56 protein-coding genes (2 of these 56 only partly in view) are annotated in these 56,818 nt (G+C 58.0%); 34 read left to right on the forward strand and 22 right to left on the reverse strand.

Annotated elements, in window-relative coordinates; all coding sequences use genetic code 11:
* From pstC to J0X15_RS09550, 3 genes are all read right to left on the reverse strand, one after another.
* Positions 1-63, reverse strand: partial view of a phosphate ABC transporter permease subunit PstC gene (gene pstC / locus J0X15_RS09540; protein WP_206940044.1) — the start only. Its footprint begins 1,407 nt before the window's first position; the window shows 63 of its 1,470 coding nt (coding positions 1-63); its start codon is at positions 61-63; its stop codon lies off the left edge, out of view.
* A 70-nt stretch (positions 64-133) separates the two neighbouring features.
* The gene (locus J0X15_RS09545) at positions 134-1,171 is read right to left on the reverse strand and encodes a substrate-binding domain-containing protein (protein WP_206940046.1); all 1,038 of its coding nucleotides are present in this window, start codon (positions 1,169-1,171) and stop codon (positions 134-136) included.
* A 397-nt stretch (positions 1,172-1,568) separates the two neighbouring features.
* A complete protein-coding gene (locus J0X15_RS09550; RefSeq protein WP_206940048.1) occupies positions 1,569-2,945 on the reverse strand; it encodes an ATP-binding protein in 1,377 nt (458 codons plus the stop codon).
* Positions 2,946-3,239: 294 nt separating this feature from the next.
* Between J0X15_RS09550 and J0X15_RS09555 the strand changes: the two genes are divergently transcribed.
* Positions 3,240-4,139 (forward strand): MBL fold metallo-hydrolase, encoded by a 900-nt coding sequence (locus J0X15_RS09555; RefSeq protein WP_231710340.1) that lies wholly within the window; start codon positions 3,240-3,242, stop codon positions 4,137-4,139.
* A gap of 39 nt (positions 4,140-4,178) precedes the next feature.
* Here J0X15_RS09555 and J0X15_RS09560 read toward each other — a convergent pair whose 3' ends face one another.
* Positions 4,179-5,144: a DUF1499 domain-containing protein gene (locus tag J0X15_RS09560; RefSeq protein ID WP_206940050.1), complete on the reverse strand. Its 966-nt coding sequence runs from the start codon at positions 5,142-5,144 to the stop codon at positions 4,179-4,181.
* 260 nt (positions 5,145-5,404) lie between these two features.
* Here J0X15_RS09560 and J0X15_RS09565 point away from each other — a divergent pair, with 260 nt between their 5' ends.
* Positions 5,405-6,379 carry a CorA family divalent cation transporter gene (locus tag J0X15_RS09565; RefSeq protein WP_206940053.1) on the forward strand — a complete coding sequence of 325 codons (975 nt, stop codon included), beginning with the start codon at positions 5,405-5,407 and terminating at the stop codon, positions 6,377-6,379.
* Positions 6,380-6,399: 20 nt separating this feature from the next.
* On the opposite strand, the gene pdxH is transcribed toward J0X15_RS09565, so the two are convergent.
* Positions 6,400-7,035, reverse strand: coding sequence for a pyridoxamine 5'-phosphate oxidase (gene pdxH / locus J0X15_RS09570; RefSeq protein ID WP_206940054.1), 636 nt, complete (start codon positions 7,033-7,035; stop codon positions 6,400-6,402).
* Positions 7,036-7,109: 74 nt separating this feature from the next.
* Here pdxH and J0X15_RS09575 point away from each other — a divergent pair, with 74 nt between their 5' ends.
* Together J0X15_RS09575 and J0X15_RS09580 are read left to right on the forward strand one after the other, a co-directional pair.
* A complete protein-coding gene (locus J0X15_RS09575) occupies positions 7,110-7,610 on the forward strand; it encodes an RT0821/Lpp0805 family surface protein (protein ID WP_209015205.1) in 501 nt (166 codons plus the stop codon).
* A 170-nt stretch (positions 7,611-7,780) separates the two neighbouring features.
* On the forward strand, positions 7,781-8,788 hold the full coding sequence (locus J0X15_RS09580) for a DnaJ C-terminal domain-containing protein (RefSeq protein ID WP_206940056.1): 1,008 nt from the start codon (positions 7,781-7,783) through the stop codon (positions 8,786-8,788).
* A gap of 58 nt (positions 8,789-8,846) precedes the next feature.
* On the opposite strand, the gene J0X15_RS09585 is transcribed toward J0X15_RS09580, so the two are convergent.
* From J0X15_RS09585 to J0X15_RS09595, 3 genes are read right to left on the reverse strand one after another with little or no spacing between them, the layout of a single operon-like run.
* A complete protein-coding gene (locus J0X15_RS09585; protein ID WP_206940058.1) occupies positions 8,847-9,713 on the reverse strand; it encodes an SDR family oxidoreductase in 867 nt (288 codons plus the stop codon).
* A gap of 33 nt (positions 9,714-9,746) precedes the next feature.
* The gene (locus tag J0X15_RS09590; RefSeq protein ID WP_206940060.1) at positions 9,747-10,484 is read right to left on the reverse strand and encodes a crotonase/enoyl-CoA hydratase family protein; all 738 of its coding nucleotides are present in this window, start codon (positions 10,482-10,484) and stop codon (positions 9,747-9,749) included.
* A 31-nt stretch (positions 10,485-10,515) separates the two neighbouring features.
* A complete protein-coding gene (locus tag J0X15_RS09595) occupies positions 10,516-12,297 on the reverse strand; it encodes an acyl-CoA dehydrogenase (RefSeq protein ID WP_206940062.1) in 1,782 nt (593 codons plus the stop codon).
* A gap of 232 nt (positions 12,298-12,529) precedes the next feature.
* Here J0X15_RS09595 and J0X15_RS09600 point away from each other — a divergent pair, with 232 nt between their 5' ends.
* The 19 genes from J0X15_RS09600 (at position 12,530) to J0X15_RS09685 (ending at position 33,070) form a co-directional block, all read left to right on the forward strand.
* Positions 12,530-13,525 (forward strand): L-threonylcarbamoyladenylate synthase, encoded by a 996-nt coding sequence (locus tag J0X15_RS09600; RefSeq protein ID WP_206940064.1) that lies wholly within the window; start codon positions 12,530-12,532, stop codon positions 13,523-13,525.
* 465 nt (positions 13,526-13,990) lie between these two features.
* A complete protein-coding gene (locus J0X15_RS09605) occupies positions 13,991-14,968 on the forward strand; it encodes a histone deacetylase family protein (RefSeq protein ID WP_209015206.1) in 978 nt (325 codons plus the stop codon).
* A gap of 135 nt (positions 14,969-15,103) precedes the next feature.
* On the forward strand, positions 15,104-15,373 hold the full coding sequence (locus J0X15_RS09610; RefSeq protein WP_206940066.1) for an exodeoxyribonuclease VII small subunit: 270 nt from the start codon (positions 15,104-15,106) through the stop codon (positions 15,371-15,373).
* 205 nt (positions 15,374-15,578) lie between these two features.
* Positions 15,579-16,736 carry a helix-turn-helix transcriptional regulator gene (locus J0X15_RS09615; protein ID WP_206940068.1) on the forward strand — a complete coding sequence of 386 codons (1,158 nt, stop codon included), beginning with the start codon at positions 15,579-15,581 and terminating at the stop codon, positions 16,734-16,736.
* 461 nt (positions 16,737-17,197) lie between these two features.
* Positions 17,198-19,117 carry a 1-deoxy-D-xylulose-5-phosphate synthase gene (gene dxs / locus J0X15_RS09620; RefSeq protein WP_206940070.1) on the forward strand — a complete coding sequence of 640 codons (1,920 nt, stop codon included), beginning with the start codon at positions 17,198-17,200 and terminating at the stop codon, positions 19,115-19,117.
* Positions 19,118-19,278: 161 nt separating this feature from the next.
* Positions 19,279-20,670: an MFS transporter gene (locus J0X15_RS09625; RefSeq protein WP_206940072.1), complete on the forward strand. Its 1,392-nt coding sequence runs from the start codon at positions 19,279-19,281 to the stop codon at positions 20,668-20,670.
* 126 nt (positions 20,671-20,796) lie between these two features.
* A complete protein-coding gene (locus tag J0X15_RS09630) occupies positions 20,797-21,192 on the forward strand; it encodes a hypothetical protein (protein WP_206940073.1) in 396 nt (131 codons plus the stop codon).
* A gap of 64 nt (positions 21,193-21,256) precedes the next feature.
* Positions 21,257-21,808 (forward strand): copper chaperone PCu(A)C, encoded by a 552-nt coding sequence (locus J0X15_RS09635; protein ID WP_206940075.1) that lies wholly within the window; start codon positions 21,257-21,259, stop codon positions 21,806-21,808.
* A 54-nt stretch (positions 21,809-21,862) separates the two neighbouring features.
* Positions 21,863-22,486: an SCO family protein gene (locus J0X15_RS09640; RefSeq protein WP_206940077.1), complete on the forward strand. Its 624-nt coding sequence runs from the start codon at positions 21,863-21,865 to the stop codon at positions 22,484-22,486.
* A gap of 39 nt (positions 22,487-22,525) precedes the next feature.
* The gene (locus J0X15_RS20280) at positions 22,526-22,660 is read left to right on the forward strand and encodes a hypothetical protein (RefSeq protein WP_269439404.1); all 135 of its coding nucleotides are present in this window, start codon (positions 22,526-22,528) and stop codon (positions 22,658-22,660) included.
* A 49-nt stretch (positions 22,661-22,709) separates the two neighbouring features.
* Positions 22,710-23,453 carry a TlyA family RNA methyltransferase gene (locus tag J0X15_RS09645; RefSeq protein ID WP_206940079.1) on the forward strand — a complete coding sequence of 248 codons (744 nt, stop codon included), beginning with the start codon at positions 22,710-22,712 and terminating at the stop codon, positions 23,451-23,453.
* 97 nt (positions 23,454-23,550) lie between these two features.
* Complete coding sequence (locus J0X15_RS09650) at positions 23,551-24,789, forward strand: class I SAM-dependent RNA methyltransferase (RefSeq protein WP_206940081.1); 1,239 nt, start codon at positions 23,551-23,553, stop codon at positions 24,787-24,789.
* Between the two features lie 81 nt (positions 24,790-24,870).
* Entirely contained in the window at positions 24,871-25,863 is a 993-nt protein-coding gene (locus J0X15_RS09655) for an amidoligase family protein (RefSeq protein ID WP_206940083.1), read from the forward strand.
* A complete protein-coding gene (locus J0X15_RS09660) occupies positions 25,860-26,621 on the forward strand; it encodes a gamma-glutamyl-gamma-aminobutyrate hydrolase family protein (RefSeq protein ID WP_206940085.1) in 762 nt (253 codons plus the stop codon). The genes J0X15_RS09655 and J0X15_RS09660 overlap by 4 nt, the downstream gene beginning before the upstream one ends.
* 55 nt (positions 26,622-26,676) lie before the next feature.
* Positions 26,677-27,996 carry a 3,4-dihydroxy-2-butanone-4-phosphate synthase gene (gene ribB, locus J0X15_RS09665; protein WP_206940086.1) on the forward strand — a complete coding sequence of 440 codons (1,320 nt, stop codon included), beginning with the start codon at positions 26,677-26,679 and terminating at the stop codon, positions 27,994-27,996.
* Positions 27,997-28,196: 200 nt separating this feature from the next.
* Positions 28,197-29,402, forward strand: coding sequence for a multidrug effflux MFS transporter (locus J0X15_RS09670; protein WP_206940088.1), 1,206 nt, complete (start codon positions 28,197-28,199; stop codon positions 29,400-29,402).
* Between the two features lie 70 nt (positions 29,403-29,472).
* Positions 29,473-30,024, forward strand: a complete 552-nt coding sequence (locus J0X15_RS09675; RefSeq protein ID WP_206940090.1) for a hypothetical protein — start codon at positions 29,473-29,475, stop codon at positions 30,022-30,024.
* A gap of 193 nt (positions 30,025-30,217) precedes the next feature.
* Positions 30,218-31,177, forward strand: coding sequence for a TAXI family TRAP transporter solute-binding subunit (locus J0X15_RS09680; RefSeq protein ID WP_206940093.1), 960 nt, complete (start codon positions 30,218-30,220; stop codon positions 31,175-31,177).
* A 138-nt stretch (positions 31,178-31,315) separates the two neighbouring features.
* Positions 31,316-33,070, forward strand: a complete 1,755-nt coding sequence (locus tag J0X15_RS09685) for a TRAP transporter permease (RefSeq protein WP_206940240.1) — start codon at positions 31,316-31,318, stop codon at positions 33,068-33,070.
* A gap of 123 nt (positions 33,071-33,193) precedes the next feature.
* On the opposite strand, the gene yghX is transcribed toward J0X15_RS09685, so the two are convergent.
* Together yghX and aroC are read right to left on the reverse strand one after the other, a co-directional pair.
* The gene (gene yghX / locus J0X15_RS09690) at positions 33,194-34,081 is read right to left on the reverse strand and encodes a YghX family hydrolase (RefSeq protein WP_331461902.1); all 888 of its coding nucleotides are present in this window, start codon (positions 34,079-34,081) and stop codon (positions 33,194-33,196) included.
* A gap of 254 nt (positions 34,082-34,335) precedes the next feature.
* A complete protein-coding gene (aroC, locus tag J0X15_RS09695; protein ID WP_206940103.1) occupies positions 34,336-35,424 on the reverse strand; it encodes a chorismate synthase in 1,089 nt (362 codons plus the stop codon).
* A gap of 286 nt (positions 35,425-35,710) precedes the next feature.
* Between aroC and J0X15_RS09700 the strand changes: the two genes are divergently transcribed.
* Positions 35,711-38,005, forward strand: a complete 2,295-nt coding sequence (locus J0X15_RS09700; protein WP_206940105.1) for a putative bifunctional diguanylate cyclase/phosphodiesterase — start codon at positions 35,711-35,713, stop codon at positions 38,003-38,005.
* A gap of 49 nt (positions 38,006-38,054) precedes the next feature.
* On the opposite strand, the gene J0X15_RS09705 is transcribed toward J0X15_RS09700, so the two are convergent.
* Together J0X15_RS09705 and J0X15_RS09710 are read right to left on the reverse strand one after the other, a co-directional pair.
* Positions 38,055-39,227, reverse strand: coding sequence for a DUF3095 family protein (locus J0X15_RS09705; RefSeq protein WP_206940107.1), 1,173 nt, complete (start codon positions 39,225-39,227; stop codon positions 38,055-38,057).
* A gap of 97 nt (positions 39,228-39,324) precedes the next feature.
* Positions 39,325-39,948, reverse strand: coding sequence for a histidine phosphatase family protein (locus tag J0X15_RS09710; protein ID WP_206940109.1), 624 nt, complete (start codon positions 39,946-39,948; stop codon positions 39,325-39,327).
* A gap of 230 nt (positions 39,949-40,178) precedes the next feature.
* Here J0X15_RS09710 and J0X15_RS09715 point away from each other — a divergent pair, with 230 nt between their 5' ends.
* A complete protein-coding gene (locus J0X15_RS09715; RefSeq protein ID WP_206940111.1) occupies positions 40,179-40,601 on the forward strand; it encodes a hypothetical protein in 423 nt (140 codons plus the stop codon).
* A gap of 84 nt (positions 40,602-40,685) precedes the next feature.
* Here J0X15_RS09715 and fabI read toward each other — a convergent pair whose 3' ends face one another.
* Positions 40,686-41,504 carry an enoyl-ACP reductase FabI gene (fabI, locus tag J0X15_RS09720; RefSeq protein WP_206940113.1) on the reverse strand — a complete coding sequence of 273 codons (819 nt, stop codon included), beginning with the start codon at positions 41,502-41,504 and terminating at the stop codon, positions 40,686-40,688.
* Positions 41,505-41,676: 172 nt separating this feature from the next.
* Here fabI and J0X15_RS09725 point away from each other — a divergent pair, with 172 nt between their 5' ends.
* Positions 41,677-43,089: an FAD-binding oxidoreductase gene (locus J0X15_RS09725; protein WP_206940115.1), complete on the forward strand. Its 1,413-nt coding sequence runs from the start codon at positions 41,677-41,679 to the stop codon at positions 43,087-43,089.
* Positions 43,090-43,339: 250 nt separating this feature from the next.
* On the forward strand, positions 43,340-43,768 hold the full coding sequence (locus J0X15_RS09730) for a glyoxalase superfamily protein (protein ID WP_206940117.1): 429 nt from the start codon (positions 43,340-43,342) through the stop codon (positions 43,766-43,768).
* Between the two features lie 51 nt (positions 43,769-43,819).
* Here the strand turns inward: J0X15_RS09730 and J0X15_RS09735 are convergent, their stop codons facing one another.
* Together J0X15_RS09735 and J0X15_RS09740 are read right to left on the reverse strand one after the other, a co-directional pair.
* Positions 43,820-44,650, reverse strand: coding sequence for a methyltransferase domain-containing protein (locus J0X15_RS09735; protein ID WP_206940119.1), 831 nt, complete (start codon positions 44,648-44,650; stop codon positions 43,820-43,822).
* A gap of 149 nt (positions 44,651-44,799) precedes the next feature.
* On the reverse strand, positions 44,800-45,567 hold the full coding sequence (locus J0X15_RS09740; RefSeq protein ID WP_206940121.1) for an SOS response-associated peptidase: 768 nt from the start codon (positions 45,565-45,567) through the stop codon (positions 44,800-44,802).
* Between the two features lie 82 nt (positions 45,568-45,649).
* Between J0X15_RS09740 and J0X15_RS09745 the strand changes: the two genes are divergently transcribed.
* The 4 genes from J0X15_RS09745 (at position 45,650) to J0X15_RS09760 (ending at position 47,640) form a co-directional block, all read left to right on the forward strand.
* Positions 45,650-46,162: a hypothetical protein gene (locus J0X15_RS09745; RefSeq protein ID WP_206940123.1), complete on the forward strand. Its 513-nt coding sequence runs from the start codon at positions 45,650-45,652 to the stop codon at positions 46,160-46,162.
* 72 nt (positions 46,163-46,234) lie between these two features.
* Entirely contained in the window at positions 46,235-46,675 is a 441-nt protein-coding gene (locus J0X15_RS09750; protein WP_206940125.1) for an NUDIX hydrolase, read from the forward strand.
* 102 nt (positions 46,676-46,777) lie between these two features.
* Positions 46,778-47,176 carry a TIGR02301 family protein gene (locus J0X15_RS09755; RefSeq protein ID WP_206940127.1) on the forward strand — a complete coding sequence of 133 codons (399 nt, stop codon included), beginning with the start codon at positions 46,778-46,780 and terminating at the stop codon, positions 47,174-47,176.
* A gap of 191 nt (positions 47,177-47,367) precedes the next feature.
* Positions 47,368-47,640, forward strand: a complete 273-nt coding sequence (locus J0X15_RS09760; protein WP_206940129.1) for a hypothetical protein — start codon at positions 47,368-47,370, stop codon at positions 47,638-47,640.
* A 106-nt stretch (positions 47,641-47,746) separates the two neighbouring features.
* Here the strand turns inward: J0X15_RS09760 and J0X15_RS09765 are convergent, their stop codons facing one another.
* The gene (locus tag J0X15_RS09765) at positions 47,747-48,379 is read right to left on the reverse strand and encodes a LysE family translocator (protein ID WP_206940131.1); all 633 of its coding nucleotides are present in this window, start codon (positions 48,377-48,379) and stop codon (positions 47,747-47,749) included.
* A 197-nt stretch (positions 48,380-48,576) separates the two neighbouring features.
* Here J0X15_RS09765 and J0X15_RS09770 point away from each other — a divergent pair, with 197 nt between their 5' ends.
* The gene (locus tag J0X15_RS09770) at positions 48,577-49,311 is read left to right on the forward strand and encodes a hypothetical protein (protein ID WP_231710341.1); all 735 of its coding nucleotides are present in this window, start codon (positions 48,577-48,579) and stop codon (positions 49,309-49,311) included.
* On the opposite strand, the gene J0X15_RS09775 is transcribed toward J0X15_RS09770, so the two are convergent.
* From J0X15_RS09775 to J0X15_RS09790, 4 genes are all read right to left on the reverse strand, one after another.
* The gene (locus J0X15_RS09775) at positions 49,290-49,988 is read right to left on the reverse strand and encodes a class I SAM-dependent methyltransferase (RefSeq protein WP_206940133.1); all 699 of its coding nucleotides are present in this window, start codon (positions 49,986-49,988) and stop codon (positions 49,290-49,292) included. The genes J0X15_RS09770 and J0X15_RS09775 overlap by 22 nt on opposite strands.
* A gap of 15 nt (positions 49,989-50,003) precedes the next feature.
* Positions 50,004-51,275 (reverse strand): DUF3419 family protein, encoded by a 1,272-nt coding sequence (locus tag J0X15_RS09780; protein WP_206940135.1) that lies wholly within the window; start codon positions 51,273-51,275, stop codon positions 50,004-50,006.
* A gap of 147 nt (positions 51,276-51,422) precedes the next feature.
* Positions 51,423-52,733: a L,D-transpeptidase family protein gene (locus tag J0X15_RS09785; protein ID WP_209015208.1), complete on the reverse strand. Its 1,311-nt coding sequence runs from the start codon at positions 52,731-52,733 to the stop codon at positions 51,423-51,425.
* 203 nt (positions 52,734-52,936) lie between these two features.
* A complete protein-coding gene (locus J0X15_RS09790; protein ID WP_231710342.1) occupies positions 52,937-53,731 on the reverse strand; it encodes a helix-turn-helix domain-containing protein in 795 nt (264 codons plus the stop codon).
* Between the two features lie 184 nt (positions 53,732-53,915).
* Between J0X15_RS09790 and J0X15_RS09795 the strand changes: the two genes are divergently transcribed.
* Positions 53,916-54,119 carry a DUF2061 domain-containing protein gene (locus J0X15_RS09795; protein ID WP_206940139.1) on the forward strand — a complete coding sequence of 68 codons (204 nt, stop codon included), beginning with the start codon at positions 53,916-53,918 and terminating at the stop codon, positions 54,117-54,119.
* 39 nt (positions 54,120-54,158) lie between these two features.
* Here the strand turns inward: J0X15_RS09795 and J0X15_RS09800 are convergent, their stop codons facing one another.
* On the reverse strand, positions 54,159-54,581 hold the full coding sequence (locus J0X15_RS09800; protein ID WP_206940140.1) for a VOC family protein: 423 nt from the start codon (positions 54,579-54,581) through the stop codon (positions 54,159-54,161).
* Between the two features lie 248 nt (positions 54,582-54,829).
* The gene (locus J0X15_RS09805) at positions 54,830-56,164 is read right to left on the reverse strand and encodes a dihydroorotase (protein ID WP_206940142.1); all 1,335 of its coding nucleotides are present in this window, start codon (positions 56,162-56,164) and stop codon (positions 54,830-54,832) included.
* A gap of 172 nt (positions 56,165-56,336) precedes the next feature.
* On the opposite strand from J0X15_RS09805, the gene ygfZ reads away from it, so the two are divergent.
* Positions 56,337-56,818 carry the 5' portion of a CAF17-like 4Fe-4S cluster assembly/insertion protein YgfZ gene (ygfZ, locus tag J0X15_RS09810; protein WP_206940144.1) on the forward strand. The gene runs 403 nt beyond the window's last position, so 482 of the gene's 885 nt are visible here — the first part of the coding sequence; it begins with the start codon at positions 56,337-56,339; its stop codon lies beyond the right edge, outside the window.

A 56,818-nucleotide genomic window follows, 5' to 3' on the forward strand; every position in this document is an offset into this window, starting at 1 on the left:
GGCCAACACATAGGCCAGGCCCGCTACGACAAGGATAGTTAGGAGCAGGAAGGATAACGCCATTATTCAAAAATCCGAACAGCAGGCAATAGAAGAGGGGCGGCCCAAAGGCCGCCCCTCAGGCGTCAGATACTTAGTTCATTGTCGCTTCGTTGGCGACAGCGTCCTGAGTAGCAGCCAGTTCCGGATCGGAAACCAGGCCGTACTGAGCCAGCGGGCCATCAGAGCCGGCCAGTTCGTCGGAGATGAAGAACTGAGCGTATTCTTTCAGACCAGGGATCACGCCGATGTGGGCCTTCTTGACGTAGAAGAACAGCGGACGGGAAACCGGATATTCGCCGGTGGAGATGGTCTCTGTGGACGGAGCCACACCAGACATGGTGGCAACCTTCAGCTTGTCAGTGTTGTTTTCGTAGAAAGCAAGACCGAAGACACCGACGCCGTTCTGGTTGGCGTCGATGCGAGCGAGGGTTTCTGTGTAGTCACCGTCGATATCAACAGACTTGCCGTCGGTGCGGACAGACATACAAGCGCCTTCCGCATCATCTTCGGACATGCCGCTGTCGACCATGGCTTTCATGGCGCCAGTGTCTTCACAGCCCTGCAGCAGGACCTTTTCTTCGAAGACTTCACGTGTACCGTGCTTGGTGCCCGGGATAAAGGCAGCAATTTCAGCATCCGGGAGGTCAGCGTTTGCTTCAGCCCATGTGCCGTAAGGGTTAGCGACAAGCTCGCCGTCCTTCAGCACCTTGGCGCCGAGAGCATTGTACCAATCAGACGGTGTGAAAGCTGTGAACGCCGGGCCATCCTTCTGGGAGGCGAAAACGATCCCATCATAACCGATGCGGACTTCGATGATGTCGGTCACGCCGTTTTCAGCACAAGCCTTGATCTCTTTTTCGCGGATCGCGCGGGAAGCGTTTGCAACGTCGATGGTGTTTTCACCAACGCCTGTGCAGAACTTCTTCAGGCCAGCGGAAGAGCCGCCGGATTCAACCACAGGGGTCGGGAAGTCGGTGTTTTCGCCAAAAGCTTCAGCAACGATGGAAGCGTAAGGCAGAACGGTAGAAGAACCAGCAACCTGGATCTGGTCGCGAGCCTGGGCGGCGCCGGAAACAGCGGTGGCAGCAACGGCCAGAGCAGCGGCGGAAACGAGGGTCTTGAATTTCACTTGACCACTCCCTTTGAATGTCAAGGTTTCTATCTATTCGCTAGGGTCTTCGTTGCCCGAGCGACAGCGAGGAACCTAGTGGGGACTGATGTGACTTCTATGACGAATTTATATCAGTTTTATGACTTTATAAGCCTCTGAAATTTAACGACTAATCTAAATGATTCACATTACCTCCATGAAACTCCTGGTGTTTCATTACATTTGCCCCTCCGTAAATCTATCTAGCTCGACCTACTGGGGTGCCGAGTCCTGGAGTCTGCAGACAACAGGCGACAATGATCGCGACATGAGCGTGCATTTTGAAAAGGCAGCATGAGAAAGTCAGGTCGTCTGGCGTCAGTCAAATCACACGACAGCAGAAACAGATTCGCGGCCGAAACCCACGTAAAAAAGCCTATTCGGCTTGCGCAGGCAGCGGGACGGAGAGAGCGAGCTCGATGTCACTCTCCTGATGAGGCAGCTCACCGGCGAAGACGACGGAGAAGGTCGCCCCCTTCCCCAACTCGCTTGCCACTTCGATCCTGGCCCGATGGCGGGTCAGGATGTGCTTGACGATCGCCAGTCCCAGACCAGTGCCTTTCATTGCACGACTGGAGGCCACATCCACCCGATAGAACCGTTCTGTCAGACGCGGAAGATGTTCCGCAGGAATGCCCTCGCCATAGTCACGTACCTGCAGGCACCAGTGCTTGCCGCCGGTTTCCTGGCGTTTGACCACGAGATCAACGCGCTTGCCTTGACTGCCGTACTTCAGCGCATTCTCAAGCAGATTTTCCGTCACCTGGATCAGTTCGTCCCGGTCGCCACGGATCATGACCGGCGTATCTGGACTTTCGGTATGAACCTCCAGACCCAGCTCCCGCGCAAGCGGTGCCAATGCATCGGCACTGTGGCGGACGATCTCGACCAGATCCGTCTTTTCAGCTGGCTGAACATGCGCTTTCAGCTCGATCCGAGACAAGGAGAGAATATCGTCAATCAACCGACGCATCCGGCCCGACTGTTCCAGCATGATGGCGAGGAAGCGATTGCGCGCGTCCGTGTCGTCTTTCGCCGGTCCCTGCAGGGTTTCTATAAAACCTGTCAGAGAAGCAAGCGGGGTGCGCAGCTCGTGGCTGGCGTTGGCCACGAAATCGGTTCTCATCCGCTCCAGCCGACGTTGTTCGGTCTGGTTCTGGATCACCACGAGAACAAAGTCCGGGGCAGCCCCGCCGCCGCCCTGCTCCGCCTGCCCCGGCATGTAGATAGGCGCCAAGTGGGCTTCGAACCAGGCTTCCGTCGGCACCTTTTCAGTCCAGGTGATCTGAGCCGGACGGCCTTCGACGCAAACCCGATCGAAGGCTTCAAGCAGCGATGGAGCGCGCAAGGAGAACGACAACGGATCGCCCGGCTTGACCGCCCCGTAAAATTTGGAGGCCGCCTCATTGACGTATCGGGTGATCCCGCGTCCATCGGCCACGAAGCACGGGTTTGGCAAAGCGTCTACAGTCAGCTTCATTCCGGTGCCAGGCCACATGCGACGTAACCGGCGTTGTTTCACCGCCTGCAGCTTTCGCGTCCGCGCCTTGCGTGGAAGATAGGCAATCATGCCGGTAAGCCCGATAACGACCGCGCCGCAAACCACGCCTGGCACCTGATAAAATGCATTCGCCAGCAGAGCCAGAATCGCGATCGCGACAATCGGCCACCGCGCTTCGGTCACACGTGTCCAAGGCGTAGCTGGCAAATATACCGCCATCGGGTCCGTCTGACTATCGTTGGTCTGGCTCATGGGTAAAATCTGTTGGTCCGAGAGGGAATAGGCGCTTAGTCGGCTTTGCTTCGATGTTCGGTACAGAAAGCGATATCATCCTGCAATGGGGGAGGCAGATAACATAGGTTGCATGTCATTCTGGCGACAATGGCGCAAAAACACCTAACGCCTGGGCATTCGCCCTTGTTTGCTGCCCCAGATGCTCACCACCCCGCACTTGCAGCCAGTGGCAGGCTATGGCAGCTCTCTTCAGCGCCCATTCGGTTTAGCCCCTGCTCCTCTCAAGCCCTCGCCATCTTCCGGGAGACTTTCTTGCAACACGAGCGAAATTTCGATCCTGCCTATGAGACTGCCATTGAGGTCATGCCAGGCATTCGCCGGATGACCGTGCAGAACCCCGGCCCTTTCACCTTCTTCGGTACCAACAGCTACATCATCGGTCACGAGGACGTGGCGATCCTCGATCCAGGCCCGCTGCATGAAAAGCATATGCATGCCTTGCTCCGCGCAACGCAGGGACAAAAAGTTGAGGCAATCCTGGTCAGTCACACCCACATGGATCATTCTCCCGGCGCCAAGGCCCTGCAGGCGGTAACCGGCGCTCCGATCATTGGTTGCGGGGCCCATCGCCCAGCGCGGGACCTGGCAGCAATGGAAACCAATGCGCTTGATGCCAGCGCCGACAAAGACTACCGGCCCGATCAGGAGCTGGGTGACGGCGAGCGTTACGCCATCGGCGGGTTCACTCTGGAAGCCGTCCCCACCCCAGGGCACACGGCCAATCATTTGTGCTTTGCCGTTGAAGGCACCGAAGTTCTGTTTTCAGCCGATCACGTCATGGCCTGGTCGACCAGTATCGTCGCACCGCCGGACGGTGCCATGTCCGACTACATGGCCTCTCTGGAGCGGCTACAGGCCCGCGCGGAGGATCATTTCCTGCCCGGCCACGGCGCAGCGGTCACCCAGGCGCATGAGTATATGAGCGCGCTGTGGGACCACCGCAAAGCCCGCGAAAAGGCCATCGCCGGGTGTTTGTCTGGTAACCCACTCTCGATTCCGCAGATCGTCGAGCTGGTTTATCAGGGATTGGACCCAATGCTGAAGCCAGCAGCCGGCCTGTCCGTTTTCGCCCACCTTGAGGATCTGACCAGCCAAGGCATCGTCAAAGCAGTGCCGAGTGCGAGTTTGCAAGCAGTTTACATGACGCCATGACAAGCAAGAAACTACGGCTTCGAAGGTGCAACTTGCAGGTTACGTTTCAGGCCCTGCAGGCATCAAAAGATCCTCTGCCGGTGCGGTTTGATCCCCCTCAAGATCCGGGAGATAGGGCTTGAAGCCGGGAAGCGGTGCACGACCGCCTTCTGCAAAGCCGGGTGTACCATCAAGCAGCAATCGGCCTTGCTCATCCAGGCGCTCATGCAGCGCCACATCTTGCGCTTCCACCTCTCCATATGTTTCCAACAGAACATCATCGATGCCCGCCAATACCTCACGAATGCGGTCGGCATTGCTATCGAGATCCCGCAGCCCTGTCTGTGAAGATGATCGCAGATCCAGCAAGGCGCCCATCGGGTCAGGACGGATCCGTACTACAAAGTCCTTGACCAGTCCGAGAAGCGGGCTGCGAACCCGTGCCTGCAGGCGGGTCGGCATATCCGGGAGGTCGGGCAAGGTCTCGTCAATCAAGGTCCAGCCATCCCGGCTCAACACTTCGCGCGCTGCACTATGCACCCGAGACGGCGACATCCGGTAGCGGCGCGGGACAATATCAAACGGATGTTCACCATCGTCCTGGCCGGTGAAGACCAACGGGCGACCGAATGTCCAGGCAGGCCCGGTTTGCAAGGCACCGGACGTACGGATCACCGGTGGATCATTGGGATTGGTGCTGATGTCGGATGCGCCTTCCAGCACCAATGGCGCGGCGATCAATGCAGACGCCGGAAGCAGTGCGACGAAGCCATACACCAGGCCGAACCCGGCATGCGTGAATCCGCGACCGCCGAAGCGCCAGAGCTGTGCGAAGGCGATCATCGCCAGAGCGATCGCAAAAAGACCAAGTCCGGCGGCCAACATGATTGCCAGCACCATGTCCCAAACGCCGATCGCATCCAGGCGGTGCCCCAGCACTGCAATCAGGCTGACCGGCAACCCAAGAGCGCCGAAAATACGGCTTACCCTGGCCGTTTTCGCTTGAAACAAGGGGAACCGCTTCATGTTGCTGAAATCCCACGCCAAGCAGTTTGTGCGTCAAGATTTCGCGCAACCCGGGTCTCAACTGGTCTGATCGTCATGTGCATTCGTGTCGTGCCATCGTCGAGATCGGATTTCCTGCAATGAAGTCATGGACAAAAGCTTGTCACTGGCTTCAGGCTGATGTTCAACCATAGAACCAATCCTGACGCATTTTCACAAGCATTGGATATGCTGATCCCAAGGCTGACCAGATTGAGCGCCCTTGATGACGGAGTTATTTCATGATTTTCGCGTATGTGCCGACGGTTCAGGGACTTGAAAAAATCCAGGTTGAAACCGGGACGGCCATCCCGCCGACCTCGGTCTGGATCGACCTTTTGCGTCCCAACCGTGATGAGCAACTAGCAGCGGAACGGTTGATGGGAGCCGAAATCCCAACCCGAGGCGAGATGGGGTCCATCGAGGCCTCTGCCCGCTTTTATGAGGAACCGGGCGCCCTGGTCATGACGACGCTCTTCCCGATCGCAGCACAGACCCCGGATCCCGAGGTCTCCTCCGTGACTTTCGTCATATCTTCCAAGCGGCTCGTCACCGTGCGCTACGGCGAACCCACATCGCTGAGCCAGTTTTCCCGCAAGGCCACCTCAACACGAGACATCGCTCATACCGGTCCGGGCGTTTTCGTCGCCCTGCTGGAAATTGTCGTTGACCGCTGTGCCGACGTGATGGAGGAAGCCTCCGCCAACGTCGATCAGATGAGCCTGAGGGTGTTTGAAAGCGGCATTTCAGCGCGAAAGAGCGCGCTTTATCAGCAGGCGATCAAGGAACAGGGCCGGATCGGACTTCAGGTCTCGAAAATGCACGACGTCTGTACCGGGCTCTCCCGGATGTCTCTGTTTCTTGATGTTCACTCCGAAAAGGTCTCCTTGCAGGACAAACAAAGGAAACTGCTCAAGAGCTTTGGCCGCGACGTCCACTCCATCAAAGAGCATGGGGACGCGCTCGACAGTCGGCTTTCATTCCTGCTCGATGCGACCATCGGACTGGTCAACCTGGAGCAAAACCAGACAGCCAAGACCTACTCCGTCCTCGGGCTGATCTTCCTGCCACCAACACTGGTCGCGTCCATCTATGGAATGAACTTCCAATCGATGCCAGAGCTGAGCTGGCAACACGGATTCGAATACGCCTTGGCCATGATGGGAGGTCTGGTGTTGCTGACTTACCTGGTGCTGCGTCTGAGGCGACTGCTGTAAGCCGCCTCAGACGCAGCACATCACGGGTAAAGTCGTTCAGTCGACCAGGCCTCTGTTGGGGTATTCCGTGTGAACAGGACCCGGTCATGCAAGCGGAAAGGCCGGTCGTGCCAAAATTCGATGGAGGACGGCACAAGCCGCAGCCCGGACCAATGCTCGGGCCGCGGAATATCGCCGATGTTGAACTTAGCGGTGTATTTCGCCACCTCCTTTTCAAGAGCAAAGCGGCTTTCCAGCGGGCGGGACTGCTTGGAAGCCCAGGCGCCGATGCGGCTGCCACGCGGCCGGGACTGGTAATATTCGTCCGCTTCTGCGTCAGAGACCTGCTCGATCGTCCCACGCAGGCGCACTTGACGCCGCAGTGATTTCCAGTGAAAGCACATGGCGCCCTTGCCCGCGCTCAACAGCTCACGTCCCTTGGCGCTTTCGAAGTTCGTATAAAAAACGAATCCCCGTTCATCGAAGTCCTTCAGCAGGACCATGCGCACATTCGGTAATCCACCTTCATCCACAGTTGCGACCGCAACAGCGTTGGGATCGTTGGGTTCAGACCCCTTTGCATCCTCAAGCCACGTGTGAAAAAGGGAAAATGGATCCTTGACCTCCGTAAAGTCACCTTTTGTTAACTCATTTGGCGAAGGCTCATGTGTGGTCATCTTGTCCTGCCGGAAAGTTTGAAGAAGCGTTTGTTTTTTCAACCTGTGCCGGACGAAGAGAAAGAAGTTTTCCGTTGGCACGCTGCAATTCATATACGCCGTTCGAGGCAAAGATCCAGAGGGCAGGCCTGGCCATTGTCCTCGTGAGCCTGTTCGCGGGGGGCTGCAGCCAGATTTCAGTTCCGATCGGATCCGCCGATGTGGAGACGCCGATGATCTTGACCGGGGCACTTCCATCGTCTGCCGATCAGGCCTTCGCGGATATCGAGGACGGCGACCGGGAGGTCATTGCGGGCACTTTGTCACTGCTTCTCAGCTCTCCTGACGAGACAACACCGTCGCTGGCTTATGTCGCAGGTGTCGCACCGGAGGACAGCGTTGCCTGGACAAACCCGACAACCGGCAATTCAGGAAGCATCAGTGCGATAGATCGCTCGACCTCCGACAGCACCGGCTGCGTCGGATTTCGGACCACGGCCAACACGATCGCCGGCGTCCGGCTTTATGCAGGAACAGCCTGCAAGGACATCCGCCAACAGCTGACCATTACCAGTTTGGCCGTAGAGGCCGCTTGAAGCTGTCAGAAATACCGGTAAAACGGTATGCAAATGACCGGCTCAAGCTAGATGGTATGGAATTTCTTCCCATCAGTTCCGATATAATGGTCAAGACCATTGCCTGCTCCCTGTGACGACAGCTGACTGCTACAGTGTGGAGCGGTAACCGACAATATTTGGTGACCTTAATGCGAGATCCCTACAGCGTCCTTGGCGTTGCGAAAACAGCGACTGAAGCCGAGATCAAAAAGGCTTTCCGCACCCTGGCAAAGAAGTTCCACCCGGATCAGAACCAAGACGACCCGGGCGCGCAACGTCAATTTTCCGAAGCGAACCAAGCTTACGAGATTGTTGGCGACAAGGAAAAGCGCGCCAAATTCGACCGCGGGGAAATCGACGCTGATGGCAAGCCACGCTATGCGGGCGGTTTCGGCGCTGGAGGACCCGGCGCGGGCGGCTTTTCCGGCTTCCAGGATTTCGACAAGAGCAGTGGCTTCCGATCCAGAACGGAATCCGGCGGCAATTATTCCGGTGGCGGATTCGACGATATTCTGAATGACATTCTCGGCGGCTTCGGCGGCGCACGGCGTGGCCGTGGCCCGGCGGGACCCGGTGCAGCAGGTGCCGGCACACGTCAGCGCGCAACCGGCGCGCCTCCGAAGAAGGGGCAGAATGCCGACATCATTGCACATGTGTCTCTGGAAGAGGTCGTCAATGCCGGCAAGACAGCCGTCAAGCTGCCAAGCGGCAAGACCGTCAATGTTACCATTCCGGCGGGCACCACGGAGGGCGAAACGATCCGCCTGCGCGGCCAGGGTCATCCAGGAAGCGACGGCGGCAGTGCCGGGGACGCCATGGTGGAAGTCCGCCTTAAGAAACACCCGTTGTTCGAAGTGCGCGGCTACGATCTATTGCTCGACCTGCCACTGGCGCTTTACGAGGCTGTTCTAGGAGCCAAGGTCCGCACACCAACTTTGACAGGCGCAGTCAATCTGACCATTCCAGCCCACTCTTCCAGCGGGAAGATCATGCGGCTGAAAGGCAAAGGGCTACCGACCAAGACTGGTGGACATGGCGACCTGCTGGTCAAACTGCAGATCACCCTTCCGCCGCACGAAGATTCAGAACTCCACACACTGATGACCGCCTGGCGAGAGCTGACCCCCTACAAGGCACGCGGCCCCGAGTTCGACTGAGCGATATCCCCGTTGTTATTTGGGTCATCGCCAGATCGCAGAATGGGACGAATCTGTCCTATCCGGCAACCGGTCCCAAACTGCAGGGTGCAACACTGTCGGCAGGAACGAAGAAGTCAGGAGCGAGTGCTTGCGTCGGATCAACACGGTACTGGTCAAAATCAGTCCAGCCGCGTGATGCGAGGAACGTGTCGTCGATCAGGAAATTCCCGGTGAACCCGGCGGACTTCGTCGTGAAGATCTGATAGGCAGCCTCGGCGATTATATCGGGTGTTCGGCTCTGCTGCATCAGCTTGTCGCCACCGATGATGTTCTTGATCGCCGCGGTTGCGATCGTCGTGCGTGGCCAGAGTGCATTCACTGCGACACCCTGCTTGCGCAGTTCGCCCGCCAAGCCCAGAACCGCCAGGCTCATGCCATATTTGGCTATGGCATAGGGGGTAAACCCGGCAAACCATTTTTCCTGCATATCGAGCGGTGGTGACAGCGTGAGAATATGCGGATTGTCAGACTTGGCGAGGTAGGGAATGGCGTGTTTGGAACAGGCCAATGTGCCACGCGTGTTAACCTGATGCATCAGATCGAAGCGCTTCATGTCGGTCTGAGCCAAAGGCGTGAGCTGGATGGCACTGGCGTTGTTCACCAGAATATCCAGCCCGCCAAAAGTCTCAGCAGCCTTGGCCATGGCTGCTTCGACGGCCTCGTCATCACGAACATCCAGCACCAATGGCAAGGCCTTGCCGCCCGCGGCCTCGATTTCCTCTGCTGCTGAGTAGATCGTACCTTCCAGCTTGGGGTGCGGCTCGGCTGTCTTGGCGGCGACCACCACATTGGCGCCATCGCCGGCCGCCTTGAGCGCAATCGCCCGTCCGATGCCGCGAGAGGCACCGGTGATGAAAAGCGTTTTTCCAGAAAGATTGGTCATGAAGTGTCTCTCGAAGTCGGACGTGTCGACGGCTCAGCCCTTGCGGGTCATGAATGCCTGGAAGGCGGCCTGGGTTTCAGCGGCGGCAAGGCGCTCGGCGAAGATCCGTGCCTCAAATTCGATGCGGGCGAGCACTGCGGAGCGATCCCCCAAAAGCAGATCCCGAGACAGACGCAAGGCTTCCGCTGGTTTCGCGCTGAGCTTATGCGCGCAAGCCATAGCCTCATCTTCAGCGGCCTCACTGATGTGATTGACGAAGCCTGCGGAATGAGCCCGCTCGGCACTGAAGCTTTCGCCCAGACACAAAAGCTCAAATGCCCGCTGATGCCCCATGATCAAGGGACCGAGCAAAGACGATCCGGCTTCCGGCACCAAACCCAGATCAAGAAACGGGGTCTTGAACAGAGACTTCGGCGTCGCGAACACCATGTCGCAATGCATCAGCAGCGTGGTGCCGACCCCGATGGCGAGGCCGTCGACAGCTGCCACCAGAGGCTTCTCATTCAGCGCAAGTGCCTTCAGAAAGCGCAGAACTGGCGTTCCTTCAAGATCGCCACCTGAGGCCATCTTGATGAAATCGGCGATGTCGTTGCCAGCCGTGAAACATCCTGATGACCCGGCAATCAGGAAACATCGGATTTCGGGATTGTCGCGGCCCTCCTCCAGAGCCTCGGCCAGTGCTTGATACATCGCAGCCGTCAGGGCGTTCTTCTTTTCGGGGCGCGCAAACCGAAGCAGGCACACTCCTTCCGTGAGGGTCTTTTCAATCATCGGCGGGTCCTCCCTTGCCGAACAAAATGGATCAGGACGCAAGAGATTCCGGGTCGAACTCCAGAATCGACGCACTGGATGTCACGATGTCGTTTTTCAATGCGAGCGTTTCGGTCAAAAGAGTTTCGGCAAAATTGCGTGCAAGAAGGGCTCGCTGAGGCGCTGCATGCGCGTGGACGCCGGTCGAGTTCAACGCCCCCTTGGCCAAGAGAACGCCGCCCACTGTCAGGCCGAAAAGACGCAAGTAAGGCGTGGCACCGGCCAGAACTTCCGGCGTACGGCCTTCCGAACGCGCGACCTGCATCCATTCGGTCGCCTCGCCCAGGGCATCCAGAGCTTGCGACAGATTGTTGGCAACGCCCGACAGTCCCGAAAGCCCGGAGGCTGCGACGGTGTCTGCAACCGAACGCAGCTCACTCATGTAGCCTTTGACATGTGCCCCGTCGGACATCGGCAACTTGCGCAGCACCAGATCTATGGCCTGGATGCCATTGGTGCCCTCATAAATCGCCGCGATGCGGGCGTCGCGCAGATGCTGGGCTGCTCCGGTTTCCTCAACATACCCCATGCCTCCATGGATCTGGATGCCGAGAGAGGCGACTTCACTGCCGAAATCGGTCGAGACAGCCTTGGCAAGCGGGGTCAGAACACCGGCTCGCTCCGCCCAGAACGCTTTGTCTTCTGCGCTTTCCGAGGCATGGCTCATATCAATGGCATGCGCGCAGGCGTAACACAGCACACGCGCCACCTGCGTGCGGGACTTCATCGCCAACAGCATGCGCTTGATATCCGGGTGACGGGCAATCGAGCTCATCTCCGGTCCCTTGTCGCCCGGGCCGCGTCCCTGCTTGCGGTCCAGGGCATAGGCCAACGCCTGTTGATAGGCCCGTTCCGCCACTCCCAGCCCCTGAACACCGACGGCCAGACGGGCGTTGTTCATCATCGTGAACATGCAAGCGAGGCCGCGATTTTCCTCACCGATCAGCCAGCCCGTGGCTCCTCCCTCGTCACCAAAGATCATGGTGCAGGTAGGCGAGCCGTGGATGCCGAGCTTGTGCTCAACGCCGGCGCAACGCACATCATTGCGCGGTCCCAACGATCCGTCGGCCTGAACCGGGAATTTCGGTACGAGGAACAGCGAGATGCCCTTGGTCCCCGCCGGAGCATCCGGGAGACGGGCCAGCACGAGGTGGACGATGTTGTCCGTCATGTCGTGCTCGCCGTATGTGATGAAGATCTTCTGACCGAAGATGCGGTAGGTTCCGTCGTCATTGCGTTCTGCGCGGGCGCGAATGGCATTCAGATCTGATCCGGCCTGAGGCTCGGTCAGGTTCATCGTCGCCATCCACTCGCCCGACACCAGTTTTTCCAGATAGGTCGTCTTCAGGTCGTCACTGGCGTGCTTCTCCAGCGCTTCGACGCCGCCCATGGTCAGAGTTGGTCCGATCGCAAAGGCCATCGATCCGGAATTCCACATTTCCAGAGCGGCGGTGTTCAGCATCACCGGCAGGCCTTGTCCACCGGACGCCTCAGAGGCGCTCAATCCGTTCCACCCGCCTTCGGCCCAGGCCTTGTAAAGCTCCTTCCAACCCGGAGGCGTGCTCACCTCACCGTTCTTGAATGGTGTCCCGTGCAGATCAGCCACCCGGTTCAGCGGAGCGATTTCCTCGCCGGCAAACCGACCCGCCTCAGTCAAAATAGCCTCGAACAGATCATCGCTGACTTCTGAAAAACTTGCCGTTTTCTGAAGGTCGGACAGGCCGCAGACCTGTGAAAGGGTGAAGGCGATCTCGGTGATCGGCGCCTTGTACATTCAGAACCTCCCAATTCGTTCTTTCGATGCTGCGGCCTGACACCCTTGACGGGCGGGCCCAAGCACCGCAAAAGCCCCTTATCGAGGCGTGTTTCAGCGAGACAGTAGTCTGCTTGACGTAAACGTCAACCCGTATCCTAAGGGCAGGTCAAACCGGCGACACAACGTGCGCCTCCTCTCCTGACGGGTGCTGCCGCGCTGACAAATACTAGATTCGGAGCGAGGCGGAACCATGCACCGGTGGACTGTCAACCTGAACACCAGAAGCTGGCTGGACAGCCCCGAAGCCGCAGAGGTTGCCGGCTCGTTGACCGCCGGCCAACTGATTGCTGTGCCGACAGAAACCGTCTACGGGCTTGCTGCGGATGCCAGCAACGGCGAGGCCTGTGCCCGGATCTATGAGGCGAAAGGTCGCCCCCAGTTCAATCCGCTGATTTCCCATGTGGAAAGTTTCTCCCGCGCTCAGACACATGGCGTTTTCTCGCCATCGGCCATCAAACTGGCGAAAGCGTTCTGGCCGGGTCCACTTACCCTGGTGCTCCCGAGAAAAGACAGCTCGCCCATCTCCAGCCTGGCAACGGCAGGGCTCTCCACGGTTGCCTTGCGGGTTCCCGCAGGGCCGGTCATGCGGTTTCTGGCAGAGACGACCGGGCGCCCTATCGCAGCGCCGAGCGCCAATCTTTCCGGCAAGATCAGTCCGACCACTGCCGATGACGTTGCCGCAGACCTCGGCAACAGCCTTGCCTGGCTCATTGACGCAGGCCCCTGCACGGTTGGGGTTGAATCCACCATCCTGTCCGTGATTGACGACAACGTCCGCCTTCTGAGACCCGGAGGCCTTTCCCGCGAGGACATCGAGGCCGTTCTTGGATATACGGTAGAAGGTGTGCCCCAGATCGGCGGAACGGAAGCTCCTCTGGCCCCCGGCATGCTCTCATCTCACTATGCGCCGCGCGCCGGCGTTCGATTAAATGCACACAATGTAAAAGCTGGCGAAGCGCTGCTGACCTTCGGCTCACTCCCCGTCGAAGGACAGAATCTGGCCTGCAGTGTGTTCAACCTGAGTGAGACCGGTAGCCTCACTGAAGCGGCTGCAAACCTGTTCTCCGGTCTCCGAAAGCTGGATGCCACCGGTAGCGGCCAGATCTGCGTCGCACCGATTCCCTTTACCGGCCTGGGTGAGGCGATCAACGACCGCTTGATACGCGCAGCAGCCCCACGAGACTAATCTCTTCATCCAATTTCGATCGTTTACCCGGCAAACCTGACAAGTCAGGTGTTGCACAGATGCAGCGGTCGCTTCGTTTTGCACAGGTTAAGCTGGATCGCGGATCAATCATCTCGTGTAAATTTAAAATTTACCCTACGTTAATAACAGAAGTTCTCTTTGCACCTACCTCCCCTCGAGCGCGTATCTGCTCGCACCTAAAGCGGGGTCGGACCTAAGCCCAGGTCGACCCCGCCTCTTTAGAGGGCGCCCTCACCGCTCTAGATCGACGCTTTCCAAGGCAAGGCGTCTCCAGCAGCAAGCCGCCTGCCGTCCTTGCCACCCGCAGGTGCTTACCGGCATATACCAATGCCGACGAGGGGCAGGCAGCCTCGAAATCACTCGTCCAAGGCTCCCCGCAATGCCGCGACCGATTGACAGCGCACCGGTTGGCGGCTCTGATGGCGTTAACGATCTGAGCGCTACATGCCAGACCAAGCAACATTCACACTTTTGATTTCCGGTGCATTTTTCGTGTCCACGCTGCTCCTTCACCATTCGACATTTCTTGATCACCTGACGCCGATTGGCCACCCTGAACGCCCCGACCGATTGCGCGCAATAGACCGCATTTTGGAAGATGAACGCTTTCAGGCGCTGGAAAGAGATATGGCGCCGGTAGGCCGCGTCGAAGACATCGCACGCGCTCACCCGATGGCCTATGTGGATACCCTCCATAATCTTGCCCCGGAAGAAGGTCTGGTCAGGATTGATGCCGATACGACGCTCTCTCCAGGAAGTTGGGAGGCAATTCTGCGCGGTGTTGGCGGGGCCTGTCGCGCTGTTGATGAAGTGGTCGAAAAGCGCGTCAACAACGCCTTCTCCGCTTCGCGCCCTCCGGGCCACCACGCCGAGAAAGACCGGGCAATGGGCTTCTGCTTTTTCAACAATGTGGCGGTCGCTGCTCGCTATGCGCAAAGCCAATACGGGTTGGAGCGTGTCGCCATCGTCGATTTCGATGTCCATCATGGCAATGGAACGCAGGACATTTTCTGGGCTGACCCAAGCGTGATGTACTGCTCAACCCATCAGATGCCGCTTTACCCGGGCTCAGGCGCGGCAAGTGAAACCGGGGATGCCAATACGATCGTCAACGCGCCTCTAGCGCCCGGCGCCGATGGAGAAGCGTTCCGCGAAGCCCTCGATATCGTCGTTCTTCCAAGGCTAGAAGCTTTTGCTCCCGATCTTCTGATCATATCTGCCGGCTTTGACGCCCACGCACGCGATCCCCTTGGCGGGCTCAACCTGAACGAAACGGATTTCGCCCGGGCGACCAAAAGCCTGCTGGATGTTGCCGACCGCCATTGCGATGGCCGTGTGGTCTCGGTTCTCGAAGGCGGATACGACCTTGAAAGCCTTGCCCGCTCGACTGCGGCCCATGTTCTGACACTGATGACCGGCTAGAAGCGAAAACCTCGAGTTAACGACAAAAGCCCTGAGGAGAACCGCGCAGTCGACAGCCCGCGCGCTTGACCTCAGACCCCGCGTGGCTAATCTGCCAGCAATTCCTTTGATTTCAAACTTCAGCGAGCCCGTTTCATGACCCAGTCCGAACCTTCGACCGCGTCACAAGCTGATCTCTCCGCCTTGTCCTTTGAGGAGGCTCTGAAGCAGCTGGAAACGATTGTTCGGGAATTGGAGCAAGGCAATGTCCCGCTCGAACGCAGCATCGAAATGTACGAGCGCGGCGCTCAGTTACGTGCCCACTGCGATACTTTGCTGCGTGCGGCCGAAGCCAAGGTCGAAAAAATTCAGCTTGGACAGGATGGCTCGGCTTCAGGTACCACCAGTCTCGACCCGGACGTTTGAAGTCGGGATATTTCGCCGGCCGAAATACATCCTTGTATTCTTTATACTTTCGCAGCATTTTACTTGTTGGCACTGGAGGTCAGCGGTATACGCGCGGATAATTCCTTTAGAAAATTTGCCTTAACAGACCTCGCATTCATAGAGTTTCGGCTCTATCGGCCTGAGTGGCCTTGCATTTCCGCTGCGAGTTTAGAAACATCCCGGCATGATCGGCAGCATTGGACAGATAGATTATCGGGTCATTGAAAAAATTCATGAGTGCGCTGGAGCGCCGCATGAGTGGCCTGAAGCTATAGCCGCACTGAGCGTTGCGCTCTCCTGCCGGATCTACGTTCTGGAATTCGAAGCCGGCAGTCATCACACCGGCCGTTACTGCCACCCCGAAGATGTCACCCATATTCTTGAAGGCCTTTCCCAACTCGACGCCGAAGGGGGAGATGCGCTGCAGTTTCTGCTGGAACATGCCGCCCTCTATTACCCCTACTGGAAATCTCCTGTGGAGCCCTCAGGACCCGTAGTTCCTGGCAGCGCCGAAGAAAATCAGGGCGACTGGGTCCGCATGTCCGCCCTGATCACGCCCATTGTCAGGACCCCAGAAAAAGTCATTCTCGTTGCAGGGTTTTGGGAACCAGACATCGCCCGTGACCTGGGGCTGGACGACGTGCTCCCGAATTTTCGGCGCTATGTGCGTGCCATGAACACAGCACTCTCCCTGGGCGACCGTCTGACCAAAGTTGAAAGCCGCTTCGACTCTCTGCAGGCAATGTTGAAGATGCAGAAGCATGCCGCTTTCCTGGTTGATGATCAGCTGTCGGTGCTGTTTTGCACACCAGCGACCCAGAGCTTGCTTGAACAGGGCACCCTCTTCACACTTGAAGATGGGCAACTCATTCCGCTACGCCCTGAGCTTTATCACGCGATCACATCGATCAAACGGTTTCTCGCCGGCGCGCAAAAGCCTCTTTCCCGACAGCTCCTGATGGCGGCTGTAACAGAACCCAACAAGTCGATTTTCCTGCAGGAGCAGAACAACAGTTACTGCCACATCCGCCTGCAAAGTATAGTGCCCGAGACTGCCGCCAGCGACGGAAGTGCGGGCAGCATTCTGATCGAAGTACGGGAATCTTCAGCCATTGCTCCGCAGGTCCGGGAGTTCCTGCAAAGCAAATACGGGCTGTCTCAAAGCGAAGCGCGCCTCGCGCATAACCTGTCTGTAACCGGGTCTCTCGCCACTACTCTGGAGGGATTGGACATCACTCGTAATACGGCCAAAACCCACTTGCGCCGAATTTATGAAAAAACGGAGACCCAATCTCAGCTCGAACTGGCGCGACTACTGCACCGCCTGAGTGGATTGTTTTGATTTCAGCGGCAGGGCGTCACGCCGCGGGACCGATACGCCACGCTTCAGTCAAGGTTTCAAGCCAGAACAGCAATGTCTTGTACATAGAGAGAAGCAGCAGTAAACTTCACGTTCGTTTTAACCGTTTATACCTTGAGGCACCATCCAAAACCGAGGTAACGGCACGGGTCAAAAAAAAGAGGCCGCTCAAGGCGGCCTCAGTTGATCACTGTGCACGTGGCCCCATCGACCACGATTAGTTGTTTATTCCAGCTTGCCCCAGATTGCATCACCCATATGGGTGATTTAGACGAAAAATTGCCAATATTCGGCGAAAAATACGTAATTTTATCAATTGCTGCCCATCCAAGCTGCCCCAGGGCAATCGAGTTGCCTCCGGTCGTCTTTTCAGGAGATTTGCGCGCTATCTTTTCATCGTGTAAGCGTGCGCAACATTCTTAATAGTCTGGAGCCGGTCACTCGTGTCCCCAAAGCCCACTACCCCCCTTCTGGATCAGGTTCACAATCCGGCCGATCTGAAAGCCATTCCAGAGGAGCAACTGCAGCAGCTTGCAGATGAACTTCGTCTGGAAATGATCGATGCGGTGTCCGAAACCGGTGGGCATCTGGGCGCGGGACTTGGCGTTGTCGAACTGACTGTTGCCCTGCATTATATCTTCAACACGCCCGACGACAAACTGATCTGGGACGTTGGACACCAGTGTTATCCGCATAAAATCCTGACCGAACGGCGCGCGCGCATTCGAACCCTGCGCCAGCCCGAGGGCCTCTCCGGTTTCACCAAACGCGACGAGAGCGTCTACGATCCGTTTGGCGCGGCTCATTCGTCCACGTCCATTTCGGCCGGGCTCGGAATGGCTGCTGCCCGTGACCTTGCAGGAGATGACAACAATGTCGTCGCGGTCATCGGCGACGGCGCCATGTCGGCAGGCATGGCCTATGAAGCGCTGAACAATGCCGGACACCTGAAATCCCGGCTTATCGTGATCCTCAACGATAACGACATGTCGATTGCCCCGCCCGTGGGCGCCATGTCCGCTCACCTTGCCCGACTGGTCTCCGGCCGGACCTATCAGAGCTTGCGTGGGGCTGCCAAAAATATTGCTCGCAATCTTCCCAAGCAATTGGCTGACAAAGCTGCCAAGGCGGAAGAATATGCACGCGGTTTCTGGACCGGCGGAACATTGTTTGAAGAACTCGGCTTCTACTATGTCGGCCCCGTTGACGGTCACAACCTGAACCACCTCCTGCCGATCCTGAAGAACGTCCGGGACACCCATCAGGGTCCGGTTCTGATCCACGCAGTGACGCAGAAAGGCAAGGGGTACGGTCCGGCAGAAGGCGCAAAGGACAAGTACCACGGTGTTTCCAAGTTTGACGTCGTGACCGGCAAGCAGAGCAAGCCGAAAGCCAATGCCCCGAGCTACACAAGCGTGTTTGCGACATCACTGGTCGAGGAAGCGCGGCATGACGACAAGGTCGTGGCGATTACAGCGGCAATGCCCGACGGCACCGGCCTCGACCTGTTTCAGGAAGCTTATCCTACGCGCACCTATGACGTCGGCATTGCCGAACAGCACGCCGTCACCTTTGCAGCTGGTATGGCCACCCAGGGCTACAAGCCCTTTACTGCGATCTACTCGACCTTCTTGCAGCGTGCCTACGACCAGGTTGTGCATGATGTTGCGATCCAGAAGCTTCCGGTCCGCTTTCCAATCGACCGCGCCGGTCTGGTCGGCGCCGACGGCGCTACCCATGCCGGATCATTCGACACGGCGTTTCTGGCCTGTCTACCCAATTTTGTCGTCATGGCCCCGTCCAACGAAGCCGAACTGCGCCACATGGTGGCAACGGCTGTTGCTTATGACGAAGGCCCAATTTCCTTCCGCTATCCGAGAGGTGAAGGTATAGGCATCGATCTGCCTGAGCGCGGTAGTATATTGGAAATCGGCAAGGGCGCTATCCTGCGCGAAGGCACGAAAGTCGCGCTGCTGTCCTTTGGCGGCCGCATGGGTGAATGCCTGAAAGCCGCCGACGAACTCGAAGCTGCTGGGCTGTCCACAACAGTTGCCGATGCACGGTTTGCTAAGCCATTGGATATCGACCTGCTGACTCGTATGGCGCGTGAGCATGAAGTGCTGATCACCGTCGAAGAAGGGGCCGCCGGCGGCTTCGGCAGCCATGTGCTTTCGACAATGGCCGGGCTTGGCCTGCTGGATCGTGGTCTGAAGATCAGAACGCTGACGCTTCCCGACACATTCCAGGATCACGGCAAACCAGATGTCATGTACCGGGAAGCCGGACTGATGTCCGACGGCATCGTAAACAAGGTGTTTGAAGCGCTGGGCACAGAAGGTCTGAAATCCAGCTGGCAGGCCTGAGCCGGTTTTCTGCATGTCATGTCATTTGGAATGACCTCATTACCCGTTATGTAGGTTCTTCTGATTGACTTCGCACCGAGGGCCTGAAAAGGCTGATGCGGATCGCTTCAGCGCCGGGTCAAACCGGCGCGTTTTCTTTTCCGGTCGGCCAAGGCGCACCCATGACGCAGATCGTATCTTCCGTCTCAGCACTTCTCTTCGCAGTCGCGCTGTTGCTCTTTGGCCATGGCTTGCAGAGCACATTGTTGCCTCTGGCTGCGGAAAAAGCTCAATTCAGCAGTTTCTCGATCGGTCTTATCTCTTCGGCCTATTTTGTCGGAATGGTTTTCGGCTGCCTTGGGGCGCCGCATGTAATCATGCGCGCCGGGCATATTCGCGCGTTTGCTGCCCTTGTGTCGCTGATGTCTGCTGCCGCCATTCTGCACCCGATTGCAGTTGATCCGGTGTCCTGGTTCATCATTCGCGCCATCTCGGGCTTCTGTCTCGCCGGCTTTTACATGATTGTCGAAAGCTGGCTGAACGAAGCTGCGACGAACGAGACCCGCGGCACGATCATGTCGATCTACGTTGTCGTGCTTTTCGCGGCGATGATGGTCGGGCAGGTCTCAATCGCAACGATGGAAATCAGCTCCTTCGTTCCTTTTGCCATCGCCTCCGTTCTGGTCAGCCTGGCGGTCATTCCAGTCTCGCTGACAAAAGCCAACCAACCAGCGCCGATTACCATCGTGCGTTTCAGGCCCGGAAAGCTTTACAAGAACTCGCCAGCCGCGATGGTGGGCGCCCTGTTGATTGGTGTCGGGAATGGCGCCCTGTTGACACTGACCCCGCTCTACGGCTCGCAGATCGGCATGAGCACCAACCAGGCGGCCTTCTATTCCGCTGCGATCATTGGCGGCGGAATGCTGTCGCAATGGCCATTCGGGCGACTGTCTGACCGGATAGACCGACGCAAGGTCATGCTCATCCTGGCGTGTACAACAGCTGTGGTTACAGTTGGGATTGCCATCTTCATGCCGGTGAATGTGTATGTTGCAACCGGCCTGGCTGTCGTCGTCGGGGTGTTTTCCCAGCCAGCCTATTCGATTGCTGTCTCCCATGCGTTCGATTACGCCGACGCTGATGACTACGTCGAAACCTCGTCTGGTCTGCTGCTGTCCTTCGGTGTTGGCTCGGTCGGCGGCCCGCTAACGGCGTCCGCCTTGATGGGACAGTTCGGTCCCTCCGGTCTGTATATGCTGGTTTGCGTCGTCAACGTTGCCCTGGCGGCCTTCATCATCACCCGACTTGCTGCTCGCAGCGCGATCGATCCGGACGATAAGGTCGACTTCGAATACGCTGCCTCTGCCCAGGTTGGTACAGTCATTTCGCCTGAACCACTCGACGTCGATGCGCCTTATGTCATTCAGCCGGAGGACTTCCCGGCCTATGAGGATGACATCTATTCCTTCGAAAACGCCACTTCCGCCCAGGACAGAGAAGACGCTGAAAAGGCAGCAGCAGCGGAAGCGGTCGATGACGCGGAAGAAAGCAAACCATCCAAGGATCCGGAGTAAGCCTGCAACGAACTCCTTCCGGGTGATTTGACGCACTCGACTTTGCGCAACGCCAACGCCATAGTTCCAGCAATGAACCGGCACGCACCATTTCTAACGTCACTGCGCCAAGAGCGGACACCCTTTGTGGTGCTCGCTCTTCTGGCGTTGTCGTTGCGCCTGCTGATGCTGTTTTCCGCTCCGGCTCTCGCAACGACCGTCTCGGATGGCGATGAACCAGATGGAACCCCATTCGCCTTAAGCGCGCTATGTTTGGGGCTCGGCGGCGCCGATGCGTCGGGCATTCAAAACGACGAAGCGGGATCAGACATCCCGATAGGTGGCGCGCACGACCCCGCCCATTGCATCTGCGCAACCGGTTGTTTTCACGGTTCGCATTTCCTCGCAATCGCCTCGGCAGATGGCCCCTCTGGCAGCCTTCGTCTGATTACCGCTGCGCAACCACGTCACGCCCAGCATGACCTTCGCCGCGACCGGTCGGGGCTTTCAAACCGCGCCATCCGTGCACCGCCGTTGGCTTGAGCTTTGCTATCAGTGCCGACCTCGGGACTGGCTGAAGTTACAAGACAACCAAGGTACCAAGACTATGAAACTGCTTTCCATTCTGACTGCTGCCATGATCACCCTCGGCAGCCCCCTCGCTCTCGCTGAAACCGCACACAAAAGTGATATTCTCATCGAGAACGCCTGGACACGTGCCACACCTCCCGCTGCGCGTAGCGGTGGCGGCTTTGCCGTGATCACCAACAAAAGCGACCATGATGACCGATTGATCGCGGTAACCTCCCCGGCTGCCGACCGGGTTGAACTGCACCAAATGTCGATGAAGGACGGTGTCATGATCATGCGGGAGCAGGAGAACGGCATCGAAGTGCCTGCCGGACAATCGGTTGAGCTTGCGCCCGGCGGATTGCACATCATGTTCATGAAGCTGAAAGGGCCTTTCGAGAAAGGCAAAGTTGTGCCGGTTACGCTGACCTTCGAGAAGGCCGGTGCTATTGCACTCGACCTGAAAGTCGAAAGAATCGGCGCAAAACGTATGAGCACCGGCATGGATCATTCCACAGTAGATCACAGCGACATGGACCATTCAAAAATGGACCATGGCGATATGAAACCCGCAGCCTCGTCGAACTAAGCATGCAGATGCGTCAGGCCGGGCTCAGCGCCCGGCCACCATGGAGATCGCAACATGTCCAAACTGAAAATCATTCGCTATGGCGCCTGGGCGGCAGTGATCGTTCTGGCGTTCGTCACAGCAGTCACCCTCATCACGCAAGTGATCGCTCCCAGCGCCAACAGATCCACTCTGCAGCCTGCTGCCATCGGCGGGCCATTTGAGCTGGTCAACGCAGCGGGAGAAACCGTGACCGAAGCCGATCTGGAGGGAAAACCCAGCGCCATTCTCTTCGGCTTCACATTTTGCCCGGATGTCTGCCCCACGACCCTGTCTGAAATGCAGGGCTGGATCGAAGCCCTTGGCCCGGATGCGGACAAGCTGAACTACCTGTTTGTCACAGTCGATCCAGAGCGCGACACGCCGCAAGTCATGGGTGACTATGTGGCGGCGTTTGACGAGCGGATCAAAGGTCTGTCGGGTTCCCGCCAGCAGGTCGACGCGATGCTTCAGGCTTATAAGGTCTACTCCAAGAAAGTGCCCCTGGACGACGGCGACTACACGATGGACCATTCTGCTGCCGTGTATCTTATGGATGCTGACAATCGCTTTTTTGGAACCATCGCCTATAATGAGGCGGAAGAAACTGCGTTGCTGAAACTGCGCCGGCTGGTCAAGGAAACCCCTGAGGCTTCTTGAACACACGTATGGCGTCCCGACAAAGACGAGAAGAGAGCAATGGGCTGGCCGCTTTACACCGGACTGACTGCAGGCGGGGTGCTTATCGGCGCTCTTGCTCTCGCCTTGTGGGCACAAACGGGTGAAAACCTGTTCGTCACCCGCATTCTTTCAGCCATTGCCGGATGCTTCTAGACCTTCCACGCGCCACCTCACGTCCGATTTCACAAGCTAAACGTACTGTATGTCTCAGAAAACTCGTCTCGATCAGTATCTGGTGGACGCCGGTCAATTCCCATCTCGTGCCCGAGCGCGGGACGCGATTCTGCGCGGGACGGTCAGCCTGAATGGCAGTGTCTGTGAGAAACCGGCGCAGAAGGTAGCTGCCGATGCGCTCGTCAGCGTCTCCGACCCCGCCTCCGCCTATGTCTCACGGGCAGCCCTCAAACTGCTGGCGGGGCTGGCGACTTTCGGTGTCTCACCCCGCGACAAGATTTGCCTCGACATCGGCGCCTCGACGGGCGGATTTACGCAGGTTCTGCTCGAACAGGGTGCCAGTCGGGTCCATGCGATCGACGTCGGCCATGATCAGCTTCACGCCAGTGTCAACGCCGATCCCCGTGTGTTACGCCGGGATGGACTGAATGCGCGCGAGCTGACGCGGGAAGACCTGCAAGGCGATGCACCAGCGCTGCTGGTGTCTGATGTCAGCTTCATTTCCCTGACGCTGGCGCTTCCGCCCGCGCTTGATCTGGCTACCCCCGGCGCTGAAGGCATCTTTCTGGTCAAACCACAGTTTGAAGCCGGACGTGACAACATCGGCAAGGGTGGGCTTGTGGCACCCGATGTCGCGGAAGAAACCTCTCTCAGACTTCGCCAATGGCTGTCTACGGTCAGTGGCTGGAGTGCGGGGGAATTGATCCCCTCACCTGTCAAAGGCGGCGACGGCAATGGCGAATGGTTGCTGCACGGGCGCAAGGACGCCTGATCTTTGAACCCGTTTCCGCCGGTTCCATATGCTTTTTGGTACCCCTGTCATTTTCGCCGCTTGTTCTGAGACGATCTGCGCTGTATCGCCTACCCTTATGACACAGGACGCGCAAACACTTCACATCTCCAGCCTCGGCCACCGGGGCGACGGCATTGCCGATACCCCGGACGGAGGCATCTTCGTGGCCGGGGCTCTGCCCGGCGAAGAGATCCGGGCCAGGGTCGACAAGGGCCGCGCCCATCACGTGGAGATCCTCTCCGCCAGCCCGGACCGGATCGACCCTATCTGTCGCCACATTGACGAGTGCGGAGGCTGCACGGTGCAGCATCTGGCACAAAAGCCGTATCTCGCCTGGAAGCGAGACCTGGTGATCAACGCGCTGGGAACGCATGCGATTGAGACCAATGTCCAGCCTGCCATACCAGGCCAGCCGCACTCACGTCGTCGCGCAGTGCTGACCGCCTCTCGGGTCGGGGGCGCCATCTTGCTCGGCTATCACCAGAAGGGCAGCCACAAGCTGATGGATGTTCGCGAATGTCCGGTTCTGGTGCCGAGCATCGTCAGACTGCTGCCAGGCCTGCGCAGGCTCTCGACTGAGCTGATGCCCAAGAAGGGCGACCTGCGCTTTACCGTCTTGATGACCAAGGCGGGCGCCGATGTCTCCGTCGAAGGAGCCGCACGCGACTATGCCAAACGGCTTCCGGCCCTCACACAAGGCGTGATGGATCTGGATCTGGCACGCCTCTCTGTCAACGGAGAAATCATTCTGGAAGTCCGCCCACCACAGCTCATCATGAGCAAGATCGCTGTCGTGGCCCCTCCGGGTGGCTTCACGCAAGCCACGGAAGAAGCCGAAGACGCTCTGTCTGAACTGGTCGTCACCGGGCTTGGGAAATCGAAACGCGTGGCGGATTTGTTCTCCGGGTCAGGCACCTTCGCCCTGCGGATCGCAAAAAAGGCAAATGTTCATGCCGTTGAAGGCGATGCAGCCTCAGTAAAGGCTCTGGACCGGGCTCTGCGCCATGCCCAGGGATTGAAGATGGTGACCACCGAGCGTCGGGACCTATTCCGCCGCCCCTTGATGGCGGCCGAACTGAATGCTTTCGACGGGGTCGTTTTCGATCCGCCGCGCGCCGGTGCCGATACGCAAGCCGAGCAGCTTGCTGCTTCCACGGTCAAGCGTGTGATCGCCGTATCCTGCAATCCGGCCACTTTGGCACGAGACCTGAAGACCCTTATGGACGGGGGCTACAGTCTGACGTCGGTCACTCCGGTGGATCAGTTTCTGTTCTCTTCCCATGTGGAAGTTGTGGCGGTCCTGGAACGGCTCTAGGCCACAACGATTGAACCTCTGCGGCCCTGACGCGTTCACTTGCCAAGAATAGATTTGGGCAGGACAGCTGAGGGCCGCAACTTGCAGGATTTTCGGGACGTATTTTTTACTCCCCCCCACAGTCACACGACAGGGGGGGAGCTTCGTCGTGTCGGCGTTGAACTTGAGTTTGCCGCCGTTTCGGCGCGCGCCAGCGCCAATGTAGTTCAGACACTGTTTGGCGGAAACGTTCGCGAACTGGATCCTCACCGCTTTGAAGTTGTCGACACCGAGTTTGGCGATTTTACTTGCGAACTCGACAGTCAGTACGTTCACGATAATCCAAAAGATGCCAATGCAGACCCGAGCGAGCTGAAGTATCGCTTGCGGCGTAGCTTGCAGGAGCTGTTTGGCGATGTTTCGTCGCTGCTTGTGCCCTGTGAGGTCGTCTGTCCGCCGATTGTCACAACCGACCTGCCGAAACTGGCCGGACTGGTGTCCGGTCTTGAGGAGGCAGGTGCCAGTGGCACGCGCGAGAACGTGCTTTATGCTTTCGGAGCGCAGTTCAACCCTGAGATCATCGAGCCGACAGGCGACCATATCGCCAGCGTGCTGAAGGCCTATGTCTTGCTCAGTGCCTGGCTGCGTAAGATCGTGGATGTGGACCCGACCCGGCGCCTGACCTCCTTCGCCGACCCCTTCCCGCCAAGTTATCAACGCAAGATCGTCGCGCCGGATTACTGGCCCGGTCTGGACGACCTGATGGACATGCACCTGAAGGAAAATCCGACCCGCAACCGCGAGCTGGATATGCTGCCGTTGTTTGCCCATCTGGATGAGAAAAAGGTCGCGGCCCGCGTCAATGACCCGTTGATCAAGGCACGCCCGACATTTCATTACCGCTTGCCGGATGCCCGTTTGGGTGATCCGGCCTGGTCTCTGGCGCTTGAATGGAACCGTTGGCTGATGGTCGAGCGACTGGCAAACGACCGCGACAAGCTCAACGCCATGGCCGAGGACTTTCTGCGCCTTGATGCTGCGGCCAAGCCCAAACCGTGGGCGTGGCGCGCAAGCGAGTGGATGGTGCTCGCATGATCAAGAAAATTGCTCGATTGGCCAGCCGCCCCTTGCCGCGCCGGCCCCGGATCGGCGTGACCACGTCACGCGGTGGCGGGCGCTACATGTGGTGGTTTTACTGGCTTGCCCTGCGACTGGTCGGCGCTCGCCCAACCCGACTGATCGCGCCTGCCTCACAGCACCCGCTCGAAAAATTCGACGGCTTCATCATCGGCGGCGGTGATGACATCAGCCCGGACCTTTACCGAGGCGATACCATGGTTGATGCCCGTCTGGACCCGGAGCGTGATCAGATGGAACTGAAGGTTCTCGAGTATGCCGGCCCACGCGATATTCCGGTGCTCGGCGTTTGCCGTGGCTCTCAAATGATCAACGTCCACCGCGGCGGTACGCTGTACCAGAACGTCCAGGCCCAGTTCGACAATGTGCCCGACATGTGGACGCCTCTTCCGGTCAAGACAGTCACCTTCAAGGAAGGAAGCCGTTTACGCCGACTTCACCAGAAGGCGCAGCTGCGGGTCAACTCTTTGCATCATCAGGCCGTCGATCAGGTTGGCGACAGCCTCGAGATCGTTGCGTGGGACCAATTCGGTGTGCCGCAAGCGCTTGAAAACAAAGACGCCACGTTCATGATTGGGGTTCAATGGCATCCGGAGTTTCTGCTGCACCTGAAACCCCACAGGCGGCTGTTTCGAGCCTTCATCAGGGCCGTACGGGCGAAACTTGCTGCCGAGACCGAAAAGATGGATCACGCCCCTGCATTTCAGTATTACTGAATTTTCTTTGCATCTGCTCTTGCCCTTGGCGTTGGTGTAACTTACATCGACGCCCATGAGATTAGATCATTGGCTTCAGGCACACGGTGAAAGTCGCAGCGCATTCGCACGCCGCGCCAGTCTGTCTGCCGCGTCTGTCACGGCCCTGTGCAACGATCCCAACGCCTGGATCTCCCGCGATATGGCCCGACGCATCGCCGAAGCCACGAATGGCGACGTGACGCCCAATGATTTTCTCGGTCTTTCCACCACCAAGGAGCATCCCGTGTCTCAGGCTCGAGTCGCTGAAGCCATCCGTGCGTTCGAGCGCGGTGAAATGGTCATCGTAACTGATGACGACGATCGGGAAAATGAAGGCGATCTGATCGTTGCCGCCTCCCGGATCACACCGGAGCAAATGGCCTTCATCATCCGCCATACTTCCGGCATCGTTTGTGCGCCGATGACGGTCGAACATGCCAAGCGGCTTCGACTGGACCCGATGGTGTCGCAGAATGATGCGCCGCTTGCGACAGCCTTCACCATCTCGGTCGATTACAAGCAGGGCCTGACCACCGGCATCTCCGCCGAAGAACGCGCCTCCACCGTGCGCGGGTTGGCAAACCCCAACGCCGGTGCCGATGATTTCGTGCGCCCTGGCCATGTCTTCCCATTGATTGCAAAAGAAGGCGGCGTTCTTATGCGTTCCGGCCATACGGAAGCTGCGGTCGACCTCTGCCGCCTTGCAGGCCTGGATGAAGTCGGCGTCATTTCCGAGCTGGTGAATGACGACGGCACCGTAAAACGCGGTGAGGATATCTCCGTCTTTGCCAAAGAACACAACCTGCCCATGGTCTCGGTCTCCGACCTGATCGCCTGGCGCCAACGCACCGAACGGTTGATCGAGCGCGTCAACGAACAGCCGCTACAGACCCTGGCTGGTCCCGCCTATGCGGTGACCTACTCCACCCCTTACGATCCGATGCATCACGTTGCGCTTGTGTTCGGGGACATTCTGGATGGCCGAAACGTGCCGGTGCGCCTTCAGCTGGAATCCGTTCTGGATGATGTTTTCGGGGCAAGCCAGCCCCTCGACACCACCATCAAGCTGATGGCTGAGCGAGGCCGTGGCGTCATCATCTACCTGCGTGAAGGATCCGTCGGCGTTGCACGACAGTCCACGCGGGCACGCGCCGACCTGGATGCGGCCGAGCGTGAGGAACATGTCTCTGCCCAGCAGCGTCAGGAACAGTGGCGGGAAGTCGGGCTCGGCGCCCAGATCCTCAAAGACCTCGGCGTGACATCCATTCTCCTGCTTGCCTCGCGCGAACGCCATTACGTCGGGCTGGAAGGCTTTGACATCAAGATCGAAGCCACCGAGATCCAGGACGCCTGATCGGGACGACTGAGACCGACCTGCAGGTGAATTCTGCGGGCCCGACCCGTGGTCGAAAAGGGAAAGCAAGCCTGCCTTATCGTCTTGCGCGAAAAGGCAGGCTGCCATAGAATGGTACTGACCAGTTTACAGGGCAGCGCGATAATTGATCGTGCTGCCTTTTGCCTTGCCCACCCCTTTGACCCTCGGGAAAGTTGAATATGTCCGGCAGTCTTGCTCGGTCCGCCGTTGTCCTTGGCCTGATGGCTGCGGTTGGCCCCCTCGCGATCGATATGTACCTGCCGGCTTTGCCAGGAATTGAGAGAGATCTCCAATCCGGCATCGCCGCAACCCAGATGACTCTGTCTGCCTTCTTCCTGGCGTTCGGTGTTTTTCAGATGATCTACGGTCCTCTTTCCGACCAGCTTGGCCGGAAGGTCCCGCTTTATATCGGCTTGAGCATCTTCCTCATCGGCTCTCTTGCCTGCGCCCTGGCACCGTCCATCGAACTGCTGATTGCTGCCCGTTTCGTGCAAGGCATTGGCGCCGCCTCGGTGATGGTGATGCCACGCGCCATCGTGCGTGATATGTTCACCGGCTATGAAGCGACCCGCCTGATGGCCTTGATCATGCTCGTGATCAGCGTTTCGCCAATGCTTGCCCCGCTGATCGGAACGGTGTTCATGGGCCTTGGTGACTGGCATGCCATCTTCCTGTTCCTGGCCGCCATCGCCGTTCTGTCGTTGCTCATGACACGGTTCATGCTGCCGGAAACCTTGCCTCCGGAGCAACGCGTTGCCATTCGCCCCGCCACATTGCTCCGGGGCCTGAAGATGCTGAGCAGCGATCCGATGTTCATGGGTCTTTCATTGATCGGTGGCTGCGGCATGGCGAGTTTCTTTGTCTTCATCGCCAGCGCCTCCTTTGTCTACACCGACTATTATGGCCTGTCGGAGGTTCAATTCTCTCTCGCCTTTGCGGCCAACGCCATTGGCTTCTTCGCCTCTTCGCAGTTCGCAGCCGGCCTCGGACAACGACTTGGCGTCAATCGACTGATTGCCTATGCGATCAGCGGCTTTCTCGCCGTCGAGACCGTTCTCTTGATGCTTGTACTCAATGGCTTCGATCAGTTGCCTGTTGTCATGGCTTGCCTGTTCCTCGGTAACGCCTGCCTCGGCCTGGTCATCCCGACCTGCATGGTTCTGGCACTGGAGCGTCACGGCAAGATCGCGGGCCTTGCGTCTTCGCTCGGCGGAACCTTGCAGATGGTCACCGGCGGCTTGATGATCGTTGCTGTCAGCCCGTTCTTTGACGGCAGCGTCACACCAATGGTTGCGGCCATTTTCACCTGTTCGCTTGCCGCCTTCATTCTTCTGCATGCGCTGAAGGTCGGCCGTGCGGCGGTGGACCCGACGCCGGGCTTTTGACATTTCCGCCAAGGCTTGAAACAAAGAAGCGCGACCAGGTTCGCGCTTCTTTCTCTTTGCGGCGGAATTCATGAAAGATCAGCATACCGACCCCTTTTCGGATCAGACCCCGATTGCACCAGAACCCTTCGCGATCGGATACAAGCCCTCGATTGGCGACGGGTTCGTCTATGGCGGCATTCTCTTCGCCGTCGGCTTTCTCGTGCTTGGTTTTTTCGGCAAGGCGCAGATTCTTGCCTCCCTCGCCCTGATCCCGATTTTCTTCGCTTATTGGCATTATCCCATGATCGACCGGGGCCAACCACAGCTGGCCGCCAACAAGGACGGGTTGTTTCTGGAACGCCTCGGCTTTCTCAAATGGGACGCAATATCTGGCTTGAACCTGAAGGAAAGCTCCGTGCGTTCCATCGAGCTTCGGACACTTGAAATCAGCCTGAACGCTCCCCTTCCCGACGCGTTGGCCAAACCACAGGTCTTCCCCGTCTGGAAAGCCATGATGGCGCGAAACTGGAAAGTCGGGAAAGCTGAGGACGGGCTACCCGTTATCCGGGTGAACCTGCTTCCCCTCACCGGAAACCCGGAAGAAATTTTTGCGCGGGTGCGACGGTATCTGCCACTTTAAGACCGGTTTGCTCTCCCCGAGGGCTTTTAAAACGGCATGAAGCCCGCTACGCCTGCGAGATTGACTGCTTCGTTTGATCAGAGGTTTTGTGTGCCGATCCAACGTCCGGAGGGGACGTCATTGCACCCACACTGATCTCCGGGCAAACGCAACAGCTGCTCGTGAAAGATGGGCAACCACTCAGGAGGAAACCATGTTCAAATCCACGCTCATGGCCGGGATCACTCTGGCCGCCGGACTTGCCATTGCCACCACGGCGCAGGCAGAAACCCGCATCACCTATAAATCAGCCAAGGCAGGTTCATCCTACTACCAGATGGGCGTGGAACTGGCGGAAGCGATGAAATCCGGCTCCAGCGGCGACATCATTGTCACCGTGGAAGAAAGCCAGGGCTCCGTCCAGAACGTCATGGAAACCCGGGCACGTGGCGGCGACTACGTCTTCACCACTCCGCCAGCACTGGTTGGCGCTGCAAAGGGTGGCAAGGGTCCGTTTGAAGGCAAGGAAAGCCCGAAGTTCGCAAATATTCGTGCACTCTTCCCGATCCCGTCCCTCACCATGCACTTCGTTGTTTCCAAAGCCAGCGGTGTTGAAGACTTCGCTGGCCTGGAAGGCAAGACGCTGCTTCTCGGCAAAGGCTCTTTCGGCGCTCGCGAAGGCGAAAAGTATCTCGGGCTCTTCGGACTGGAAGGCAAGGTCAAGCTTGCTGAAGTCGAACTGTCAAACGCCGTAGCTGCGCTGAAGAACGGGCAGATTGACGGTTTTGTTACTGCCGGTTCCTGGCCTGCTCCAAATGTCGTCGAGGCAGCCGCCTCTGCCGACGTGACCGTACTGTCACTGAGCGACGACCAAGTCGCGGAAACAAAACGTACACGTACAGTCATTCCGGCCGGCACGTATTCAGAACAGGCGAGCGAGATCGTCACCACATCCTTGCCGGTGGTTGCCTACACCACCACCGCGATGGATGACGAAGCGGCCTATCAGCTGACAAAGACCTTCTGGGACACCAAGGCCTCCTTAAGCGAGACAGCTCGCTGGTGGGCTGGCGTCGACAAGGATCTGATGGGCACTATCCAGGGCAAGATCCACCCTGGTGCACTGCGCTATTATCAGGAAGCCGGCTTCCCGTTGACCGACGCGCAGCAGTAAGGTCAGACACGAAAAACCATCCCCGGACAGACCTGCTGTCCGGGGATTTTTAGTTTAGATCACGAGTTCAAGATGGTCACCACCCCAGCTACTACCTCACCTGCCCTGCCGCCCAGCTCCCCACCGCTGTTGCGTTGGATGAAACTGGCCCTGGCAGCGGTGCTGGTGGCTTTTCACCTCGGGCTCATCTTTTCCGGACTGGTTCCCAATCTGATCAGCCGCCCACTTCATATGGCACTCGCTCTGCCGTGGGTTTTTCTCTTCACAGCCAAAACGCCGACCTCGATCTGGACCGGCTGGCCGTTCATGATCACCGGCATGGCTGCCTGCGGCTGGGTCGCACTGAACCATGCAACGCTGATTGACCAATACGGATTTCTGGAAAGCAGCTTTCAGCGGGTGGTCGCAGCGGCTCTGCTTATCACGGTGCTGGAGGCGGCGCGGCGCGCTATCAGCTGGCCACTGCCTTGCGTCGCGCTTCTGGCGCTCACCTATGGTCTATGGGGACAATACATACCCGGCGAGTTCGGCCATTCCGGACTGCCTCTGGACAGTTTTCTTGGCACTCTGACCATTGCCGAAGGCGGCCTTTGGGGCAGCCTGACCGGTGTTTCTGTCTCGGTCGTCGCCATCTTCGTCATTCTTGGCGCGGTGCTGAACTCCGGAGAAGCTGGCAAGGGCTTCATGAATCTCGCCGCCTCCGCTGCCGGTCGTTTGAACGGCGGCGCTGCAAAAGTCTCCGTGATTTCCTCGGCACTGTTCGGCTCCATTTCAGGCTCAGCCTCGGCCAATGTGGCCTCGACCGGTGCAATCACCCTGCCGGCCATGACAAAGCTGGGATACCCGAAGCGACTAGCCGCTGCGGTGGAAGCGGTTGCCTCCTCTGGTGGACAGATCATGCCACCACTGATGGGGGCCGGTGCCTTCGTGATGGTGGAACTGACGGGCATGTCCTACCCGTCGATCATGGCAGCTGCCATTCTGCCAGCAATTCTATATTTTCTGGCGGTCTGGGTCGGCATCAACGCGCATGCCAGCGTTCTGGATCTAAAAAGCCTAGACGCCGCTGACCAACCGACATGGCGTGAGACAATCATCTCCACCGGTTTTTTCATGGTACCATTCGGCGTGCTGCTCTGGTGCATGTTCGTCGCAAGCTACACACCACAGTATGCCGCTACACTCGCCATCCTCACAGCGGCACTTCTGCTGTTTGCCGATGCCGCCTTGCAAATCCGTCCACAGCAGGGGCTGGCACGCCTTGAGGAAGCTCTTGTCACAGCAGCGTCCCAGGTTGCGGTCATCGCCTCGATCATCCTCTGCGCCTCGATCATCATCGGCGTTCTGTCGTTGACAGGTCTGGGCGTGAAGATCACCTCCCTCATCCTGTCGGGGGCTGGGGGGCTTCTGTGGCCGTCTCTGTTCCTGACGGCCCTTGCCTGCCTGATCCTCGGCATGGAGATCCCCACCACCGCCGCTTACGTCATCTGCGTCTCGGTGGCAGGTCCGGCGTTGACGCAATTGGGTCTGGAGCCGCTGCAATCACATCTCTTCGTTTTCTGGTTCGCCTTGTTGTCGACGATTACCCCGCCGGTGTGTGGCGCCGTCTTCATCGCGGCCGGCATGATTGGAGAGAACTGGTTGAAAGTTGCGGCAAGCGCCATGGCCCTTGGTATCGGGCTGTATATCATCCCATTGGGAATGATCGCGAACCCGGCACTTCTCAAGCTCACCCAAGAGCCCGTCGCCGCAATTGCAGCCTTCGTTCAGATCGGCATCGGGTTGTCTATGGTGTCTTATGGGCTGATCGGGCGACCAGCTGCCTGGAAGCGCGTTCTGCTCTGCACCGGCGGCTTGCTGATCATCTTCATTCGACCTTTGCTGGCGGCTTGAGCCGCCAGCGCATTTCCAGTCGAGAGTAAGAGCCACGCGCCTCTTGTGATTGATTTATGTGAGGTCTCGGGCAAGTCAGGTCGATGGGGAAGCCAGCGATTGCCACTGGCCTTACGCGAAAAGTTACTTCAGGTACTTCTCGAACCACGCGATCGTCCGTTTTTCCGCCAACTCCGCCTTCTCCGCGTCATAGCGCGGTGTGGTGTCATTGTGGAATCCGTGATTGGCGTCTTCGTAGATATGCGCCTCATAGGTCTTGCCGTTGACGTCCAGCGCGTCTTTGAACGCCGGCCAGCCAGCATTGATGCGTTCGTCGAGCGCACCCATCTGAATCAGGAGCGGAGCCTGAATATCGGCAACTTGATCAGCCGCCGGCTGACGGCCGTAGAAAGAAACGCCTGCGCCCAGTTCCGGGTAGGCAACGGCAATGGCATTGACCACACCACCACCATAACAGAAGCCGACTGCGCCGACTTTTCCCGTACTGTCGTCGTGCTTCAACAGAAACTCAAACCCGGCAAAGAAGTCGTTCATCAACTTCTCGCTGTCGACTGTGCGTTGCAGCTCGCGCCCCGCGTCATCTGACCCAGGGTACCCTCCCACCGACGTCAGGCCATCCGGTGCCAGCGCCAGGAACCCTGCCTTGGCCATGCGCCGCGCAACATCTTCAATATAGGGGTTGAGGCCACGGTTCTCGTGGATCACCAGAACGGCGGGAAGCTTCGCCGTGACACCAGCCGGCCTGACCAGATAGCCGTTCACTTCGCCATTTCCTTCCGGAGATGGATAAGTCACACGCTCGCTCACGATCGCCGCATCATCAGGGGCGACCTGCTGGGCATGCGCATAATTCGGAGACAATTGCTGCAGCAAAAATCCGGCGGTTACGCCAGCAACTGCGAACTTCGATGCTCCCTCGAGAAACTCCCGCTTGGTGATTTTTCCATGAGCGTAGAAGTCATAGAGATCCAGCAGCTCTTGCGGAAAATCTTTCGCGGTCTTTCGGTGAATGGACGGTATCTCGTTCATGCGACAGGCCTCCTCCCATTGAGCAACATCAATGTCCAAAAAAGACTAGGAAGCACTCAACAGAACGTCCAATGGTTTTCCGATATCTGGACGGGGTGTTTTTTCAAACCCTCGTATTTCTGCCATTCCCCGAACGCCGCTCACGCGTATTTGATCTCGGCGGATCACGCAAAGCAGAGGGCAACCGGCTTTTAACTGGTCGCCCTCTGCTTGGGGAATTAGACATTCCGGAAAAATCAGTCGCCGACCTGGCCACGATGACGCAAGAAATGATCCGCAAGGGTGCAGGCGACCATTGCCTCCCCGACCGGAACCGCGCGGATACCAACGCAGGGGTCGTGACGGCCCTTGGTCATCACATCAACTTCTTCGCCGGTGCGTGTTACAGACTTGCGCTCTGTCAGGATCGAGGATGTCGGCTTCACGGCGAAACGGGCAACAATCGGATCTCCATTGGAAATACCACCAAGGATCCCGCCGGAGTTGTTGGTCAGGAAAACCGGCTCACCATCGTCTCCCATCCGCATCTCGTCAGCATTTTCCTCGCCGCTCAAGGTAGCCGCCTCGAAGCCGTTGCCGATCTCGACACCCTTGACTGCATTGATCGACATCAGCGCCGCCGAAAGGTCCGTGTCCAGCTTGCCATAGATTGGCGCACCCAAGCCGACCGGTACATTCTCAGCGACCACTTCAATCACAGCCCCCACCGAAGAGCCGCTTTTGCGGACCTCGTCGAGATAGGTCGCCCACTGCTCTGCGGCCTCAGCATCCGGACAGAAGAACGGATTGTTGTCGACTTCCGCCCAGTTCCAGTTGGCTCGATTGATCTTGTGCGGACCGACCTGCACGAGGGCAGCCCGGATGGTCACCTGCGGGAGGATCTTCCGGGCAACAGCACCGGCTGCAACCCGCATCGCCGTCTCACGCGCCGACGAGCGGCCGCCACCGCGATAATCACGAATGCCGTATTTGGCAATATAGGTGTAGTCAGCGTGGCCAGGACGGTAGCGGTCCTTGATCTCGGAGTAATCCTTGGAGCGCTGATCGGTGTTCTGCACCATCAGAGAAATCGGAGTACCGGTGGTCTTCTGCACGCCGTCCTCGTCAACCATGACGCCGGAGAGGATCTTCACTTCATCCGGCTCGCGACGTTGCGTGGTGAAGCGCGACTGCCCAGGCTTGCGCTTGTCCATGAACCCCTGGATATCGACTTCCGAAAGAGGGATCAACGGCGGACATCCATCAACAACGCAGCCAATCGCCGGGCCGTGGCTCTCGCCCCAAGTGGTAACGCGAAACAAATGTCCAAAGCTATTGTGAGACATGGGGACCCTTCGGTGGCGCCGTAAAACCTTCGATGAGCCCGGCGCAGAAACTGACTTTCAGGCGCCCAGCGATACGGCAAGACGGACTTAACCTCAAGCCCCAGAAACCAGAGACAAGCCCTGGGTAAAAGGACGTAGGACATTCGCACATCAAAGTGATGCCTGCCGTTAACGTGAAGCTTACCCTACGGACTGCATTTTTAAACCAAGTTAGTTCGCAAGACGTAAGAGTTAGTCGCCAGGCAATCAGAGCCAACTAGCAACGACAAAAGAGAACGTGATAACGATGCAAAATGGAACCTTGAACATCAGACGGTGGCTTGCCGCAATTGTGCTGCTGTTACTGGTTCCCATTCTCCTGTTCTCAACGCTGTGGCTGCGCCAAACCCTGTCCTCCCTTACGACTTTGGACCGCAGCCTTGGTGGACTTGCCGCAATTTCATCCCTGGAGCCAGCCTTGCGGCAGGCTGCTCTTGGAACCAGCGTCATGCCAGTTCCCCAAGAGCTTAACCTGGCAACTGAGATTCCATTGAGACCCGACCTTCGTGCGCAGATCGCTGACAACTATCAATCGCTGATCACCGTTCACGCCATCAGTTCCGCCATGACAGAGGCACGCACCATTGCTCGTCTCGTCGGCAGGGCCGTCGATCTGTCAGGTGCCGTCAGTCTCGATAATGGCGAACTGCCCGACCTGGTCAGCGATACGCTTCTCACTGTCATTCTGGAATCAAGTTCCATGCTGCTCGCCGGTGAACGCGTTGCGGTGAAGGACGAGATCAACCTGTGGGATCGCATGGCCATCACAGTCCAGGGCGGTCAATTCAAGGTGGCGGCTGATCAGGTTGCCCGAATCTCCAAGGAATTCTTTCCTAAGAAAGACATGACGTCCGTGCACCGTTTGCAAGACCTTGCCCAACGCTATAGGGCCGCCAATGGCGATTACCAAAAAGCCGGCTCCCAACTACTTCGCAGTGCGCTGGAAGCCGGCCGTGGTCATCAAGTAATTGTGGCGCCCGTCCGGGCTGAGTTCTTGGCTCTCGCCCGTGCCTCACTTGATCTCTGGCGGGGCGCAATCGATCATCTGCAGGACGATCTGCAACAGTCCAGAGCGACCAAGAGACTTGCTGTCCTGACTGCCAGCACCTCGAGTGCTCTGGTAATCGTCTTCGCCCTTGGCATGGCACTGTTTCTCTCCAGGAAACTCGAAACCAAAACAGCCAAGGAGTTCAACGATATTAGCCTCACTGACCCACTGACCGGTCTGCTTAACCGGCGCGGATTGATGAGGATGTTGCTGGAGCTGGGAAGCGAGAAGGATGACGCCACTGCAGGTCTTTTGCATCTGGATTTGCGACGTTTCAGGGCGATCAACACGCGTCATGGCGAAGACATTGGGGATGTGGTCTTGCGCACCGTCGCGCAGTTGCTGAGTGAGTTGACTCAAGACGACGACGTTGTGGTTCGAGCCGGCGGTGCTGAGTTCATCATCTTCCGTCGCCACCTCACTCATCCTTCAGCGCTGGAAACCCTTGCCGAGCGCATTGTCCAAAGCCTGTCGAACGAACACGCCATCGGCAGTCATTCGATCCAGCTCGATACCTGCATTGGCCTGTCCCTGTCGCAGAAAGGATCCGGCATCGGCGAACAGCTGCTGACCGATGCATCCCTCGCCCTCAAGGATGCCAAACTCAAGGGGGCATCCAATATCTGCTTGTTTGCCCCTCATATCCGTCTCAACTTCGAGCGCCACAACGAGATCGCCAAAGATCTCCGCAAAGCTCTAGAGCAAGGGCACATCGTTCCCTGGTATCAGCCGCAGATCTGCGCGCGCACCGGACAGATAGTCGGAGCAGAGGCACTCGTTCGCTGGGTCGGAGCCGACGGCTCTGTCCGACCGCCGGCAGCATTCCTGCCTATTGCCGAAGAGGCTGGCTACATGGATGCGATCGACAAGGTTGTCCGGGAAGTAGCAATGGCCAAAGCGGCCAAGTTGATGAAACTTAGCCATATCCCCTTTCATATAGGATTGAACGTTTCAGCGACCGTCTTGTCAGAACCTGATTGCGTCAAAATGCTTCTGGAAGAAACGCTCGCCGCCGGATTGAAGCCGCAACAGGTCAGCATCGAAATTCTCGAAGCTGTCATGCTGGATGCCTTCGACGCCAAGCCGATCCTTGACAATGTTGCCGCTCTTGCTGACCTCGGATTTTTCATCGAGCTGGACGACTTCGGTACCGGCCATGCCAGCATTGCGAGCCTGAGAGACCTGAAGGTCGATCGAGTCAAAATCGATAGAAGCTTCGTCGATGGAGTGGATCATGACACCGAACTTCAGACCTTTACACGGGCGCTGATCCAACTGGCGCGCAGTCTTGGCATTTCAGTCCTTGCAGAAGGAATCGAGACGGAGGCCGAGCGCATATGGCTGACAGAAAATGGCTGCGATATCCTGCAGGGATATTTCTTCGCCAAACCGCTTCCAAGGGAAGAAATCACCGAGATGGTCACGCGCCAGCCCTTCGCACTTCCTGCGGAAGACCTCGCTAGAAGACCCAGCGTGGAACTCCGCGTTCTGTAAAGCCCTTCAACTGAGGTCAGGCGAACCGCCCGAGGTAACTCAACGTCCCTCAGGCTGCCGAATTCATCGCGGTGGCAGCCGCCGACAGGCCGCCGCCATGCCCGTCAATGAAGTGCAGATGCTGGCCAGCCGATAGGTCTGAGACAAAGCAGGTCATCATGGCGGTGTCGGCTTCATGCAGTCCGAAGCTCAAGGCCCCACGATCCCGGGCCTGTTCCAAGTAGACACGCAAAGCCGCGACTTGACCGGCGCTCATGTCCAGTACCAGGCGCAAACTGTCATCCAATTTGCGATGATCCGTCTGCCGGCAGATTTCATCCAGATACCGCGCCGGCTGAAGCGGACCGACTGTTCGTCCGGTCGTATAGGCATAGAGAAATGCCAGACACTCGAAGACAGACCCAAGAGCAGTCTTCAGCCGCCCCCGGCTGGCACCAACCAAACGGATTTCGCGACCCAAACCACTGGGAGGGAAGCGGAACCGGAGGCGCCGGGGGAAGATAAACCGACCCTCTTCCTCATCGGAAAAGACATCCTGCCCGATGAGGCGCCGCAGTTCCTTGCGGATGTCCGTCAGAACCTGTTCTTCGCCCGCGCCCTTGGTCGGGCGCACGATCAGCGAGACAATACGACCATGCTCGGAGGGCAGCTGTTCCCATCGGCACGACAGGCCGGTGAGATCAGGCACCGGGGGTGCCGTGGTGTCGATGGCGAAGGTCTCCGCATTCTCCGGGGACTTCAATATCTCGTCGGCAAGATCCAGCCCACCGCCGATTGCCATGGCCAGATAGTTCCCCGGGTTTAGCTCGTATTTGCGCAGCCGAACGTCTGTCCCACGCTCCCGGAGCACCTTCAATGGTATCGCTGCCGTGCGTAACGTCAGTCCCTGCTGATCGCGGGCAAGCTGCGCCATACCTGCAAGGGCCTGCCCCCCCACTGCAGCGTCAGCACCGGGGACAAGGATCATCGCACCATCACCGCCGAAGATGAAAGGGATACGGTCCCGGTCCAGAACATTGACCACAGAGGCAATGACTCCAGCACCGACCAGATTGACTTCCTTGGACTTCCCGTCGGCCATGGCCTTCCGCGATTGCACGATATCGGCTGCCAACACGACCCAGTCGTCCGGTACGGGTTGATAGGCTGCCAGGTCGCCAACCTGATCAAAATCACGGAAACTCGGAAGATTCTTATAGAAGGTGTCAGCTTGATCGGTCATGTGGCTCCACTGTGCGCAACGAGCACTCCTTACCGAGGATTACGCGCAGGGGGGGCAGTTGGATGCAAGCAAAGCTCACCCAACGTTCACTTTGCTGTCAGAACCAGTCGCCCTTGCTGTCTTTCCAGACAAAAACACGGTCCTGCGGTACATCAAGCTTGGAGACCATCTCCGGGGGAAGACCTTCCAACATGCCCCGCATGACACGCATCACACCACCATGGGCAACACAGATGGTCGGCTTATCGACCGTGACCAACCATTTGGCAATGCGCTGGCGCAGCATCTCGTAGCTCTCGCCGCCCCCCGGCGGTACAAACTGATACTTGTCCTTGCGACGTAACTCGACCAGTTCAGGATGCGACATTGCCAGCTCCTCCAGTGTGTGTCCTTCCCAGGCGCCGAAGGTCAGCTCCTTCAACAAGTCCTCATGGCGATACTCCGATGGTGCAAGTCCCATCCCTTTGCGAACGCGTTCCATGGTGTCGCGGGTTCGCCCCAAAGGTGAGGCAACGAAATCGAAAGTTTCAGGGGTCAACCCATTGCGGCTGAGGTACTCGGAAAGGCGCAGACCATTGTCGTCGGCCTGTAAACGTCCGAGCGGGTTCAGAGGAATATCCTTCTGACCTTGCATCCGACCTTCCCTGTTCCAGTCGGTCTGTCCGTGACGGACGAAAATGAGGAATGCCGGGTTGTGAATACGAGGCAGGGTCGCGGTCATGTTCTGCTTTCAGGCCGTGGAATCGTCTATGTTTAAGCCATGTCACACATGGCGCGATTCCCGCAACTGCCCTTTTGGCGCCGAAGGTCGATCCATTTACCGCTGCCACGCATGCGAAAGCGGCGCAATTCATCGAAAAAATTAAAATGCCTAGTGGAAAAATTAAGTAATTATTACCTTGGTAGAAATATAAGGGGATTCAACTCAGTCCTTAGAGGCCGTATTTCGTCATGAGTTCCATTTCAAGTCTTGTTTTCAGCGGCTACAATACCGCCAGTTCCAGCAATTCCCGCAGCCTGAATTCCCAAAGCACAGCCGCAACGTCGACAGACGACGCGACCCAGGCCGAAACCGAGACGGATCCGGTGACCAAGGCCTTTGAAGATGCGGCAACGCTTGGAGAAGACTTGGCGACAGAATGGTCCCGCGCCCAGGCCAAGGCGGAGCTCGTCTATCAGCTCATCACCGGTGGCAAGATGGATGACGGCGATGTTCAAGATAACATCACCAACATGTTGCTGACCGCCTATGACCAGTTGCACACGTCGTCGGACAAGGATGCCATGCTGGAAGACATGCCAAGCTATGCGCTTGCCCTGGAACAGTGGGCCTCGATGAACAACACCACATCGACCTTTTCGATCCTGGCCTGAGCCAGATCGGCTTCTGACAACGAAAAAGGGAGGCGATCCTGCGATCCCCTCCCCTTTGGCATATCAAAACTGCAGTCGCCGACCTCAGTCCTTGACGACCGAGATATCCGGTGCATCGACAGCCTTCATACCGACGATGTTGTAACCACAATCCACGTGCTGGATTTCACCGGTCACGCCACGGCTCATGTCTGACAGAAGGTACAGCGCGCTGTCGCCCACTTCGTCGATGGTGACCGAGCGGCGCAGGGGCGCGTTGTATTCGTTCCACTTCAGGATATAGCGGAAATCGCCGATACCGGATGCGGCCAGCGTCTTGATCGGACCAGCAGAGATCGCGTTGACACGGATATTCTTCGGCCCCAGATCCATCGCCAGATACTTTACGCTGGCTTCCAGAGCAGCCTTGGCAACGCCCATGACGTTGTAATGCGGCATAACCTTCTCTGCGCCATAGTAGGTCAGGGTCAGGATAGAACCGCCATCGTTCATCAGCTTCTCGGCACGTTGGGTCACTGCGGTCAACGAATAGACCGAGATATCCATGGTGCGATTGAAGTTTTCCGACGTGGTGTCGACGTAGCGACCTGTCAGCTCGTCCTTGTCGGAAAAAGCCACGGCATGAACGAGAAAATCGATCTTGCCCCACTTCTCTTCCAAAGCCTTGAATACGTTGTCGATGCTTTCAGCATCCGTCACATCACAGTGGCCGGCCACGAAGGCGCCAAGCTGATCCGCCAAAGGTGCAACACGCTTTTTCAGAGCATCGCCCTGATAGGTCAACGCCAGTTCCGCGCCGGCATCTGCGAGAGCCTTTGCGATACCCCAGGCAATCGACCGGTTGTTCGCAACGCCCATGATCAGTCCGCGTTTGCCGTTCATCAGTCCGAGCGTTTCCGCCATCTTCATCTCCAGAAGAAATTCTTTAACCACCCCGTCCGGGCAGAGCTTCCTATGGCACAGGGCATTTTCTGCATCAAGTCGGATAGAGCCCGGAAAGAGCCGTCGACGGGGCTCGTGCCAGTCACTATGTTACCGAGTGAATTTTGCCTTTTGATCTGAAGGAAGCGGTTTGATGGACTGGAGCACTCATGCAACGCAGCTGGCAAAGCTGGTCGGTGAAGCGAATGTGCTGACTGAAAAAAATGACCAGGCTCCCTTCCTGAAAGAGTGGCGAGATCTCTACCAGGGTGTCACGCCGATGGTGGTGCGACCGGGCTCCACTGAAGACGTTTCCGCCGTGATGACCTATGCCTATGAGCACACTCTCAAGGTGGTGCCGCAAGGTGGGAACACTGGGTTGGTAGGCGCCCAAATTCCTAAGGAAACCGGCGATGAAATCGTTATTTCGCTTGGTCGGCTGAACCGCGTCCGTGCCGTCGATCCGGACGGTTTCACCATCACTGTGGAAAGTGGAGTGGTGCTGGAAACGCTGCAAAATGAGGCGACAAAAGTCGACCGTCTGTTCCCGCTTTCACTCGGCTCTCAGGGCTCTTGCCAGATCGGAGGAAACATCTCCAGCAACGCCGGAGGCACCGCTGTACTCGCCTATGGCAACACTCGGGATCTGGTTCTCGGGCTCGAAGTTGTGCTGCCGACAGGCGAGATCTGGAACGGCCTTCGAACCCTCCGCAAAGACAATACCGGATATGATTTGAAACAATTGTTTATCGGCGGAGAGGGGACCCTGGGGATTATTACGGCCGCCTCTTTGAAGCTTTTCCCCAAGCCGAAAAAACTGGAAGCGGCGTTTGTCGGATTGAGCAATCCCCATGCCGCCCTGAAGTTGTTCTCGCTTGCCAAGGCCCAGGCCGGACCGGTCCTCACCGGCTTCGAAATCATGCCCCGGATTGGCATGGAGTTCTGTGTTGCTCATCTTGAAGGCGCACGCGATCCGATGGCTGAGCCACATCCCTGGTATGTGCTGATGGAGCTTTCCAGCGGCTCGGACGCCTTTCCTGTGCGGGATCTTCTGGAAAGCACGCTGAGCGAAGCCATGGAGGCCGGCGTTGTACGTGATGCGGCAATTGCCAGTTCAATGCAGCAGGTTGACGACTTCTGGCGGTTGCGCCACGGCATGTCTGGCGTTCAGAAGAGGGAAGGCGGATCGATCAAGCACGATGTCTCTGTGCCTGTTGCCTCAATTCCGGAGTTTCTAGACACGGCCATGGCGGCTGTCTCTGCTTTCGTTCCCGGTTGCCGACCCGTGCCCTTCGGCCATCTGGGCGATGGCAATATCCATTTCAACATCAGCCAGCCGGTCGGTGCCGACAAAGACGACTTCCTCGCCAAGTGGGATGATGTGAATGCCCTCGTCCATGGCATCGTCGCCGAGTTCAACGGTTCGATCTCGGCTGAACACGGTATCGGTCGCCTGAAGAGGGAATTGCTTCATGAGGTTAAAAGCCCCGTGGAGATGGACATGATGCGACGAGTGAAATCGGCCCTTGATCCGAAAGGTCTGATGAACCCGGGACGGTTGCTTTAAAAGCAACCCCTTTAAAAGCAACACTGCCAGCATGCGCCTGCCCGCTTGACAAAACTCTCCCGAAGACGTTTTTGTCTCGGCGGGTCGTCGGTCCCAGCCGCTCGCGGAGCATAACGTGCTTCTTGGTGAAACTGATGCTTCCGGAAAGACCGGGAGCCAGAACACATCTGTCACCCGCTTTTCATGAAGCAGGCCGATGGCAATGCGAGCCCCATCCCAGATTGCCTGCGATTTTGAAAAGGCAGGTCAGATGACCCTACCCTCCGTGGATGATCTCAAATCCCAGGCAAAGCGCCTGCGATCCGCTTTGTCGGACAAGGGCGCCCTGACACATGGGCAAACCCTTGACCTTGTGGCGCGCCAATATGGCTATCGCGACTGGAACACGCTCTTTGCGGCAAAAGGCAACCAGCCTGACCTGACACTTGCCGTCGGCGACCGGGTTTGCGGCGCCTATCTTAAGCAGGACTTCGCAGGCGAAGTCCTGTCTGTCAGTCGGCTCGGTCCGAATGGTGGGCTGAAGCTCACCATCGCGTTTGATGAACCTGTCGACGTGGTGAGTTTCGATAGTTTTTCAGCCTATCGCCACCGGGTGACGGCAAATGTCGACGCAGATGGGGTGAGCCCGGCAAAAACCTCTGACGGCGCTCCTCACATGCGGATACGCAAAGCTTTCTGAGAGAATGCCATAGCCCGGACAGCACTGTCCGGGCTATGGCATTGGCCGTGATCAGACCTGTTTTTGCGCGACGACCATGTGACCGGGAACCGGTACGCCGTCCTCCAGCCGAACTGTGATCGGCTCCAGCGACAGGATGTCGAAACCTTCAGCACCGAGAACCCGACGAAGATAGCCCCCACTCTGGGCAAAGCGCTGCTTGGCTCCGACCCTGTAATCCTTGCCGTCCATCTGCTCATCTGGAAGGGTTTCAGTCGAAAAGGCGAAATAGCCTTTCGAAGAAAGACGGTCCGCAGCCCCTTTGACCATCCGCTCAATGGCGCCAAGGTAGGGAAAGACGTCGGTGGCTGCAATGAAGTCCCAGGTCGGTCGACTGTCATCTTCATCCTCAAATTCCTCGAGGAAGCTGACAGCCTCGCCAACATAGAGGTCGTCATAGACCTCCCGGTCAAAAGCCAGTTCAACGATGCGCTCCGACAGGTCGACGCCCGTCATGTGGGTCGCATGGCCATGGAAGGCGACGCTGGTCAGGCCCGTGCCACAACCCAGGTCCAGTAGCCGCTCGAAGGGCCCCAGCTCAAGGGTTCTCACCCTTTCGCGCAACAGCAGAGGGACGCAGTATCCTAGCTGATCGACCAGGATCTCATCGAATACGTCTGCATGCTGATCAAACAACGTGGCGACATAGGCTTCCGGCATCGCGTCGGGAGAAGGCGCACGTCCCAATGCGGCCAGCCGAATGGAGACACCTCCGGTGTCGCTGGGGTCTAGTTTGAGCGCTTCAAGGTATGCCGTCTCGGCGCCATCCAGGTCCCCGGACTTTTCCAGCTCAAGCCCCCGGTTATAGGCCTCGGCCAAGGCATCTTCGTCGGTGTCGCTCATGTCATTCCGATCTTGGCTGGGTGAGCGGAGCATCGCCCCGTTCTCATGTGTCTGTTGTCTGGGGGTGCCTCATATCCGAGGCAGCAGAGCCGTGCCAGTGATTTATTCAACGCTTATCGAGGGCCGCAACCCACTTTCTGGCCAGTTCATCAGAAGAGCGACATCTGCCCTCCTCCGGCCTCGCCTCCGTCGTCCTGACCGGTTGCCGCTTTCTTCCGTCGACGCACTGGAGCCGGAAGCGCCTCGTCTGGCTCGACTTCCTGCAACAGATCCGCTTCGTCATTGGCAACCGAATTGACGCGACTGGACACAGGCGTGGCAATCAGACGACCGTCTTCGGCAGGGCGCAGCAGTCTGCGGGCATCACGCGCCATGACATTGCCTGTGTCCAGCCAGGTTTCGAAATCCTCGGGGGCCAGAACCGCCGGCATGCGATCATGGATCTGACCCAGGCTGGAATTGGCTGGAGTGGTCAGCAAGGCTCCTGTGTCGATATCACCGCCATCGGGATCGCACCAGGTGTCCCAAAGGGCGGCAACAGCCATCACGCCACCGTCTGCCGGATGAATGAAAAACGGTTGCTTGCCCTGCGGCGTGCGTCGCCACTCAAAATAACCTGACATGGGAAAGAGACAGCGGTTGTGCTTCATAGCCCCCCGAAACGACGGCTTCTGGACCGCGGTTTCAGACCGCGCGTTGATCAGCAAGGTAAAGCTGGCAGGGTCTTTGACCCAGCCCGGCACAAGCCCCCATCTCAGTAAAACAAAATGCCGTTGACCATTGTGGTTCTGGCGCACGCTGGCAACGGGCTGGGTTGGCGCAATATTATATCGAGGCGGAAAATTCGGCTGCTCCTGATAGTCAAAGAGCGCGCGAACCTCCGCTGGAGACGCTGTAAGAGTGAATCGACCGCACATTTCACTTCCTTGCCATCCGATTAGGCAAATGGCAACTAACACAAGATAGCGTATGCTTTGATGAATCGCTTGGGGAATTGGTATGAAGCTTGATAGTCCTGTACTCGGCGTGGGCCCTTTGGCCGCTGACAGGCTCGAGCAAGCCAATATTAACCCGACCACGGGACTGGCCACCGATTATCTCAACCACTTCAACGAAGTCATGATGCTGCTCGAAATGCTTCCGGCAATGCCCGAGTGCGCCGAAGACGTTCTCGACTGGCACCCGATCGACTACGAAGATCATTTCGAGACCTCAGGTTTCAGCGACAAAAAGCTGGCAGTCGATGCCTACCATGCCGCGCCTGTGCGATTGCGCACCCATCTTGAGGCCTATGTGGCGGAAATCAATGCGGTTGTGCTTCTGGCTCAAGAACAGATTCGCGCAACAGAAGATCTGGCCTCATCGGCTATCATGATTGCCGATACCGCCACCTCGCAGATCAAGCCTCTGATCTCCAAGGCCAGTGGCGTGATCCACGGGCATCTGGGTGCGGATGCTCTTCAGTCCGAAGGCGAAGAAGCTCAAGCCGAGATCGATGCAATGTTCGCCTGACCGGCAGACATTCTCCCAGCTGACTTCTAGTCTATGCGCGTGTGCGCTTCGCAAGCCCGACCAGAGATGCCCATGGCCGTTTCCCGCAGCTATCCAGACATCCCGCTGATTGCCATCAGCGTCCTGTGCCGTCGTGGTCAGAAGGTGCTGATGGTTCGCCGGGGGAATGAGCCGTTCAAGGATCACTGGAGCCTGCCAGGGGGAATGATCGAAGTGGGAGAAAGCCTGGCTGAAGCCGCAGACCGCGAGCTGCAGGAGGAGACCACTATCGAGGCGCGCATGCACGAAGTCGGTGAAGTGTTTGACAGCATCCAGAAAGATGCCGACGGACGGGTCAAGTCGCACTACGTGCTCGCGGTGATGCTGGCCACTTACAAGAGTGGCGCGGCTGTGGCGGGCGATGACGCCGCAGAGGTGCGCTGGATAGCTCCGCAGGACAGTTACGCACTGCTGACCACTCCGGACACGCCTGAGAGAATTGAGCGCCTGTTGAAGCGCTTCCCGCAGGACTGACGGTCTCATGGCTCGCTGTGTTGACCCGCAGAGCTGTGAACGGCTCTCAAACCGGAGCTGTTTAGCCTTGCGATACGTGTGCTCTGCCCGCACACTCCGGCCATGCGTCACTGTTTTTTTCCTCTTTTGTTCTGCCTGACACTCGGCATTGGCCTTCTCACCTTGCCGGATGCGTCCCGTGCCCAGACGACGGAAGACACCGTGCCTTATGACGACGAGCTGATGCGGCTGGCGGAAGTCATGGGCGCTCTGCACAGCCTGCAGCCCATGTGTGGTCCAGACGAGGCGCCAACGTGGCGCGACAGGATGATCGCCCTTCTGGACGTCGAAACCGAGCCAGGTAATCGGCGGCGGCGTTACATAGAGCATTTCAATCAGGGCTACCGAGGTTTTTCCTCAACTTATCGGACCTGCACGCCAGCCGCGCGTCTCGCTATGAAACAATACGTTAGCGAAGGTCAGACCCTGATCCGCAACGTAACTGGCCGTTTCAGCCGCTAAGCCATCTCACCAAATTTACGCTGCTTACCGGTTGGTTAACCTTTTGCGTTAAATTTGTGGGTGGCCGTTAAGTTTGTGTTCACGGTTACTTATCAGCGCGGTTCGCCGTGGTAGATTGATCCTCGAAAAGATTCGGGAGGCCACTCGGAGATTCCGTTCCCGCTAACACTTTGAAACTGGTAAGGAAACGCATGATCAACGATGATTTAAATGATGCGGCAATGGAAGCTGAATTCGCCGAGGATGAGGATATCCGGCGGGCCGCTTTGAGCTTCATTTCCGACGCTTGGGCCGAGGCGATTGCCAATGGCGTCGATGCGGATGCTGTCGCTCATGCGGCGATGTTCACCGCCCTTGCCGACCTTGTCGCGACCTATGGCGAAGATGCCGTTTCGAAGCTGGCCGAAGGTCTGCCCGAGCGTATTCAACGCGGAGATTACACAGTCAACCGGGTCCTGCAGTAACGCGCCACAGATCTCTTGAGAGCAGGCCGCCAACACGACCTGACGGTTTCAAGGCTGCGCGTTCGGAAATCCCCGGGCCTTTAAGTGTGCCGACGGCCTGCAAGCTTCAAAGCACCCATCGGACCAGAAGGTCCACATAGAGGCCAACAGCAAACACCACCAACAATGCACCGGCAATGTGATTGGCCCGTTCCAGCCATGTATCGTCAATCCGCCCGGTCATGTGGCTCACCAGCCAGCAAATTGCACACCACCACAGCATCGCACCGCAGGTAACACCTGCGACCATGGACAGGGCTCCCAGATGATCCCCTGCAACCGGTCGCCATGTGCCCAGCCCGCCCAAAATGGCAACGAACCCGAGGATCACGCCTGGGTTTGTCACGGTCAGCAAGAATGCTGCAACCATATCGGTCAGCGCGGACGCTCCACCCTCACCCGGTTCCATATGCGGATGCGAGAAGTAGACCCTCAGACCGAATCCCAGGAGCAGTAGCCCGCCAAGAGCCTTGATCAGATCTTCCTGACCGGTCACGAATGTGGTGACTGCGGAAACGCTGAACACAGCCAGAGCGGCATATATCGTATCAGCGACCACAGCACCGAATGCCACGGTCACGCCCTTGCCGAAGCCCTGTTGAGCCGCGTGCTTGATCGCCATGATGTTGACTGGGCCAACCGGAGCACTCGTCACAAGGCCAACGCCTATTCCGATCAACAGATACTCAAGTGTAATCACGCCAAATCACCAGGCCGCCAAAGATCAAGCTGCGTCGATAGCGGCCCCAGCAGTTCTGCGCAAGGGCCGCCGTCAAAGCAAAAGCGCTGTTTCACCGGCACAGTCATACCGGCCTGAGACTGATAAGGGGTGGCCGCGAGCCGAGGAATATGCTTAGGAAGGCGACAGTGCTCTTCCCGTTTCCAGAGGCCAGAAACATGATCACCAGCGCCCCATCTATCTGTTTCCGGCGCTTCGTGCCGTGTGTCCTGCAATGGCTGGCCGCTACGGTTTGCATCTGCGGGATCAGCACGACTGCCCTTTCTGCTCCGGTGAAGACCGACACTATCCTTTTGAGCCCTCCACTGGCAGACAATGCTGGCACGGGCAAGGTACCTGCTGACCTGGGAGCCATGAACGCCGACAGTCCGGCCCCCGATGCCAACAGGGAAGACGAGGAACAGCCCGTCGCAGAGACACAAGTCGCGACGCCGGAGGTGCTCTACGATGTGGACCAACTGCCCAAGCCCGTTGCGCGCATGCGTGCGCAGTTGCGCGAAGCCGCCCTCTCCGGCGACATGGAGCGGCTGCGGATGGTGCTGGAAGGCAACGAGCTGATGCCGACATTGTCGCTGACCAAGATCGATGATCCGATCCAGTTTCTGCGCGACAGCTCGGGCGATGGAGACGGCCTCGAGATTCTGGCGATCCTGGCAGACACGCTGGATGCGGGCTTTGTGCATGTGGATCAGGGAACAGCCCAGGAGATGTTCGTCTGGCCCTATTTTGCCCGTTACCCGTTGCATCAATTGTCGCCGGAACAGAAAGTCGAGCTTTACCGGCTGGTCACGGCTGGCGACTTTGCCGAAATGGAATCCTATGGGGTCTGGTTGTTCTACCGGATCGGCATCGGACCAGACGGCACCATGCATTATTTCGTGGCCGGCGAATGAAGCCCTGAAGCGCCTGCCTGCAGCTCTGCATAAACGGCGTAGCCGCGGTAAAGGCTGCTGAAGCTTTCGGAATACCCATTTGTGCCCGCAACATCACTCAGGATCGACCGAAGCTCGGCGCGCGGCTCAACGTGAAATGCCTTGAGCCAGGCAAACAGTCCATGGCGAAACATGCGCGGCAGACCATCCTGCTGGCCGAAGTCGACCACCGACATTCGCCCATCGGCCTTCAGGACGCTTGACCCGACCACCAGTGCTTGTTGCCAAACGGGGATCATCGACAGGGTGTAGGAAAAGAAAACCCTGTCGAACCCTTCTTCGGCAAGATGGCGCTGACCGAATCCCAAGATGACGTGCGGGTCCGATGCATCGCCCAGGTTCAAAGCAATCCGGTCCGACAGTCCGGCCTTGGCGACATTGGCCCTGGCGGTTTCCAGCATCTGACTGGAAATATCGAAGCCATAGAACTGCGCATCCGGATAGCGCTTGGCCGCGGCGATCAGATTGCGACCTGTGCCACAACCGACCTCCAGAACCTGCGCTCCAACCGGCGGTGCCAGTCTGTCGATCAGGACATCCCGCCCAAGAAGATAATATTTCCGCGTCAGATCGTAGATGTGGCGCTGATTGCGGTAGACGCCATCCATAACCCGCGCGGTGTCCGCTGCTGCGCTCATGTCTGCAATCCTTCGTCAACCATTGAAGACATACAGGTGGAACCCACCATAGATCGACGAGCGATCCGCATTGCCGAGGCGCAAGCTCTCTTCCGCCTCATAGGTCCAGCGGTTCAAAATCTCGTCCTCCACGCGGCCCGGAAGCAAGGTCGGCTCGGCTGCGGTGCGGAACACCACCCGTGCGCCGGTCCTGGCAGTGCGGGTTATTTCTGCCCACAGCGTATTGAGCTGAGCGTCCGTCATCCAGTCCTGAGCGTCCAGCAGAACATAAGCATCGAGACTGCCATCTTCACACGACTGCAAGTGCTCGGCGAAATTGCGGTTGATCACCTGAACCCGATCGGCACGATCGCGGATCGTCTCATAATGTTCGCGCTTCAGATAAGGTGGCAGAGGACCAGCCGGACCGGAGCTTTCACCGAAACTCTCGCCAACAGGAGCGTATCCACGAGTGAAGGCTTGCCAGGCGAAATAGTTGTCCTGAAGCGAAAAGTTACAAGCCAGTTTTTCCAACCGTTGACGCAAGACGGCAGACATATCGCCCTCTGCACTGGCCGAGACCAGCGCATCATATTGTGCCGGTGGAATACCCAGGCCGTAGAGCGACATCTTCTTGGAGGTCGCCCAGCGCACCATGCGCTTGTCGAACAATGGCGCCAGGGCCGTGTCGAAGAAACTGCGCTGATCCGCAAGCGACGTCGATTTGGTAATGTTGCGTGGATCAATGCCGTAGAGACGGGCAACGAGATGTCCTGCGCCGATACAATATCCCAGCAGGCCATGATGGTAGAGATCACGGGAGAACAACGAGATCCGACGCCGCCCCCAGCCCACGAGATCCCGGCCTTCCCAATAGGCACGGCTCTCAGCATCCAGCTCATCGCGCAGAAAGCGGTTGTAAGCCGCAATATTGGCCTTCTCGTCGGCTTCACCGAAGAACCTGTAGAACGCGTCGTAATTGGGCAGGCGCTTGGCGGCCAGCAACTTCAACCGACCCAGCGCAACGTGGGCACGATTGAGATCGACTGCGGTGATCTGTTCCGGATCCGCTGTCAGGTAGGACATGACGTTGCAGCCGCCTGAGGCGATGGCAACCATCCGCGACTTCGACCCCAGCTGCAGGGCTTGCATGTCCACATCCGGGTCCTCCCAGATCTGTGGGTAGACAAGCCCCTTGAAGGCAAAGGTGAAGAGACGTTCCAACATGCCGTCGCCGCTTGCCGCACTGGAGCGGTGGACGGCTGACTTGAGGCGCGACTTAGAGGCTTCCAGGGAACTTGGTGTCATTGATCTCTCCCGCAGACCATACAGATGGGCTGCATAGTCGATTACGGGAGTCGCGCGACAGTTTGGTGACGCATGGTCAACACGTAGCCGCGCAAACAGATAAGCCCCCGAAACCGGGGGCTTAACCAATTCAATCAGACTGCCAACCTAGCGAGTGACGACAACAAAGTCGGTTCCAAGACCGGTGTTCCGGGCAAAAGACCGGTCGGTGACGATCAGCGAGCTGCCCGGCGTCAACATGCGGGCCAGATCCCGGGAGACCGTATCATCAATGTCGAGACGGCTCAGAACTTCGTCGGCCGAGGCAAGGGTTTCGCCTTCTGCCGGAACTGTCATCCACTCCACCGAACGGTCGCCTTCCTGGAACCCCAGGGCGGTGAACACATGGGTGCCGATGGCCTTTTCCGGATCCCGTAAGGTGACTTCCGCTTCGTAGAGGTCCTTGAATTTGCGGCGAATGCGCAACATGGCATTCTTCGGCTTTTCAAAACCCGCAGCAGCATAGACCGACTTCACAAGGCTATCTGTGATCTGTCCGGTGACGGGAAGGTCGGCGCCCTCTTGATAGAGGCTGATGGCAGCACGTGTACGCTTGCCGGCAACACCGTCAACATAGCCCGCGTTGAAGCCCATCTGATTGAGCAGACGCTGCAGGGTCTGGGTCTTGTTCTCCGGCTTTAGCGGCGTGACGATCATGCGCAAGGGAAGATCGAAATCCGGGTTCGGCGTGGCGCCCGCAGACAACTCTGTATCCGCCCCTTCCGGCAGCAGCGTTCCACGCAGGGCTGGATCTGCCGCAATGGTCGCCGCCGACAGGCTTGCGACTTCCCGCGTCAATCCGCCTGGCTGCGGCAGGATCGGATGATGGATCACCCGTGGTGCCACCTGATCCTGGGTCACCACAACATGCATGCCCCGCTGGGTCAGGCCGAACAGGTCCATGGCAAAGGCCTTGGGCATGCGGATACAGCCGTGGGACGCCGGATAGCCCGGCAACCGTCCCTGATGCAGAGCAATGCCCGACCAGGTGAGCCGCTGCATGTAAGGCATTGGCGCATTATTGTAGATATTGGAGAAGTGCCGACGCCGCTTTTCCAGGATTGAGAAAACACCGGTTGGCGTCCGGTGGCCATTCTGTCCCGAAGAGATCGGCGAAGAGCTTAACAGCTCGGTTCCGCGGTAGACGTCGATTTTCTGCGCTTTCAGCGAGACCATCATCTGCAGCGGAGCAAGCTCCGCCTCGCGGGTTGCCTTTTCGGCAGACGGCAAGGACGCCGTTTTCGTACCTGCCGCTTCGGCAGGCACCGACGCAACCGCCAGGCAGACAATAGCAAACAAACCGGCACCGGCGCGGAGAAGGCCATGGCCTGATCGCGAAGGTTTCATCTCATGGTCCGTCAGAGGCACCACTGCTTGTGAGGCGATTTCAGCCTCAAATCGTTTATTAAAAATCTGCATGGGCGAGCCCCTTGTACGCAAAACCCCAGATAGCTCGAAAAAGGATTAAACCCCTCGTGTGTATTTTAGGTTTAGAGATAAGGTTACCAATCTCTCAACTTTACCTATAGGCACTCTAGCCGAGGTTTGACCTCAAGACTGTTGCATAGATCACACATTAAGACTTCATTAACGTCTCAAGCTGGGCGTCACGTCGCGTAGGCTCAGATGCCTGCTGCCAGGCTTTCCAGCGTGCCGGCGACAGACCTTGCGTCGCCATCGCTGTCGCGCACCAACTGATCAAAGTGATCGGTCATTGCCCGAACCTGGCGATTTTCGCGAAAAATCAGATATTGCGAGCCGATATAGACAACGGCGAGCAGCGGGCCGAAGATTGTCACCGGAGCTGAGAAGACCACCTTCGGGTCGTAAAGATAAAGCCGAAGCGAGGGATAGAGCTCCTGGCAGTGGCCCGCCATATGCAGCAGTTGCTCCTTGCGTACTTCAGCGCTCATGCCGCGCCAATAGCCCTCGCCGCGTGCCAGGCTCTCCACATATTCCCAGGAACAACAGATCTCATAATCTGAGCCAGGACGTCGCAACCATTCGGCACGCGCCCGCATGGAGGAAATCGCCTGATCCGGCGTCTTGTCGCGAAATGATCCATACTCGAACTCGAACACCGCATCGGTCTTGAGAATGTCGGGCAAGGTGGTCGGGACGTGACGGATCTTGTAACCGGAGGCCTCACGGTGCCAGGCATCGATTTTGGTGTCGGCAAAGGTTCGTTCCGCCTCAGTGATGCGGAAAGACGATGCCAGCAAGTCGGCAGCTGTCTCGCTCCGCTCGGTCAAACCGAGCAGCCAGTCGGAGCTGACGCTGAGCGCCTCCGCGCAGGCAGCCGCCAGATGCGCATTTGGAAGCCGCGCCTCGCCGTCAGACAGAAGCTGGGCAACAGTTGACCGATCAACCCCGCAGATCCGGGCCATGGAGCTGCGGCTCATATCACGGCGGGACATGGCCTCAGCCAGGCGGGTACGAAAAATCTCGGCGCGGTCTCTTTTATCCATGTGGATGATTTAATCACCCTTGGTGTTTTTTATCAACAACCATTACTTTTAACTGCGCAAACACATAATTCCCGCGGCAAGCAGCTTCATCCTATAGAGGGGTAGGTTTTTCATAGCTTAGGAGGTTCTGATTGTGGAGACGACGCGCCGCACATTCGCAAAGTCCGTCACGTGGCAAATCATGGGCATTCTTACCATGACGGGCCTGAGCTATCCGCACACCGGATCTCTGCTGTCTGCACTGTCCCTTTCGCTCACCGCATCCCTGACCGGCTTCTGCTTTTTCTTCGTTCACGAAAAACTCTGGAACAAAGTGCACTGGGGCAAGAGCGGATAAAAAAGAGGAGAGCTTTTGTGCCCTCCCCTCACTGTTCTTCTAGACGCCGAATGTCACATAGCCATTTGCATCGGTGGGCCAGGACGGATTCCAGGCAATTTCCCAGGCATGACCGTCCGGGTCGGCGACATATCCCCGGAAGCCGCCATGCGGGGGCGCATCTGCCGCCCGCAAAAGGCTCCCTCCAGCACTGATCAGTTTGTCCATCACAGGCACGACGCCCCCCTTTTCCGGCACATTATGCGCTAGGGCATAGGCGCCATCCGGTTGGAATGCCGGGCGCTTCATATCCTGTGCAAAGGAAGGCTTGAGAAACGTGCCCAGGACAAACCCGTTCATTTGATAGAAGGCAATTTCTTCATTCTCAAACACTGACGCCCAGCCAAAGCCTCCCTGATAAAAGCGTTTTGCACGGACAAGATCGCTCACGCCCAGTGTGATTGCCGACATTAGTTGTTGCATACCCAGACCTCTCATGTTCACCGACGCGACATTGCACCGATGCTGAAGGCCATGGGGCACAATGCCATGAGTCTTCTTCGCAACGAGGTGCTGAAGAAAAATGTCACAGCCAGGGACCAGGACCCGCGCGTGCGGGGGCCGGGCTAACCGCACCGGCCTCTCCTTTTTAGACGGTGCTGATCCTGCCGTATCGCATGGCAGCACACAAGGTGTACTGCTCCGATGTCCCCGAAAGTTCAGGCCTTGTGTCAGCTGCGCGGCAGGCCGTCCTGGAACAGCACCGCCTCACCCTGTGATGGCGTTGTCAACTCACCGTCCCACATGACCTGCTGGCCGCGCACGAATGTGCCGACCGGCCAGCCGGTGACTTCCTTGCCATCGTAAGGGCTCCAGCCACATTTGGAGGCGATCCATTGGTTACGGATGGTTTCCTTGCGCTTCATGTCGACGATGGTGAAATCCGCATCGTAGCCCACCGCGACACGTCCCTTGCGGGCCGTCTGGAACAGCCGCGCAGGACCGGCAGAGGTCATGTCAACAAAGCGCGCTAGCGACAACCGGCCTGCATTGATATGGTCGAGCATGATCGGAACCAGCGTCTGAACCCCGGTCATGCCGGAGGGCGAAGCCGGATAAGGCTTCTGCTTTTCTTCCAGCAGGTGCGGCGCATGATCCGACCCGAAGATATCCAGAATGCCCTGGCTCAGGCCCCACCACAGCCGCTCGGAGTGACGCGGCGCGCGCACTGGCGGATTCATCTGCACCAGAGTTCCCAACCGCTCATAGGCTTCGTCGGTCAGGGTCAGATGATGCGGTGTTACTTCGATCGAGGCCACGTCCTTGAAGTCGATCAGAAAATCCACTTCTTCTGCGGTCGAGAGATGCAGAATGTGGATCTTCGCTCCGACCTCACGTGCAATCGACACCAGGCGCTGTGTGCATTGGAGAGCTGCAATTTCATCGCGCCAGATCGGGTGCGAGCGCGGGTCGTTCTCGATCCGCTCGCCCTGACGTTCGCGCAGACGGAATTCGTCTTCGGAATGGAATGCGGCGCGCCGACGGGTCGCCGAGAGAATTTCGCGCACTCCCTTGTCATCTTCCACCAGCAAGTCGCCCGTGGAAGAGCCCATGAAGACCTTGATCCCGGCAGCACCTGGAAGGCGCTCCAACTCGGGAATGTCCTTGACGTTGTCCCGGGTGCCACCGACCCAGAAGGCAAAATCACTGTGCATGCGGTGGTGACCGCGCGACACCTTGTCGGCAAGGGTTTCCGGCGTTGTCGTCAGAGGATTGGTGTTGGGCATTTCAAAAACGGTGGTGACACCGCCCATGACAGCCGCGCGCGATCCGCTTTCCAGATCTTCTTTGTGGTCGAGCCCCGGCTCGCGAAAATGAACCTGTGTGTCCATCACACCGGGGAGAATGTGAAGGCCAGTGCAATCGACAACTTCGCCAGCCTGGCCGGCATCGAAAGAGCCGATGCCCGCAATGCGGCCATCGCGGATGCCGACATCGCGCAGCCCTTCCCCATCCTGATTGACCAAGGTTCCGTTCTTGAGGATGACGTCGAAGGTCTGTAGCACCGGTTGCACTCCGTTCCGCTGGTAAAGTCTGCTGTTCAGGCGCTTATAGCCTTGCTGCCAAACGAGAGCCAGCCTTGCCAACCGCCCGCAAGGCCTTTTCCGACCCTTGCCATGCAGGCAAGAGCCGCTTATCTGGCAGATAACACCCTCGCGCCAACGTCAGGTCCCGACCATGTCCGCTTCTGCCTTTTGCCTTCTTCCCTCTCGTGCGCTGCTTCGTGCCGGCGGCGAGGCAGCGCATGCCTTTTTGCAGAACCTCGTGACTTGTGATCTGGAAAAGGTCGATGAAACAGGCGCAGGTTTTGGCGCACTTCTGACGCCTCAGGGCAAGATCTTCTTCGACTTCCTTATTCTTCGTCACGAGACAGCCTATTTGATCGATGCCCCTGCGGAGATTGCTGCCGACCTGCTGAAGCGACTGACGTTTTATCGTCTGCGGGCGAAGGTCGAGCTTGAGGCCCTGGAGAACTGGAGCGTCGCGGTCAGTTTCGGCGGAGAGCCTCTGGCGCCGGACGCGCTTCTCAACGTTACCGATCCGCGCTTGACCGACCTCGGTCAACGGCATTACGGACCATCGGATATGCTTCCATCTGCCTTGCAGACAACAGGCGCTACAGCGGCAGACGCTTCCGCCTATCAGGCACACCGCATTAG

It is taken from the genome of Roseibium limicola, from assembly GCF_017313085.1.
Lineage (GTDB): Bacteria > Pseudomonadota > Alphaproteobacteria > Rhizobiales > Stappiaceae > Roseibium > Roseibium limicola.

What these genes read in the sequence shown, in the direction of transcription:
- J0X15_RS09550 (WP_206940048.1), bottom strand. Translation starts at nt 2,945, where the DNA reads ATGAGCCAGACCAACGATAGTCAGACGGACCCGATGGCGGTATATTTG.
- J0X15_RS09560 (WP_206940050.1), bottom strand. Translation starts at nt 5,144, where the DNA reads ATGAAGCGGTTCCCCTTGTTTCAAGCGAAAACGGCCAGGGTAAGCCGT.
- J0X15_RS09565 (WP_206940053.1), top strand. Translation starts at nt 5,405, where the DNA reads ATGATTTTCGCGTATGTGCCGACGGTTCAGGGACTTGAAAAAATCCAG.
- pdxH (WP_206940054.1), bottom strand. Translation starts at nt 7,035, where the DNA reads ATGACCACACATGAGCCTTCGCCAAATGAGTTAACAAAAGGTGACTTT.
- J0X15_RS09580 (WP_206940056.1), top strand. Translation starts at nt 7,781, where the DNA reads ATGCGAGATCCCTACAGCGTCCTTGGCGTTGCGAAAACAGCGACTGAA.
- J0X15_RS09585 (WP_206940058.1), bottom strand. Translation starts at nt 9,713, where the DNA reads ATGACCAATCTTTCTGGAAAAACGCTTTTCATCACCGGTGCCTCTCGC.
- J0X15_RS09590 (WP_206940060.1), bottom strand. Translation starts at nt 10,484, where the DNA reads ATGATTGAAAAGACCCTCACGGAAGGAGTGTGCCTGCTTCGGTTTGCG.
- J0X15_RS09595 (WP_206940062.1), bottom strand. Translation starts at nt 12,297, where the DNA reads ATGTACAAGGCGCCGATCACCGAGATCGCCTTCACCCTTTCACAGGTC.
- J0X15_RS09600 (WP_206940064.1), top strand. Translation starts at nt 12,530, where the DNA reads ATGCACCGGTGGACTGTCAACCTGAACACCAGAAGCTGGCTGGACAGC.
- J0X15_RS09605 (WP_209015206.1), top strand. Translation starts at nt 13,991, where the DNA reads ATGCCAGACCAAGCAACATTCACACTTTTGATTTCCGGTGCATTTTTC.
- J0X15_RS09610 (WP_206940066.1), top strand. Translation starts at nt 15,104, where the DNA reads ATGACCCAGTCCGAACCTTCGACCGCGTCACAAGCTGATCTCTCCGCC.
- J0X15_RS09615 (WP_206940068.1), top strand. Translation starts at nt 15,579, where the DNA reads ATGATCGGCAGCATTGGACAGATAGATTATCGGGTCATTGAAAAAATT.
- J0X15_RS09625 (WP_206940072.1), top strand. Translation starts at nt 19,279, where the DNA reads ATGACGCAGATCGTATCTTCCGTCTCAGCACTTCTCTTCGCAGTCGCG.
- J0X15_RS09635 (WP_206940075.1), top strand. Translation starts at nt 21,257, where the DNA reads ATGAAACTGCTTTCCATTCTGACTGCTGCCATGATCACCCTCGGCAGC.
- J0X15_RS09640 (WP_206940077.1), top strand. Translation starts at nt 21,863, where the DNA reads ATGTCCAAACTGAAAATCATTCGCTATGGCGCCTGGGCGGCAGTGATC.
- J0X15_RS20280 (WP_269439404.1), top strand. Translation starts at nt 22,526, where the DNA reads ATGGGCTGGCCGCTTTACACCGGACTGACTGCAGGCGGGGTGCTTATC.
- J0X15_RS09645 (WP_206940079.1), top strand. Translation starts at nt 22,710, where the DNA reads ATGTCTCAGAAAACTCGTCTCGATCAGTATCTGGTGGACGCCGGTCAA.
- J0X15_RS09650 (WP_206940081.1), top strand. Translation starts at nt 23,551, where the DNA reads ATGACACAGGACGCGCAAACACTTCACATCTCCAGCCTCGGCCACCGG.
- J0X15_RS09660 (WP_206940085.1), top strand. Translation starts at nt 25,860, where the DNA reads ATGATCAAGAAAATTGCTCGATTGGCCAGCCGCCCCTTGCCGCGCCGG.
- ribB (WP_206940086.1), top strand. Translation starts at nt 26,677, where the DNA reads ATGAGATTAGATCATTGGCTTCAGGCACACGGTGAAAGTCGCAGCGCA.
- J0X15_RS09670 (WP_206940088.1), top strand. Translation starts at nt 28,197, where the DNA reads ATGTCCGGCAGTCTTGCTCGGTCCGCCGTTGTCCTTGGCCTGATGGCT.
- J0X15_RS09675 (WP_206940090.1), top strand. Translation starts at nt 29,473, where the DNA reads ATGAAAGATCAGCATACCGACCCCTTTTCGGATCAGACCCCGATTGCA.
- J0X15_RS09680 (WP_206940093.1), top strand. Translation starts at nt 30,218, where the DNA reads ATGTTCAAATCCACGCTCATGGCCGGGATCACTCTGGCCGCCGGACTT.
- J0X15_RS09685 (WP_206940240.1), top strand. Translation starts at nt 31,316, where the DNA reads ATGAAACTGGCCCTGGCAGCGGTGCTGGTGGCTTTTCACCTCGGGCTC.
- aroC (WP_206940103.1), bottom strand. Translation starts at nt 35,424, where the DNA reads ATGTCTCACAATAGCTTTGGACATTTGTTTCGCGTTACCACTTGGGGC.
- J0X15_RS09700 (WP_206940105.1), top strand. Translation starts at nt 35,711, where the DNA reads ATGCAAAATGGAACCTTGAACATCAGACGGTGGCTTGCCGCAATTGTG.
- J0X15_RS09705 (WP_206940107.1), bottom strand. Translation starts at nt 39,227, where the DNA reads ATGACCGATCAAGCTGACACCTTCTATAAGAATCTTCCGAGTTTCCGT.
- J0X15_RS09710 (WP_206940109.1), bottom strand. Translation starts at nt 39,948, where the DNA reads ATGACCGCGACCCTGCCTCGTATTCACAACCCGGCATTCCTCATTTTC.
- J0X15_RS09715 (WP_206940111.1), top strand. Translation starts at nt 40,179, where the DNA reads ATGAGTTCCATTTCAAGTCTTGTTTTCAGCGGCTACAATACCGCCAGT.
- fabI (WP_206940113.1), bottom strand. Translation starts at nt 41,504, where the DNA reads ATGGCGGAAACGCTCGGACTGATGAACGGCAAACGCGGACTGATCATG.
- J0X15_RS09725 (WP_206940115.1), top strand. Translation starts at nt 41,677, where the DNA reads ATGGACTGGAGCACTCATGCAACGCAGCTGGCAAAGCTGGTCGGTGAA.
- J0X15_RS09730 (WP_206940117.1), top strand. Translation starts at nt 43,340, where the DNA reads ATGACCCTACCCTCCGTGGATGATCTCAAATCCCAGGCAAAGCGCCTG.
- J0X15_RS09735 (WP_206940119.1), bottom strand. Translation starts at nt 44,650, where the DNA reads ATGAGCGACACCGACGAAGATGCCTTGGCCGAGGCCTATAACCGGGGG.
- J0X15_RS09740 (WP_206940121.1), bottom strand. Translation starts at nt 45,567, where the DNA reads ATGTGCGGTCGATTCACTCTTACAGCGTCTCCAGCGGAGGTTCGCGCG.
- J0X15_RS09745 (WP_206940123.1), top strand. Translation starts at nt 45,650, where the DNA reads ATGAAGCTTGATAGTCCTGTACTCGGCGTGGGCCCTTTGGCCGCTGAC.
- J0X15_RS09750 (WP_206940125.1), top strand. Translation starts at nt 46,235, where the DNA reads ATGGCCGTTTCCCGCAGCTATCCAGACATCCCGCTGATTGCCATCAGC.
- J0X15_RS09755 (WP_206940127.1), top strand. Translation starts at nt 46,778, where the DNA reads ATGCGTCACTGTTTTTTTCCTCTTTTGTTCTGCCTGACACTCGGCATT.
- J0X15_RS09760 (WP_206940129.1), top strand. Translation starts at nt 47,368, where the DNA reads ATGATCAACGATGATTTAAATGATGCGGCAATGGAAGCTGAATTCGCC.
- J0X15_RS09770 (WP_231710341.1), top strand. Translation starts at nt 48,577, where the DNA reads ATGATCACCAGCGCCCCATCTATCTGTTTCCGGCGCTTCGTGCCGTGT.
- J0X15_RS09775 (WP_206940133.1), bottom strand. Translation starts at nt 49,988, where the DNA reads ATGAGCGCAGCAGCGGACACCGCGCGGGTTATGGATGGCGTCTACCGC.
- J0X15_RS09780 (WP_206940135.1), bottom strand. Translation starts at nt 51,275, where the DNA reads ATGACACCAAGTTCCCTGGAAGCCTCTAAGTCGCGCCTCAAGTCAGCC.
- J0X15_RS09785 (WP_209015208.1), bottom strand. Translation starts at nt 52,733, where the DNA reads ATGCAGATTTTTAATAAACGATTTGAGGCTGAAATCGCCTCACAAGCA.
- J0X15_RS09790 (WP_231710342.1), bottom strand. Translation starts at nt 53,731, where the DNA reads ATGTCCCGCCGTGATATGAGCCGCAGCTCCATGGCCCGGATCTGCGGG.
- J0X15_RS09800 (WP_206940140.1), bottom strand. Translation starts at nt 54,581, where the DNA reads ATGCAACAACTAATGTCGGCAATCACACTGGGCGTGAGCGATCTTGTC.